51 protein-coding genes and 2 pseudogenes (2 of these 53 cut by a window edge) are annotated in these 56,687 nt (G+C 68.6%); 31 read left to right on the top strand and 22 right to left on the bottom strand.

Translation table 11 applies throughout. From position 1 onward, the window contains the following. Positions 1-442: the 5' portion of a DUF2938 domain-containing protein gene (locus J7024_RS03810; RefSeq protein ID WP_124826216.1), read on the bottom strand. Its footprint begins 56 nt before the window's first position; 442 of the gene's 498 nt are visible here — the first part of the coding sequence; its start codon is at positions 440-442; its stop codon lies off the left edge, out of view. Positions 443-580: 138 nt separating this feature from the next. On the opposite strand from J7024_RS03810, the gene J7024_RS03805 reads away from it, so the two are divergent. Further along, entirely contained in the window at positions 581-1,006 is a 426-nt protein-coding gene (locus J7024_RS03805; RefSeq protein ID WP_124826215.1) for a helix-turn-helix domain-containing protein, read from the top strand. A gap of 61 nt (positions 1,007-1,067) precedes the next feature. Here J7024_RS03805 and J7024_RS03800 read toward each other — a convergent pair whose 3' ends face one another. Together J7024_RS03800 and J7024_RS03795 are read right to left on the bottom strand one after the other, a co-directional pair. Further along, a complete protein-coding gene (locus tag J7024_RS03800; RefSeq protein ID WP_124826214.1) occupies positions 1,068-1,946 on the bottom strand; it encodes a helix-hairpin-helix domain-containing protein in 879 nt (292 codons plus the stop codon). A gap of 212 nt (positions 1,947-2,158) precedes the next feature. Then, positions 2,159-3,718, bottom strand: a complete 1,560-nt coding sequence (locus tag J7024_RS03795) for a sigma-70 family RNA polymerase sigma factor (RefSeq protein ID WP_124826213.1) — start codon at positions 3,716-3,718, stop codon at positions 2,159-2,161. Positions 3,719-4,028: 310 nt separating this feature from the next. On the opposite strand from J7024_RS03795, the gene J7024_RS03790 reads away from it, so the two are divergent. Beyond that, a complete protein-coding gene (locus J7024_RS03790) occupies positions 4,029-4,466 on the top strand; it encodes a hypothetical protein (RefSeq protein ID WP_234744801.1) in 438 nt (145 codons plus the stop codon). A gap of 33 nt (positions 4,467-4,499) precedes the next feature. Continuing rightward, positions 4,500-5,266, top strand: a pseudogene (locus J7024_RS03785) (SH3 domain-containing protein). Positions 5,267-5,373: 107 nt separating this feature from the next. Here J7024_RS03785 and ilvD read toward each other — a convergent pair. The 4 genes from ilvD to J7024_RS03765 form a co-directional block, all read right to left on the bottom strand. Beyond that, the gene (gene ilvD / locus J7024_RS03780; protein WP_124826210.1) at positions 5,374-7,233 is read right to left on the bottom strand and encodes a dihydroxy-acid dehydratase; all 1,860 of its coding nucleotides are present in this window, start codon (positions 7,231-7,233) and stop codon (positions 5,374-5,376) included. Positions 7,234-7,494: 261 nt separating this feature from the next. Next, positions 7,495-8,517 (bottom strand): Ldh family oxidoreductase, encoded by a 1,023-nt coding sequence (locus tag J7024_RS03775; RefSeq protein ID WP_124826209.1) that lies wholly within the window; start codon positions 8,515-8,517, stop codon positions 7,495-7,497. Further along, entirely contained in the window at positions 8,510-10,102 is a 1,593-nt protein-coding gene (locus tag J7024_RS03770; RefSeq protein WP_124826208.1) for an aldehyde dehydrogenase (NADP(+)), read from the bottom strand. Before J7024_RS03770 ends, J7024_RS03775 begins: the two co-directional genes overlap by 8 nt. Before the next feature lie 71 nt (positions 10,103-10,173). Continuing rightward, positions 10,174-11,799: an APC family permease gene (locus J7024_RS03765; RefSeq protein WP_124826207.1), complete on the bottom strand. Its 1,626-nt coding sequence runs from the start codon at positions 11,797-11,799 to the stop codon at positions 10,174-10,176. 627 nt (positions 11,800-12,426) lie between these two features. On the opposite strand from J7024_RS03765, the gene J7024_RS03760 reads away from it, so the two are divergent. The 4 genes from J7024_RS03760 to J7024_RS03745 all read left to right on the top strand — a co-directional run bounded on the left by J7024_RS03760 (position 12,427) and on the right by J7024_RS03745 (position 16,082). Further along, the gene (locus tag J7024_RS03760) at positions 12,427-13,359 is read left to right on the top strand and encodes a 4-hydroxyproline epimerase (protein WP_124826301.1); all 933 of its coding nucleotides are present in this window, start codon (positions 12,427-12,429) and stop codon (positions 13,357-13,359) included. Next, the gene (locus J7024_RS03755; RefSeq protein WP_124826206.1) at positions 13,356-14,483 is read left to right on the top strand and encodes an NAD(P)/FAD-dependent oxidoreductase; all 1,128 of its coding nucleotides are present in this window, start codon (positions 13,356-13,358) and stop codon (positions 14,481-14,483) included. The genes J7024_RS03760 and J7024_RS03755 overlap by 4 nt, the downstream gene beginning before the upstream one ends. A gap of 100 nt (positions 14,484-14,583) precedes the next feature. Beyond that, positions 14,584-14,817 carry a 2Fe-2S iron-sulfur cluster-binding protein gene (locus tag J7024_RS03750; RefSeq protein WP_096499103.1) on the top strand — a complete coding sequence of 78 codons (234 nt, stop codon included), beginning with the start codon at positions 14,584-14,586 and terminating at the stop codon, positions 14,815-14,817. Continuing rightward, positions 14,814-16,082: an NAD(P)/FAD-dependent oxidoreductase gene (locus tag J7024_RS03745; protein WP_124826205.1), complete on the top strand. Its 1,269-nt coding sequence runs from the start codon at positions 14,814-14,816 to the stop codon at positions 16,080-16,082. Before J7024_RS03750 ends, J7024_RS03745 begins: the two co-directional genes overlap by 4 nt. A 24-nt stretch (positions 16,083-16,106) precedes the next feature. Here the strand turns inward: J7024_RS03745 and J7024_RS03740 are convergent, their stop codons facing one another. After that, a complete protein-coding gene (locus J7024_RS03740) occupies positions 16,107-17,072 on the bottom strand; it encodes a LysR family transcriptional regulator (RefSeq protein ID WP_124826204.1) in 966 nt (321 codons plus the stop codon). Positions 17,073-17,236: 164 nt separating this feature from the next. On the opposite strand from J7024_RS03740, the gene gtdA reads away from it, so the two are divergent. From gtdA to J7024_RS03700, 8 genes are all read left to right on the top strand, one after another. Continuing rightward, positions 17,237-18,283 (top strand): gentisate 1,2-dioxygenase, encoded by a 1,047-nt coding sequence (gene gtdA, locus J7024_RS03735; protein WP_175750535.1) that lies wholly within the window; start codon positions 17,237-17,239, stop codon positions 18,281-18,283. 89 nt (positions 18,284-18,372) lie between these two features. Next, positions 18,373-19,071 carry a fumarylacetoacetate hydrolase family protein gene (locus J7024_RS03730; RefSeq protein ID WP_096499095.1) on the top strand — a complete coding sequence of 233 codons (699 nt, stop codon included), beginning with the start codon at positions 18,373-18,375 and terminating at the stop codon, positions 19,069-19,071. A 34-nt stretch (positions 19,072-19,105) separates the two neighbouring features. Then, the gene (gene maiA / locus J7024_RS03725) at positions 19,106-19,747 is read left to right on the top strand and encodes a maleylacetoacetate isomerase (protein WP_124826202.1); all 642 of its coding nucleotides are present in this window, start codon (positions 19,106-19,108) and stop codon (positions 19,745-19,747) included. 21 nt (positions 19,748-19,768) lie between these two features. Next, positions 19,769-20,977, top strand: a complete 1,209-nt coding sequence (locus J7024_RS03720; protein WP_124826201.1) for a 3-hydroxybenzoate 6-monooxygenase — start codon at positions 19,769-19,771, stop codon at positions 20,975-20,977. A 78-nt stretch (positions 20,978-21,055) separates the two neighbouring features. Continuing rightward, complete coding sequence (locus J7024_RS03715) at positions 21,056-22,075, top strand: MFS transporter (protein ID WP_234744799.1); 1,020 nt, start codon at positions 21,056-21,058, stop codon at positions 22,073-22,075. Between the two features lie 126 nt (positions 22,076-22,201). Beyond that, entirely contained in the window at positions 22,202-22,555 is a 354-nt protein-coding gene (locus tag J7024_RS03710) for an ArsR/SmtB family transcription factor (protein WP_175770010.1), read from the top strand. Continuing rightward, positions 22,545-22,979: a YeeE/YedE family protein gene (locus J7024_RS03705; protein ID WP_124826198.1), complete on the top strand. Its 435-nt coding sequence runs from the start codon at positions 22,545-22,547 to the stop codon at positions 22,977-22,979. Before J7024_RS03710 ends, J7024_RS03705 begins: the two co-directional genes overlap by 11 nt. A 1-nt stretch (position 22,980) precedes the next feature. Continuing rightward, on the top strand, positions 22,981-23,403 hold the full coding sequence (locus J7024_RS03700) for a DUF6691 family protein (protein ID WP_124826197.1): 423 nt from the start codon (positions 22,981-22,983) through the stop codon (positions 23,401-23,403). A gap of 197 nt (positions 23,404-23,600) precedes the next feature. Here the strand turns inward: J7024_RS03700 and J7024_RS03695 are convergent, their stop codons facing one another. Beyond that, entirely contained in the window at positions 23,601-23,951 is a 351-nt protein-coding gene (locus J7024_RS03695) for a hypothetical protein (protein WP_124826196.1), read from the bottom strand. A 203-nt stretch (positions 23,952-24,154) separates the two neighbouring features. Between J7024_RS03695 and J7024_RS03690 the strand changes: the two genes are divergently transcribed. Then, positions 24,155-25,639: an aminotransferase-like domain-containing protein gene (locus J7024_RS03690; protein WP_175750537.1), complete on the top strand. Its 1,485-nt coding sequence runs from the start codon at positions 24,155-24,157 to the stop codon at positions 25,637-25,639. A gap of 144 nt (positions 25,640-25,783) precedes the next feature. On the opposite strand, the gene J7024_RS03685 is transcribed toward J7024_RS03690, so the two are convergent. The 3 genes from J7024_RS03685 to J7024_RS03675 form a co-directional block, all read right to left on the bottom strand. Then, positions 25,784-26,059 carry a hypothetical protein gene (locus J7024_RS03685; protein ID WP_124826194.1) on the bottom strand — a complete coding sequence of 92 codons (276 nt, stop codon included), beginning with the start codon at positions 26,057-26,059 and terminating at the stop codon, positions 25,784-25,786. A 97-nt stretch (positions 26,060-26,156) separates the two neighbouring features. Continuing rightward, on the bottom strand, positions 26,157-27,470 hold the full coding sequence (locus J7024_RS03680) for a cytochrome-c peroxidase (protein WP_234744798.1): 1,314 nt from the start codon (positions 27,468-27,470) through the stop codon (positions 26,157-26,159). Between the two features lie 173 nt (positions 27,471-27,643). Next, entirely contained in the window at positions 27,644-29,107 is a 1,464-nt protein-coding gene (locus tag J7024_RS03675) for a metallophosphoesterase family protein (RefSeq protein WP_234744797.1), read from the bottom strand. Positions 29,108-29,266: 159 nt separating this feature from the next. Between J7024_RS03675 and J7024_RS03670 the strand changes: the two genes are divergently transcribed. Next, positions 29,267-30,115 carry a class I SAM-dependent methyltransferase gene (locus J7024_RS03670; RefSeq protein WP_234744796.1) on the top strand — a complete coding sequence of 283 codons (849 nt, stop codon included), beginning with the start codon at positions 29,267-29,269 and terminating at the stop codon, positions 30,113-30,115. Positions 30,116-30,164: 49 nt separating this feature from the next. Here the strand turns inward: J7024_RS03670 and J7024_RS03665 are convergent, their stop codons facing one another. The 3 genes and pseudogenes from J7024_RS03665 to J7024_RS37240 all read right to left on the bottom strand — a co-directional run. Further along, on the bottom strand, positions 30,165-30,476 hold the full coding sequence (locus tag J7024_RS03665) for a hypothetical protein (protein ID WP_124826190.1): 312 nt from the start codon (positions 30,474-30,476) through the stop codon (positions 30,165-30,167). After that, a complete protein-coding gene (locus J7024_RS03660; RefSeq protein ID WP_124826189.1) occupies positions 30,473-30,775 on the bottom strand; it encodes a hypothetical protein in 303 nt (100 codons plus the stop codon). The genes J7024_RS03665 and J7024_RS03660 overlap by 4 nt, the downstream gene beginning before the upstream one ends. A 296-nt stretch (positions 30,776-31,071) precedes the next feature. After that, positions 31,072-31,371, bottom strand: a pseudogene (locus tag J7024_RS37240) (porin); the annotation flags it as partial. A gap of 101 nt (positions 31,372-31,472) precedes the next feature. Between J7024_RS37240 and J7024_RS03655 the strand changes: the two are divergent. The 8 genes from J7024_RS03655 (at position 31,473) to J7024_RS03620 (ending at position 40,812) form a co-directional block, all read left to right on the top strand. Further along, on the top strand, positions 31,473-32,417 hold the full coding sequence (locus J7024_RS03655; protein ID WP_124826188.1) for a MurR/RpiR family transcriptional regulator: 945 nt from the start codon (positions 31,473-31,475) through the stop codon (positions 32,415-32,417). Next, positions 32,414-33,403, top strand: a complete 990-nt coding sequence (locus J7024_RS03650) for an isoaspartyl peptidase/L-asparaginase family protein (protein WP_175760367.1) — start codon at positions 32,414-32,416, stop codon at positions 33,401-33,403. Before J7024_RS03655 ends, J7024_RS03650 begins: the two co-directional genes overlap by 4 nt. A gap of 27 nt (positions 33,404-33,430) precedes the next feature. Then, complete coding sequence (locus J7024_RS03645; RefSeq protein ID WP_124826186.1) at positions 33,431-35,329, top strand: dipeptide ABC transporter ATP-binding protein; 1,899 nt, start codon at positions 33,431-33,433, stop codon at positions 35,327-35,329. Positions 35,330-35,451: 122 nt separating this feature from the next. After that, positions 35,452-37,014, top strand: a complete 1,563-nt coding sequence (gsiB, locus tag J7024_RS03640) for a glutathione ABC transporter substrate-binding protein GsiB (RefSeq protein ID WP_124826185.1) — start codon at positions 35,452-35,454, stop codon at positions 37,012-37,014. Positions 37,015-37,084: 70 nt separating this feature from the next. Further along, positions 37,085-38,005, top strand: a complete 921-nt coding sequence (gene gsiC / locus J7024_RS03635; protein WP_124826184.1) for a glutathione ABC transporter permease GsiC — start codon at positions 37,085-37,087, stop codon at positions 38,003-38,005. A gap of 7 nt (positions 38,006-38,012) precedes the next feature. Continuing rightward, on the top strand, positions 38,013-38,906 hold the full coding sequence (gene gsiD / locus J7024_RS03630; protein ID WP_124826183.1) for a glutathione ABC transporter permease GsiD: 894 nt from the start codon (positions 38,013-38,015) through the stop codon (positions 38,904-38,906). Further along, the gene (locus J7024_RS03625) at positions 38,906-39,988 is read left to right on the top strand and encodes a DmpA family aminopeptidase (RefSeq protein ID WP_124826182.1); all 1,083 of its coding nucleotides are present in this window, start codon (positions 38,906-38,908) and stop codon (positions 39,986-39,988) included. Before gsiD ends, J7024_RS03625 begins: the two co-directional genes overlap by 1 nt. After that, positions 39,985-40,812 carry a M55 family metallopeptidase gene (locus J7024_RS03620; RefSeq protein WP_124826181.1) on the top strand — a complete coding sequence of 276 codons (828 nt, stop codon included), beginning with the start codon at positions 39,985-39,987 and terminating at the stop codon, positions 40,810-40,812. The genes J7024_RS03625 and J7024_RS03620 overlap by 4 nt, the downstream gene beginning before the upstream one ends. A 35-nt stretch (positions 40,813-40,847) precedes the next feature. Here the strand turns inward: J7024_RS03620 and J7024_RS03615 are convergent, their stop codons facing one another. After that, on the bottom strand, positions 40,848-41,636 hold the full coding sequence (locus tag J7024_RS03615; RefSeq protein WP_124826180.1) for an alpha/beta fold hydrolase: 789 nt from the start codon (positions 41,634-41,636) through the stop codon (positions 40,848-40,850). Between the two features lie 143 nt (positions 41,637-41,779). Here J7024_RS03615 and J7024_RS03610 point away from each other — a divergent pair, with 143 nt between their 5' ends. After that, positions 41,780-42,559: an AraC family transcriptional regulator gene (locus tag J7024_RS03610; RefSeq protein ID WP_124826179.1), complete on the top strand. Its 780-nt coding sequence runs from the start codon at positions 41,780-41,782 to the stop codon at positions 42,557-42,559. Between the two features lie 454 nt (positions 42,560-43,013). On the opposite strand, the gene pcaG is transcribed toward J7024_RS03610, so the two are convergent. From pcaG to J7024_RS03595, 3 genes are all read right to left on the bottom strand, one after another. Further along, positions 43,014-43,607, bottom strand: a complete 594-nt coding sequence (pcaG, locus tag J7024_RS03605; protein ID WP_124826178.1) for a protocatechuate 3,4-dioxygenase subunit alpha — start codon at positions 43,605-43,607, stop codon at positions 43,014-43,016. Positions 43,608-43,610: 3 nt separating this feature from the next. After that, a complete protein-coding gene (gene pcaH / locus J7024_RS03600) occupies positions 43,611-44,318 on the bottom strand; it encodes a protocatechuate 3,4-dioxygenase subunit beta (RefSeq protein WP_124826177.1) in 708 nt (235 codons plus the stop codon). A gap of 284 nt (positions 44,319-44,602) precedes the next feature. After that, positions 44,603-45,163, bottom strand: coding sequence for a YiiX/YebB-like N1pC/P60 family cysteine hydrolase (locus tag J7024_RS03595; RefSeq protein ID WP_124826176.1), 561 nt, complete (start codon positions 45,161-45,163; stop codon positions 44,603-44,605). 120 nt (positions 45,164-45,283) lie between these two features. Here J7024_RS03595 and J7024_RS03590 point away from each other — a divergent pair, with 120 nt between their 5' ends. The 4 genes from J7024_RS03590 to J7024_RS03575 all read left to right on the top strand — a co-directional run bounded on the left by J7024_RS03590 (position 45,284) and on the right by J7024_RS03575 (position 47,957). Beyond that, positions 45,284-46,021: a helix-turn-helix domain-containing protein gene (locus tag J7024_RS03590; protein ID WP_124826175.1), complete on the top strand. Its 738-nt coding sequence runs from the start codon at positions 45,284-45,286 to the stop codon at positions 46,019-46,021. A gap of 77 nt (positions 46,022-46,098) precedes the next feature. Beyond that, the gene (gene pcaQ, locus J7024_RS03585) at positions 46,099-47,085 is read left to right on the top strand and encodes a pca operon transcription factor PcaQ (protein WP_124826174.1); all 987 of its coding nucleotides are present in this window, start codon (positions 46,099-46,101) and stop codon (positions 47,083-47,085) included. Positions 47,086-47,232: 147 nt separating this feature from the next. Further along, a complete protein-coding gene (locus J7024_RS03580) occupies positions 47,233-47,592 on the top strand; it encodes a type II toxin-antitoxin system RelE/ParE family toxin (RefSeq protein ID WP_124826173.1) in 360 nt (119 codons plus the stop codon). Between the two features lie 68 nt (positions 47,593-47,660). Beyond that, positions 47,661-47,957: an XRE family transcriptional regulator gene (locus J7024_RS03575; protein WP_124826172.1), complete on the top strand. Its 297-nt coding sequence runs from the start codon at positions 47,661-47,663 to the stop codon at positions 47,955-47,957. Between the two features lie 120 nt (positions 47,958-48,077). On the opposite strand, the gene J7024_RS03570 is transcribed toward J7024_RS03575, so the two are convergent. From J7024_RS03570 to J7024_RS03560, 3 genes are all read right to left on the bottom strand, one after another. Further along, positions 48,078-49,352 (bottom strand): APC family permease, encoded by a 1,275-nt coding sequence (locus tag J7024_RS03570; RefSeq protein WP_124826171.1) that lies wholly within the window; start codon positions 49,350-49,352, stop codon positions 48,078-48,080. A gap of 131 nt (positions 49,353-49,483) precedes the next feature. Then, positions 49,484-54,010 (bottom strand): DEAD/DEAH box helicase, encoded by a 4,527-nt coding sequence (locus J7024_RS03565; protein WP_124826170.1) that lies wholly within the window; start codon positions 54,008-54,010, stop codon positions 49,484-49,486. Between the two features lie 271 nt (positions 54,011-54,281). Next, positions 54,282-54,806, bottom strand: a complete 525-nt coding sequence (locus J7024_RS03560; RefSeq protein WP_124826169.1) for a metal-dependent hydrolase — start codon at positions 54,804-54,806, stop codon at positions 54,282-54,284. A 397-nt stretch (positions 54,807-55,203) separates the two neighbouring features. On the opposite strand from J7024_RS03560, the gene ggt reads away from it, so the two are divergent. Beyond that, on the top strand, positions 55,204-56,687 hold the 5' portion of the coding sequence (ggt, locus tag J7024_RS03555; RefSeq protein ID WP_124826168.1) for a gamma-glutamyltransferase. The gene runs 238 nt beyond the window's last position; 1,484 of the gene's 1,722 nt are visible here — the first part of the coding sequence; the start codon lies at positions 55,204-55,206; its stop codon lies beyond the right edge, outside the window.

Genomic DNA, 56,687 nt, shown 5'->3' with positions numbered 1-56,687 from the left:
CCAGATGCGCGACGATGCTGCGCCGGCGCACGATGGCCGGCTGCGGCGTGCGCGATGCGGCGACGCCCAAGCCGAATGCCGGCTGCATCACGAAGAACGGTGCCGCGACGCTGGCAAGGCCCGCGACGAGCGCCGGCACGGGCGTCGGCGCGCCGACCCATTCCGTGCCGGCGATCGCGACGGGCAGCACGGCGAACGCGGCACCGATCGCGTAATGCGCGATCCAGCCGAACGCCCGTTCGCCCGGCACGGGCGGCGCGGTGACGATCGACGCGTGCCGGAACCGGCCGCGCATCATGTGGCCTAGCCAGCGGCCGACCAGCGCGTAGTCGAGCGACGGAATTCCGAACATCCTGCGCCGGAACAGAGCCCACAAATCCATCAAGAGCGTGGCGCCTGCGCCGATCAGCAGGATGCGCGGCAGGAGGCCGGACGAGGTCATCGAGCGCCTCCGCAGGGAATGGCGGCGGCTGCGTGGCGCAACGGGCGACGGGACGGTTTCGGCGGTGTCATGGCGGTGGGCTTGTGTTGAAGGATGCGAGCGACTATCTTGCAACTTCAAGTTCACTTGAGGTCAAGCATGAGTCGTCTGGACATCGCCGAAGTCGCGCGCCGCTCGGGATTGCCCGCGTCGACGCTGCGTTACTACGAGGAAAAGGGCTTGATCGTGCCGATGGGTCGTCACGGGCTGCGGCGCCAATACGACGAGTCGGTGCTGGAACGCCTCGCGCTGATCGCGCTCGGCCGGGAGGCCGGTTTTTCGCTGGACGACATCCTTGCGATGTTCGGCGCGGACGGCCGGCCTGCGATCGATCGCGCGAAGCTCGACGACAAGGCCGACGAGCTCGATCGCACGATCCGCCGTCTCGGTGCGGTGCGCGATGCGTTGCGACATGCGGCCGTTTGCCCGGCGCCGAGCCATCTCGAGTGCCCGTCGTTTCGCAAGCTGCTGCGTATCGCCGCGCATCGTCATCCGGCGCGTCGTACAAAGGCGGAGGGTACGTAGGCGGCCTGGCCAGGCATCATTGCGCAACGGCCTGCCGCACCTCGCTAGTGCGCCGCTCGCCTCATCCCGCGTAATACACGCGGCATTCCATTTCGCGTCCGCGCACGATGCGCTTGCCGACGAGCGTGCCGAGCGTTTCGGTGACGATCGTCCGCTGATGCTCGCATTGCAACGCGTCGTAGAAGTAGAGCGCGACCCAGTCCGCCGTGCGAACGGCGTCCTGCGGGCGCGCGGGATACGGGCACAGCGCGGTGAAATGCCAGCCGCCTTTCGTCATGTGCATCACCGGCGGCGACACGCTGACGTCCGCGTTCACGCGCCGGGGCACGAGCGTCGGCAGGATGCCGGCGGCGGCCTTGTTGCGATACAGGCGATCGATGTAAAGCAACAGTTCGACGGGCGGTTCGGTGCCGGGGTCGGCGTTGCGCGCATGGCCTTGCCAGCGCCGCCGCCGGGTCAGCACGTCGTCGAGCGTGGCGCGGATGCCGGCCGCGCGGCGCGGGCCGACGCCGGCGATCGTTTCGAGCTGGCCGCTGCGGGCCGCGCGTTCGAGATCCTCGAGCGTATCGATGTGCAACTGGTCGTGAATCCGCAGCGCGAGCGCGTGGCCGATGCCCGGCACGGCTTCGAAGGCGGACGCGCGTTCCGCTTCGCCGCGCAGCCGGTCGAGCAGGCGCCAGCGTCCGGTCACCAGCAGTTCGGCGATCGCCTGCGCGACGCCCGTGCCGGTCTCCGGCAGCGCGCCGAGCGCATTGACACCGCCCGCGTCGAAGCGTGTGCGCAGGCTGTCGTCGAGCGACTCGATCGTGTCGGCCGACGCGCGATATGCGGCAACCCGATAGGGGTTGGCGCCCTGGTCGGCAAGCAACTGCGCGGCTTCGCGCAGGCATGCCGCGATCTGCCGGTTTTCCTCGTTCGTCTCGCTGACGCTCGTCTGCATGGAGAGGGGCCCGGGAAAGCGCAAGCGGAATGGGCGCGGCGCATCACGCGCCGGTCTATCTTGCATGTCAGCATATTGTCGCGGCAAGCGACGAACAAAACTTGATGCGCGTCAATGGCAAACGTTGCACCGGCGTGAACCGGGCCGCGCGCGGCGCTGTCGGCGTTCGTGCCGGGATGCAGCACCAACGCGCGGCCGCGCGCCGCGGCCGGTTACGCGTCGAGGAACGCGTGCGCGCCTTCGGCCTCGGCGGCCGTGCGCAGCGTCGCGAGTGCGCGCTTCTCGATCTGCCGCACGCGTTCGCGCGACATCCCCGCGTCCTGCGCAATCGCGTCGTAGGTGTCGGGCTCGGCGCCGCCGAGACCGAACCGCCGGCGCAGCACGTCGGCCTCGGCCGGCGTGACGGAGCGCAGCAGCGACGTCACGCATTCGCGCATGCGCGTGTTCGCCAGCCGCTCGAACGGGCTCGCCGAAGTCTGGTCCTCGACCAGGTCGACGAGGCCGGTGTCCGTGTCGGGCATCGGCGTGTCGAGCGACAGCGGCTCCGCGGGCAGCGCGAGCACGGCGCGCAGCTTGTCCTCGGCCATCCCGGTTTCGGCGGCGAGGTCGGCCGGCGTCGCGCGACGGCCCGTGCGCTGGCGGAAGCGCAATGCGTGCCGCTGCACGCGCTGGTACTGGTCGCCGACGTGCACGGGCACTCGGATCGTGCGCGAGCGGTCGGCGACCGCGCGGGCGACCGCCTGCCGGATCCACCAGGTCGCATAGGTCGAAAACTTGAAGCCGCGCCGGTATTCGAACTTCTCGATCGCACGCATCAGGCCCAGGCAGCCGTCCTGCACGAGGTCCGGCAGTTCGACGCCGCGGTTCATGTACTTGCGCGCGATCGACAGCACGAGCCGCAGATTCGCTTCCAGCATCGCGCGGGTGCCGTCGCGCACTTTCTGCTGACCGTCGCTCAGCGCGGCGCCGAGTGCCCGCCGCGCGACTGCGTCGAAGCAGGCGGCGTCGCTGCCGGCGGGCGTGTCCGGAGCATCGGACGGCATGGACGCGAGCGTACGCACGACGCGGCTCGCGTCGTCGACGGCCGGTGCAACCCATGCGAGCGTATCGAGCAACGCGGTGAGCCGGTTGCGCGCGTCGCGGTATTCGGTCGAGCGGCAGCCTTGCGCGTGCAGTGCGCCGCGCACGGCCGCGACCGCGTCGAGCAGCGTGTCGTAGCGCGCGGGGGCTGGCGTGTCGGCGTCGCCGTCCTTGACTTCATCGCCCTCGTCGCCGGCCGCGCCGGTTGCAGCCGTTGCGCCGTGGCGCGCGAGCAGCACGTCGACCGCCGCAGGACAACCGGCGAGCGCATGCAGGATCTGGTGGCGGCCCGTTTCGATTTCGCGCGCCAGTACGATTTCGTCTTCGCGCTTGAGCAGCGGCACGGCATGGATGCGCCGCATGTAGAGCGCGAGCGGATCGGTCGAGGCGCTCGCGCCGCGGGCGAGATCGCCGAGCAGCGCGCGGCCCTCGTCGAGCGCGTCGCGATCGACGTCGGCCTGCGCTGTGCCCGCGAACGGCACCGGCGCGGCCGGCTCGTCGAGCACGGCAATGCCGATGTCCGCCAGCGCAGCGCGCACGACGTCCAGCGCGTCGGGGCTGTCGCTTTCGGGCGGCAGCGCGTCGACGATGTCGGCGTGCGTTAGATAACCCTGCTCGCCGGCAAGGGCCAGCAACTGGATGATCGGATCGAGGGGCGTGTCCGCCCGGAGTGTGGGGCGTGGCGTGGTCATGTCGATGGCGGCGCGAGCCGCGTTCCTGTCTGGGCGGGCCGAAGTCCGCGGGTTTTTCGGGCTGCCGGTGTCCGCGGACGCCCGTCCGCGCCGGCCAGCCTGGCTAGGTTCAAGTTGAGGGCATTTGCGCGAACTTCAACTCGGGCGCGGCAGACGCGCGAGCACGCCGCATGCTCGCGGCAGCCGGGAACCGCCGTTCGGTGCGGGAAACAAAAAGTAACCGATCATACCCCGCGGAAATATGCAGGAGACGTAAGCTAGAGGCAGGCGCGCGCCACGCGACGCCGCAAGGATTCCTGCGGAGCATTGTATGAACGCTATCACCGCCGCGAGGCCGATCGCCATGGCGCTGGCCATGCTGACGCTGAGCGGCTGCTATTACACGGGGCCGTATGGTTATGGACCGTATTACGCGCCCGTGCCTGCCACGGTAACGCAGCGCGAGTTGCCGGTTGGACCGGCGAGCCCGGCGCCGCCTGTCTCGTCGGCGTCTGCCGTGCCGACGGTGCCTGCCGCGCCGCCGCCGGCGGACGACTACGCGCAAGCCCCGGCTTATGTCACGCCGGCCTACGTGCCGTACCCGGCCTACTATCCCGCGTATTACCCGGGCTGGTACGGCCCGCCCGTCACGATAGGCCTCGGCTTCTGGGGGCACTGGGGCGGCGGATACCGGGGCGGATACTGGCGCCGTCCGTGGGGAGGCGGCCACTGGGGTGGCGGACATTGGGGCGGTGGCCATCGACACTGACCGGCGCGCGGCGGAACCGCGCGGGAGAGCATCATGAGCAATACCCTCATTCGAAGTCTGTGCGCCGTTCTCTTCGGCATCGCGGCCATACCGGGCATCGCCGACGCACAAAGCAGCGCCTACACGAACTCGGCGGCCGAACTGTATGCCGGGCCAGCGCCCGATTACCCGGTCGTCGCGCAGATCCCGCCGGGCACCGCGCTGGACGTGTTCGGCTGCCTGAGCGACTACACGTGGTGCGACGTCGCGCTGCCGGGCGTGCGCGGCTGGATCGACGCGGAGCAGCTCGACTATCCGTACCAGGGCAACTACGTGCCGCTGCTCCAGTACGGCGCGATCATCGGCGTGCCGATCACCGGGTTCGCGATCGGCGCGTACTGGGATCGCTACTACCGGAACCGGCCGTGGTTCCATGACCGCGACCGCTGGGAGCATCGCCCCGAGCCGCGGGTCGGCCCGGGGGGAATTGCCGCCGGCACCGGGGCACCCGCAGCCGGGCCCGATCCCTGCACGCACCGGGCGGTGCGCCGCCCGTACAGCATGATGCACGGCCGTCGGCCACGCGCGGCGGCTGGAACGGCGCGAACCGCACACCGCACCGATGCCGGGTGCCGGCGTATGCGCGTGCGCCAGCCCGCCGCCGACTGCGCCGAGTGTCGGGCCGCGGATGATGAGGGTGCCGCAGGGCATCCAGGGCGGCGGCAGGTATGCACGCCCGCAAGGCGGCGAACGGCGGCGGAAACCACGGTGGCGGTGGAGGCGGCGGTGGTGGCGGGGGCAGCGACGAATTCCGTCATTGACTGGCCGCCGCCGGCGCCGCGGCCCCGCCTGGCCGGACGAAAAGCCGCTCCGGGGGGCGGCTTCCTGATCAGGCAGGCGGGCCGTTCGCACGACCCGCCGTCTTGCATCAGTCGTCGAGCAGCGACAGGTCGCGCACGGCGCCCTTGTCGGCCGACATGACGAGCTTCGCATAGGCCTTCAGCGCCGCGGACACCTTGCGCGGGCGCGGTTGCGCCGGCTTCCAGCCCTTCGCGTTCTGCTCTTCGCGGCGGCGCGCGAGTTCCTCGTCCGACACCAGCACGTCGATCGTGCGATTCGGAATGTCGATGCGGATCTTGTCGCCGTCGCGCACGAGGCCGATCGCGCCGCCCGCTGCGGCTTCCGGCGAGCAGTGGCCGATCGACAGGCCCGACGTGCCGCCCGAGAAGCGGCCGTCCGTCAGCAGCGCGCACGCCTTGCCGAGGCCCTTCGACTTGATGTAGCTCGTCGGGTACAGCATTTCCTGCATGCCGGGGCCGCCCTTGGGGCCTTCGTAGCGCACGATCACGATGTCGCCGGCCTTGACCTTGTCGTTCAGGATGTTCTCGACGGCCTCGTCCTGCGACTCGGTCACGTGGGCCGAGCCCTCGAACACGTGGATGCTTTCGTCGACGCCGGCCGTCTTCACCACGCAGCCGTCGAGCGCGATGTTGCCGGTCAGCACGGCGAGGCCGCCTTCCTTCGAGAACGCATGCTCGTACGAGCGGATGCAGCCTTCGGCGCGATCGAGATCGAGGCTCGGCCAGCGCGTGTTCTGGCTGAACGCGACCTGCGTCGGAATCCCGGCCGGGCCGGCGAGATAGAACGTGCGGACCGCTTCGTCCTGCGTGCGGACGATGTCCCACTGGTCGAGCGCATCCTTCAGCGTCGGTGCGTGCACGGTCGGCACGTCGGTGTGCAGCTTGCCGGCGCGCTCGAGCTCGCCGAGGATCGCCATGATGCCGCCGGCGCGGTGCACGTCTTCGATGTGGTACTTGTTCGTGTTCGGCGCGACCTTGCACAGCTGCGGCACGATGCGCGACAGGCGATCGATGTCCTTCATCGTGAAGTCGATGCCGGCTTCCCGCGCGATCGCCAGCAGGTGCAGGATCGTGTTGGTCGAACCGCCCATCGCGATGTCGAGCGTCATCGCGTTTTCGAACGCCTTGAAGCCGACCGAGCGCGGCAGCACGCGCATGTCGTCCTGCTCGTAGTGCTGGCGCGTGAGTTCGACGATGCGGCGGCCGGCGCGCTTGAACAACTGCTCGCGATCGGCATGCGTCGCGACGACCGTGCCGTTGCCCGGCAGCGACAGGCCGAGCGCTTCGGTCAGGCAGTTCATCGAGTTCGCGGTGAACATGCCCGAGCACGAACCGCAGGTCGGGCAGGCCGAACGTTCGACTTCGGCGACGTCCGCATCCGAATACGACTGGTCGGCGGCGATCACCATCGCGTCGACGAGGTCGAGCTTCTTCAGTTCGACGGTCTTGGTCACCGGGTTCGCGAGGCGCGTCTTGCCGGCTTCCATCGGGCCGCCCGACACGAAGATCACCGGGATGTTCAGGCGCATCGCGGCCATCAGCATCCCCGGGGTGATCTTGTCGCAGTTCGAGATGCAGACCATCGCGTCCGCGCAGTGCGCGTTCACCATGTATTCGACCGAGTCGGCGATGATGTCGCGGCTCGGCAGCGAATAAAGCATGCCGTCATGGCCCATCGCGATGCCGTCGTCGACGGCGATCGTGTTGAATTCCTTCGCGACGCCGCCCGCGGCTTCGATTTCGCGCGCGACGAGCTGGCCGAGATCCTTCAGGTGCACGTGCCCCGGCACGAACTGCGTGAACGAGTTGACGACCGCGATGATCGGCTTCGAGAAATCGTCGTCTTTCATGCCGGTGGCGCGCCACAGCGAGCGCGCACCTGCCATGTTGCGGCCGGCGGTGGAGGTTTTGGAACGGTATGTGGGCATTGTGATGGCTGAAGAAATATCGCGGAAAAGGGTGGAGGCACGGGAATGAAGGCCTCTCGCGCGCCCGTGCGAACAACCTCTTGAGCTGCGCCCAGGGCAAACCCGGCGATTATCCCACAGCCGATGGGGCAGTGGCGCCCACGCGGCGGGCAATGCGCCAGGTACGCTGCGCGCAGGCGGGGCGCAGGCGGCGCCAGACGGAGCGGGGGCGGGGGGCGCACCGCCGTTCCGCTGGCGATGGAGGCCGCCGCCGCTCGCGCGTCAGTCGAGCAGCGTCAGGATTTCGTCGTACAGCGCCTGCGGAATCCGCACGCCGTTCGCGACGCTGCGCGCGCGGGCGTCGAAGCGCCGTTGCGACGGCAGACGCGCGCCTTGCCCGGTGATCGCCCCGAACATCCGCTCGCCGCGCGCGAGGCCCGCGTCGAGATCGTCGCCGAGGAACACCTTCGGGTCGAATGCGATCACGAGTTCGCCGTGGCACGGCGTCGCGCCGACGCCTTCGTCGAAGTCCATCGATTCCCGGCTCGTCATGTCGCCGATCAGCGCGCCGCCGAGCAGCTCGACCATTGCCGCGAGCGCCGAACCCTTGTGACCGCCGAACGTGCGCATCGCACCCTGCAGCGCGGCCTTCGGATCGGTGGTCGGCTGGCCGTCGGCGTCGATCGCCCAGTGCGGCGGGATCGCCTTGCCTTGCTTCGCATGCAGCTCGATGTCGCCGCGCGCGATTGCGCTCGTCGCGAAGTCGAACACGAACGGCACGCCGTCCGGGCGCGGCCATGCGAACGCGATCGGGTTCGTGCCGAACACCGGCTCGCGGCCGCCTTCCGGCGCGACCCAGCTATGGCTCGGGTTCATCGCGATGCCGACCAGTCCTGCGGCGGCGATCGCTTCGACTTCGGGCCACAGCGCCGAGAAGTGGTAGCAATTGTTGATCGCCATCGCGGCGATCCCGTGCTGCTTCGCCATCTCGACGAGCACCGGCAGGCCGGTTTCGAAGCTCAGCAGCGAGAAGCCGCGATGCGCGTCGACCGCGACGATCGACGACGACAGCCGGCGCAGCGTCGGCACCGCCTGCGGATCGACCTTGCCCTTCCTCAGCGAGCGCACGCACACGAGCAGCCGGTACACGCCGTGCGAGTGGCACTCGTCGCGCTGGCCCTGCGTGATCACGTTCGCGATCGCCTGCGCATGCGCATCGGACATCCCGTTGTGCGTCAGCACCCGCAGCGCGAGTGCGTGCACTTCATCGAGCGACAGGACGACTTCGGCGAGCGGCTCAGACATTGCGTGCTTCCCGCGGTGCGGGCACGCCGTCGATGCGTTGCGGCACGTTCAGCGGATTGCCGTCGCGGATCGCATCGGGCAGCAGGGCGTCCGGCACGTCCTGGTACGACACCGGACGCAGGAAACGCTCGATCGCGCGTGCGCCGACCGAGGTCGTGCGCGTGTCGGACGTGGCCGGGAACGGGCCGCCGTGCACCATCGCGTGACCGACCTCGACACCCGTGCCGAAGCCGTTGACGAGAATGCGGCCGGCCTTGCGCTCCAGCGTCGGGCGCAGCGTCGCGAACAGCGCGGCATCGCCGTCGGCGAGATGTGCGGCGATCGTCAACTGGCCTTCGAGCGACTTCAGCACGCGATGCAGCGTGTCCGCATCCGGGCAGCGCACGATCAGCGATGCGGGGCCGAACACTTCTTCACGCAGTTCGGGGTGGGCAATGAAGGCATCCGCAGACGTTGCGAACAGCGCCGCGCGCGCCTGATAGCGGCCGCCTTCGACGCCTTCGGCCAGCGACTCCACGGCTGCGTGATTGCGCAGCGCGGCAACGCCTTGCGCATAGCTCGCGTGGATGTGCGGCGTGAGCATCGTCTGCGCGGCGCTCGCCTGCACGGCGGTGGCCGCCGCGGCTTCGAATGCGCGCAGTGCGGGGCCGTCGATCGCGAGCACGAGGCCCGGGTTCGTGCAGAACTGGCCGGCGCCGAGTGCGAGCGACGCGACGAATTGCGGCGCGATCGCGTCGTGGCGCGCGTCGAGCGCGGCCGGGAACAGCAGTACCGGGTTGATCGAGCTCATTTCCGCGTAGACCGGAATCGGCTCGTGGCGCGCGGCCGCGATGTTCATCAGCGCGACGCCGCCACGGCGCGAGCCGGTGAAGCCGACGGCCTTGATGCGCGGATCGGCGACGAGCGCCTGGCCGATTTCGCGCGACGCGTCGAACAGCAGCGAGAACACGCCCGCCGGCAGGCCGCATTCGCGCACTGCTTGCTGGATCGCGCGGCCGACGAGTTCGGACGTGCCCGGATGCGCGGAGTGCGCCTTGACGATCACCGGGCAGCCGGCCGCGAGTGCCGATGCGGTGTCGCCGCCGGCGACCGAGAATGCGAGCGGGAAGTTCGATGCGCCGAACACGGCGACCGGCCCGATCGCGACGTTGCGCAGGCGCAGGTCGACGCGCGGCAGCGGCTTGCGGTCCGGGCGGGCCGGGTCGATGCGCGCATCGACGTAACCGCCGTCGCGCACGAGCGATGCGAACAGCGCGAGCTGGCCGACCGTGCGGCCGCGTTCGCCTTCGACGCGTGCGCGCGGCAGGCCCGTTTCCGTGACGCAGCGCTCGATCAGGCCGTCGCCGAGCGCCATGATGTTGCGGCCGATCGCGTCGAGAAACGCCGCGCGTTGCTCGGGGCTCGTTTCGCGGTACGTGTCGAATGCGTCGTCGGCGAGCGCGCAGGCCGTCTCCAGGTCCTGCAGGCTCGCGCCGCCGAACGCGGGTTCGAGCGTTTCGCCGGTGGCGGCGGCAATCGCGTGGAGGGTGCCGTTCTGTCCGGCGATGGCCGACTGGCCGATCAGGAGCTGACCTGTGAGTTGCATGGTTTTCCTCGGAAAATGCGGGGCCGGGCGTGATGCGCCCGGCCGGAGTGAGAAGGGAAAAAAGGGCGGCGTCAGCCTTCGTCGTCTTCGAGCTGGAGCTTGTCGGACCGGATGCCGGTGTTGGCGCCCCAGTAGTAGATGACGAGCGCGACGGCCGCAACGACGACCGTGTCGTACGGATGCGCGAGCTGGCCGGTGCCGCCGAAGCCGCCGAAGTACGACAGCACGATCATTGCCGCGTAGAACGCGATCAGCCATGCCGACGAGCGCACCTGCTCGGCGAGGCTCAGGTGCGCGGTCGGCACCCAGCGGCGGCACGCGAGATAGATCACGAACATCACGATCTGCAGGCCGAGCAGCCAGGACACCGTGCCCCAGCCCGACCAGTAGACGATCAGCGCGGCAATCACGAACGATGCGGGACCGGTGATGCCGAACGCGACCGCGCGGAACGGCCGCGGCAGGTCGGGGGCGGTGCGGCGCAACGCGGCGACCGACACGGGCGCGACCGCATAGCTCAGCACGAGCGCGGCCGACACGATGTTGATCAGCGCTTCCCACGACGGGAACGGCATCGTCCAGAAGATCGCGAGACCGAACGTGAGCCAGAGGCCAGCGCGCGGGATGCCCGACGCTTCGTCGACGCGCGTGAACACCTTGAAGAACGTGCCCGTCTTCGCCCAGCCGTAGACGACGCGCGGCGTCGCGTTCATGTAGATGTTGCCGCAGCCGCTCGGCGAGATCATCGCGTCGGCGACGACCATCACCGCGAGCCAGCCCACGCCGAGCGCGAGCGCGATGTCGCGATACGGCAGCGAGAATGCCTTGCTCACGTCGTGCCAGCCGGCGGCGAGCATGTCGGTGGGAATGCTGCCGATGAACGCGAGCTGCAGCAGCACGTAGATCAGCGTCGACAGCAGGATCGACAGGATCAGCGCGATCGGGATCGTGCGCTGCGGATTGCGCACTTCACTCGCGACCGACACGATCGGCGTGAGGCCGAGGTACGCGAAGATGATGCCGCCGGCCGACACGGCCATCTCGATGCCCGGCATGCCGAACGGCGCGAAGCCGTGCACGGTCAGGTTGGCTGGCTTGAAGAACGTGAACAGCACCGCGATCACCGACAGCGGCACGATGAACTTGAAGACGCTGATGACGTTGTTCGCCTTCGCGAACGTCTTCACGCTCGAATAGTTCAGGTAAAAGAAGAAGCAGAGCAGCCCGGCCTGCAGGAGCCAGCCGAGCGTGGTCGGATCGCTCGAGCCGGCCTTGGTCAGGCTCGGAAACCACGCGGCCGCGTACTGGCGCGCGGCGACCACTTCGATCGCGATCAGACTCGAGAACGCGATCAGCGTGATGAAGCCCATCAGGTAGCCGAGCAGCGGTCCGTGCGAGAACACCGGGTAGCGGACCACGCCGCCCGCGCGCGGCAGCGCGGCGCCGAGCTCGCAGTAGACGATGCCGAGCAGCAGCACCGAGAAGCCGCCGAGCAGCCACGAGAAGATGCCGGCCGGGCCGGCGATCGTCGACACGTGACTCGCGGCGAACAGCCAGCCCGAACCGAAAATCGCGCCGAGACCGATGAACGTCAGGTCGGTCAGCGACAACTGCTTCTTGAACTTGCCGTGACCCGCGTCGGCGGACGCTGGACCGGAAATCGGGACGGACGAGGATGTGTTGCCTTGGCCTGGCATGGGTTTGTCTCCTGGGTAATGTCGGGGCAGGTGCGTCGGGGCAGGTGCGGTTGCGCCGCGCTCTCACGGAGCAGCGGCGCACACCTGCCGGCCGGCGTGCGACCGGTGCGTGCGACCGGGGCGGGCCGCAGGGCCGTTCATGCGCCGCCGGAGGCGGTGACGCAGCGAGCGGGCCCGAACGGGCCATGCCGGACCGGAAGTGGCGACGCGACGGGGGAAGCCGCTGCGCCGCCAGGGGGGAAATCGATCGGCGCGGTCAGCGGTTCGCCCGGTTCTTTTCGGCGCGGTGCGCGGCGTCGCAAGCGATGGAAGAGCCCGGTGCGACCCCTTTGCTGATGACGGGGAAAACTCCGGCCCGCTGGATGGCGTTTCGACTCACTGCAATCTCCTGCTTCGTATCGATCGACGACAGGCGCGTCGACGTGCAACCAGTATCGCCGTGCAAACACCCATCACGCTTGAGTCGTATCGCGGAGCAAAATGACGAAATCGGCATAGTGCGCGGAAGGGCCGCGAAAGGCGCTCCTCACTATGCCGATTTCGTCGCCGTCCTCATCGAAAAGCCACAAGCGGACGGAAGCGCGACGGAGGAAGCTATGCTCCTTTCCCCACTTCGGACGGCTCATGATGAAGCGCATCCAGATCATCGATTCGCACACGGGCGGCGAACCCACGCGGCTCGTCGTGTCCGGTTTCCCCTCGCTCGGCAACGGCACGATGGCCGAGCGCCGCGACGTGCTCGCCAGCGAACACGATCGCTATCGCACCGCGTGCATTCTCGAGCCGCGCGGCAGCGACGTGCTGGTCGGCGCGCTGCTGTGCGAGCCGGTGTCGCCGGAAGCGGCGGCCGGCGTGATCTTCTTCAACAACAGCGGTTATCTCGGGATGTGCGGGCACGGCACGATCGGCGTCGTGCGCACGCTGCATCACATGGGCCGCATCGAGCCGGGCGTCCACCGGATCGAAACGCCGGTCGGCACCGTCGAGGCGACGCTGCACGACGACCTGTCGGTCAGCGTGCGCAACGTGCTCGCGTATCGCCATGCGAAGGGCGTCGCCGTCGACGTGCCGGGTTACGGCCCGGTGAAGGGCGACATCGCGTGGGGCGGCAACTGGTTCTTCCTGATCGGCGATCACGGCCAGCGCGTGGCGGGCGACAACGTCGCCGCGCTGACCGCCTATTCGTCGGCGGTGCGCGCAGGCCTCGAACAGGGCGGCATCACCGGCGCGAACGGCGGCGAGATCGACCATATCGAACTGTTCGCCGACGATCCCGAACACGACAGCCGCAGCTTCGTGCTGTGCCCGGGCCATGCATACGACCGTTCGCCGTGCGGCACCGGCACGAGCGCGAAGCTCGCGTGCCTCGCGGCCGACGGCAAGCTCGAACCGGGCGTCGTGTGGCGGCAGGCGAGCGTGATCGGCAGCGTGTTCCAGGCGAGCTATACGCAGGCCGACGGCGGCATCGTGCCGACGATCCGCGGCAGCGCGCACCTGAGCGCGGAAGCCACGCTGCTGATCGAGGAAGACGATCCGTTCGGCTGGGGCATCGTGTCGTGAGCGAGACCAGGACCGACGTCGTCGTGATCGGCGCCGGCATCGTCGGCGCGGCATGCGCGCATGAACTCGCGCAGCGCGGGTTGCGCGTGCTCGTCGTCGACGACGCGAGCGGCGGCGCCACCGGCGCCGGCATGGGCCACCTCGTCGCGATGGACGACAACGCGGCCGAGCTCGCGCTGAGCCATTACTCGATCGAGCTGTGGCGCGCGCTTGCCGCCGAGATGCCGGACGGCTGCGCGTACCGCAACTGCGGCACGCTCTGGCTCGCAGCCGATTCCCACGAGATGGACCTCGCGCGCGCCAAGCAGGCGACGCTCGCCGCGCACGGCGTGGCGGGCGATCTGATCGACGCGGCGACGCTCGCAGGACTGGAGCCGATGTTGCGTCCGGGCCTCGGCGGCGCGCTGAAGATTCCCGGCGACGCGATTCTGTACGCACCGGTTGCCGCGAGCTGGCTGCTGCAGCGCGCACCGAACATCACGTTGCGGCGCGATCGCGCGGTGGCGGTCGACGGCCCGGGCGTGATGCTCGCGAGCGGCGATACGCTGCGCGCGGAACGCGTCGTCGTCGCGAACGGCGTCGCGGCGCGCACGCTGTTGCCCGAACTGCCGCTGCGCCCGAAGAAGGGCCACTTGCTGATCACCGACCGTTATCCGGGCCAGGTGTCGCACCAGCTCGTGGAGCTCGGCTATGCGGCGAGTGCCCATGCGAGCGACGGCACGTCGGTGGCGTTCAACGTGCAGCCGCGGCCGACCGGCCAGTTGCTGATCGGTTCGTCGCGCCAGTTCGACACCGAGGACGCGCGCATCGAGCCGCCCGTGCTCGCGCGCATGCTGCGCCGCGCGGTCGGCTACCTGCCGGATCTGGCCGACCTGAACGGCATTCGCTCGTGGACGGGCTTCCGCTCCGCGAGCCCCGACGGCCTGCCGTTGCTCGGCGAGCACCCGGCGCGCCCGGGCGTGTGGCTCGCGGTCGGGCACGAAGGGCTTGGCGTCACGACCGCGCCGGGCAGCGCGCGGCTCGTCGCCGCATTGATGGCCGGCGAGCGTCCGCCCATCGACATCGAACCATATTTGCCGGGACGTTTCCTGACGACGTCCCCCGTAGCCGGAGCGCTGACATGAAACGACCCCCACGCTCACTTCGTTCGCTTCGGGGAACGCAGTCCCCCCATCCCTCGAAGGCCGATTCCCGTACGTGCAGGGCGGCCCTGCGGAGGTTGACATGATCATTCATCTGGACGGCCGCGCGCTGACGGTGGCCGACGGCGCGACTGTCGCGGCCGCCATCGCGGCGAGCGGCGACGACACGACGCGCGTGTCGTGCACGGGTGCGGCGCGTGCACCGTTTTGCGGGATGGGCATCTGCCAGGAGTGCAGGATGACGATCGACGGCCGCCGCCGTCTGGCTTGCCAGACGCTGTGCCGCGACGGGATGCGGGTGGAGCGCACGCGATGAAACAGGAACGACTGAGCGTCGACGTCGCGATCGTCGGCGCGGGCCCGGCCGGGCTGTCGGCCGCACGGGCCGCCGCGGGTAGCGGCGCAACGATCGCGATCATCGACGACAACCCGCGCGCGGGCGGGCAGATCTGGCGCCAGGCGGCTGCCGCCGCGCCGGTGCCGGCCGCCGCGGAACGCCTTGCCGTGCTGCGGCAGCCGAACGTGACCCATCTCGCGGCCACGCGCATCGTCGCCGAAACGCAGCCGGGCACGCTGCTGCTCGAGGACGACGAGCGCGGGCTTCTGCTCGAATTCCGCACGCTGATTCTTTGCTGCGGCGCGCGCGAGCTGCTGCTGCCGTTCCCGGGATGGACGTTGCCGGGCGTCACCGGCGCGGGCGGTCTGCAGGCGCTGATCAAGTACGGTCTCGACGTGCGCGGACAGCGCACGGTGATCGCCGGCAGCGGTCCGCTGCTGCTCGCGAGCGCGGCGACGGCCCGTCAGGCCGGCGCGCAGGTGTCGCACGTGCTCGAACAGGCGGAGTGGGGCGACGTGGCCGGTTTCGGCGCGGGGCTGTGGCGCTGGCCGTCGAAGGTCGCGCAAGCCGCGAAGCTCGTCACGGCGGCCTACCGGCCCAATGCGCACGTCGTCGAGGCGTTCGGCGACAAGCGGCTCGAGCGCGTGCGGATCCGGCAGGGCGAGCGCGAATTCGAGATCGACTGCGACCGACTCGCGTGCGGCTTCGGTCTCGTGCCGAACACCGTGCTGCCGAGCCATCTCGGTTGCCGGATCGAAAACGGCGCGGTGGCGGTCGACGCGCATCAGCGCACGAGCCGAGACGGGTATTTCGCGGCAGGCGAGTGCACGGGCGTCGGCGGCAGCGAACTGGCGATGGTCGAAGGCGAAATCGCCGGCTATGCGGCCACCGGGCAGACGGCGCCGCTGGCCGCGCTGGTCGCGCAGCGCGCGCACTGGCAGTCGTTCGCCGACGCGGTGCGCGAGCGCTTCGCGATCCGCGAGCCGATCCGCCGGCTCGCGCGGCCCGATACGCTGCTGTGCCGTTGCGAGGACGTGCGTTTCGACGCGGTTGCGCCGGCGCCCGGCTGGACGGCCGCGAAGCTGCAGACGCGCTGCGGGATGGGCGCATGCCAGGGCCGCGTATGCGGCGCGGCTGCGCAGGCGCTGTTCGGCTGGACGCCGCCGGTGCCGCGCACGCCGCTCGTGCCCGCGCGGGTCGGCACGCTGATGCTGGACGACACGGCATCCTGCGACGGCGCGTGACGCGCGACGGCGAAGCGGCCCCGCTCAGGCGGGCCGCTTCGCCGCTTGGTCCTCCGTCACCTTCTCCCAGCCGCCCACCTGCGGCGCCGCACAGGCGCGCAGGCATTCGATCGCGGTCGCGACGGCCGCGCGGTTCGCGCTGTCCGGATGCCAGTACATCGATACCGCGCCCTGGCCCTCGAGCTGCATCGGCAGGATGCGGATCGCGTTCAATTGTTCGAAGCGTCGTGCGGCACGATGCGACGCGACGCCGAGCAGATCGGTGTTGTTCAGCAGCGTGAGGTTCAGGATCGACGAATTCGACTCGACGCAGTGCGGCGGCTGCACGCGGCCGGCGGCCGTCAGCGCAACCTGCAGCGCGTTGTGCACCGGCGTGCCGGGCGGCCAGACGATCCACGAATAGGCGAGCACCGCGTCCCAGTCGATAGACCCTGCGCCGACGAGCGGGTGATCGGGCCGCGCGACGAACACCACCGGATCGACATACAACGCCTCGGCGTGCAGGTGCGGATCGACGGACGCGGACCCTGAGCGGCCCAGGACGATGTCGAGTTCGCCGCGCGCGAGTTGCGGCATCAGCTGGTTCATGGTGCTCTCGGCGAGCCGCACCTGCGCGCGCGGCATTCGCTTCAGCAACTGCGACACCGCGAGCGGCACCGTATCGGCGGCCGCGACGCCCGACGTGCCGATCGTCACGAGGCCGCTGCCGCCTTCGCGCAGCGCGGCCATGTCGTCGCGCGCGACGTCGAGTTGCGCCTCCACGCGGCGCGCGTGCTCGATCAGCGCATCGCCGTAAGGCGTCGGCCGCAAGCCGCGCGCGTGCCGCTCGAACAGCGGCAGCCCGACATCCTCCTCCAGCTCCTTCAGCCATTTCGACAGCGCAGGCTGCGTGGTCGCGAGCGCGGCCGCCGACTGACTCAGGTTGCCCGTACTGGCGAGGCTCAGCAGTACCTGCAGGTGGCGCAGTCGCAGCCGGTAGGTCCAGTCCATCGCGTGCTCCGTATCGGAAGGTATATCCAAAATTACATGAATTAGATGATTTAATCATTTTACTGGATATGTCTGCGTCGAATATAAATTCGTCAACGGATCGCCGCACGCGGTCCTCGACCCGACACCGAGCCGACCGCGATCGGCAGCCTCAAGGAGACATCATGACCAGCCGACACCTCGACACCACACGCGCCGACTACTACGCGCGGATCGCCGGGCAGCGCCTCGCGCCGCTGTGGGAGTCGCTGCACAACCTGGTGCCGAAGACGCCGCAGCCGGCCGCGCAAGCCGCGATCTGGAAGTACGCGCAGGTGCGCGACCTGGTGATGCAGGCCGGCAACGTGATCAGCGCGGAAGAAGCCGTGCGCCGCGTGCTGGTGCTGGAGAATCCGGGGCTGCCCGGCAAGTCGAGCATGACGCCGAGCCTGTACGCGGGCCTGCAGCTGATCCTGCCGGGCGAGATCGCGCCGAGCCACCGGCATACGCAGTCGGCGTTGCGCTTCATCGTCGAAGGCAAGGGCGCCTGGACTGCGGTGAACGGCGAGCGTACGACGATGCATCCGGGCGACTTCATCATCACGCCGTCGTGGGCCTGGCACGACCACGGCAATCCGTCCGTGGAAGACGGCGGCGAGCCGGTCGTCTGGCTCGACGGTCTCGACATCCCGCTGGTCGGCAGCCTCGACGCGGGTTTCGCGGAGAACTATCCGCAAGCCGAGCAGCCCGTCAGTCGCGCGGAAGGCGACAGCTTCGCGCGCTTCGGTCACAACATGGTGCCGGTGCGGCATCGCGCGAGCGATCCGACGTCGCCGGTATTCAGCTATCCGTATGCGCGCACCCGCGAGGCGCTCGACGCGCTGTACCGCAACGGGGAACTCGACGCGTGGGACGGCGTGAAGCTGCGCTACGTAAACCCCGCGACGGGCGGCTGGCCGATGCCGACGATCGCAACCTTCATGCAGTTCCTGCCGGCCGGCTTCGACGGCCGTACGTATCGCGGCACCGACGCGACGATCTACTGCGTCGTGGAAGGCAGCGGCATCGCGCACATCGGCGGCGACGCGTTCGCGTTCGAGCCGCACGACATCTTCGTCGCGCCGTCGTGGGCGCCGGTAAGGCTGTCGGCGTCGTCCGACAGCGTGCTGTTCAGCTATTCCGACCGACCCGTGCTGTCCGCGCTGAACCTGCTGCGCGAAGCGCGCGACTGACGCCGCGCCTTTCCCGCTTTTCCCGATTCGTCGGGTGCGCCGCCCGGGCGGCGCGCATTCCTTCATTCATGCCTACGCTGGAGCCGTTCATGACTTACGTTTTCCCGCCCGAAGCGCCGGTGGCGCTTCCCGTCGCCGGTAGCGACGCCCGTTTCGCCGTCCGCCGCGTGTACTGCGTCGGCCGCAACTACGCCGCCCATGCACGCGAAATGGGCTTCGATCCCGATCGCGAACCGCCGTTCTTCTTCTGCAAGCCGGCCGATTCGATCGTGCCGGTCGCGTACGGCGAAACGCTCGAGCTCGCGTATCCGTCGCAGACGCAGAACTATCACTACGAAGCCGAGCTCGTCGCGGTGATCGGCAAGGGCGGTTCGGACATTCCGCTCGAGCAGGCACTCGAGCACGTGTGGGGCTACGCGGTCGGTCTCGACATGACGCGCCGCGACCTGCAGATGAAGATGCGCGAGATGGGGCGGCCGTGGGAAATCGGCAAGGCGTTCGACCGCTCCGCGCCGATCGGGCCCGTGCATCCGGCGAGCGAAGCCGGCCATTTCGAGCAGGCCGGCCTGTGGCTGACCGTCAACGGTACGACGAAGCAGAAGAGCGACGTGTCGCACCTGATCTGGTCGGTCGCGGAAACGGTCGCCGACCTGTCGAAGTTCTTCCGCCTCGAACCGGGCGACGTGATCTTCACCGGCACGCCCGAAGGCGTCGGCGCGGTGGTCAAGGGCGACGAGATGAAGGTCGGCGTCGAGCGTCTCGGCGAGCTGACCGTGCGCGTGGTCTGACGCGCGCTCGTCGATTTCCTCGAAAGGTTCCATCGTGCAACTGCATAGTTTTTTCAACAGTTCGACATCCTATCGGGTGCGTATCGCACTCGCGCTGAAAGGACTGTCGTACGACACGCTGCCCGTGAACATTCGCACGGGCGAGCATCGCGATGCCGGCTACGTCGCGCGCGTGAATCCCTCGGCGTCGGTGCCCACGCTGGTCGACGGCGATTTCAGTCTCGGCCAGTCGCTCGCGATCATCGATTACCTCGACCAGCTTCATCCGTTGCCGCGGCTCATCCCGCTCGAACCGCAGCGCCGCGCGCGCGTGCTGGAACTCGCGGCGCTGATCGCGTGCGACATCCATCCGGTCAACAACCTGCGCGTGCTGCGCTACCTCGATACCGAACTGAACGTCACGCCGCAGCAGAAGAGTGCGTGGTATCGGCACTGGGTCGCCGAAGGGATGGCCGGCGTCGAGCGGCTGCTCGCGCGCGCGGATACCGGCCCGTGGTGTTTCGGCGCTGCGCCGACGCTCGCCGACGTGTGCCTCGTGCCGCAGATCGCGAACGCGCTGCGGATGGACTGCGACCTGAGCGCGTATCCGCGCAGCCTCGCGATATATGAACACGCGCGGCATGAGCCGGCGTTCGACGCGGCGCAGCCGCAGCGGCAGCCGGACTACGTCGCGTAACACACGAAGAAGGAGACAGACATGGGCGAGACAAACAACTCGAGCCGACGCGTGCTCGTGATCGGCGGCGGCATCGGCGGCCTCGCGACGGCGCTGGCGCTCGCGCGCCAGGGCATTCGCGTGAATTTGCTCGAGCAGGCCGAGCAAATCGGCGAGATCGGCGCGGGCATCCAGCTCGCCGCGAATGCGTTCAACGCGCTGGACGCGCTGGGTGTCGGCGAGGCCGCGCGCGGTCGGGCGGTGTTTACCGACTGGCTGCAACTGATGGATGCCGTCGATGCGCGGGAAGTCGCGCGCATCGACACGGGCGCCGCGTATCGCGACCGCTTCGGCAACCCGTATGCAGTGATCCATCGCGCGGACATTCACCTGTCGATCTACGAAGCGGTCAAGGATCATCCGCTGATCGAGTTCCGGACCAGCACGCAGGTGTGCGCGTTCGAGCAGGATGCCAATGGCGTGACCGTGACCGATCAGCGCGGCGAGCGCTATCGCGCCGATGCGGTGATCGGCTGCGATGGCGTGAAATCCGCGATCCGTCATGCGCTGATCGGCGATGCGCATCGCGTGACGGGGCACGTCGTGTACCGCGCGGTCGTCGACGTCGACAACATGCCGAAGGATCTGCAGATCAACGCGCCGGTCGTGTGGGCCGGCCCGCATTGCCATCTCGTCCACTACCCGCTGCGCGGCGGACGGCAATACAACCTCGTCGTCACGTTCCACAGCCGCGAGCAGGAAACCTGGGGCGTACGCGAGGGCAGCAAGGACGAGGTGCTGTCGTATTTCGACGGCATTCATCCGCTGCCGAAGCAGATGCTCGACCGGCCGACGTCGTGGAAGCGCTGGGCGACCGCCGACCGCGATCCGGTCGAACGCTGGAGCGCGGGGCGTGCGACGGTACTCGGCGATGCCGCGCATCCGATGACGCAATACATCGCGCAGGGTGCGTGTCAGGCGCTCGAGGATGCGGTGACGCTCGGCGCGGCGGTCGCGCAGACCGACGGCGATTTCGAAGCCGCGTTCGCGCTGTACGAGCGTGCACGGATTCCGCGCACCGCGCGCGTGCTGTATTCGGCGCGCGAGATGGGGCGGATCTATCACGCGAAGGGCGTCGAGCGGCAGGTGCGTAACGCGCTGTGGGTCGGACGCACGCAGGCGCAGTTCTACGACTCGCTCGACTGGCTGCATGGCTGGCGTGCGGAGGATTGCCTGAAGTCCGTCGACTGACGCGCACTTCAGCCCGAATCCGGCGGCGCGCATTCCAACGACATCGCGCGCGACCGCCTTCATGGAGGAGACACCATCATGGCCGATACGCTGTCCATCGACGTCAGCGAGTGGATCGACCGGCATCGCGTTGCGCCGTTTCAGGCCGCGATCGTCGCGCTGTGCTTTCTGATCGTCGCGATCGACGGTTTCGACACGGCATCGATCGGGTTCATCGCCCCCGTCATTCGAGCGGAATGGGGGCTGTCGCCCGCGCAGCTCGCACCGGTATTCGGCGCGGGCCTTGCCGGGCTGATGGCCGGCGCGCTCGCGTTCGGGCCGTTCGGCGACCGGTTCGGCCGCAAGCGCCTGCTGCTCGCCTGCGTCGCGTGCTTCGGCATCGCGAGTGCGGCGTCGGCAAGCGCGGGACAGTATTCGGATGTCAGCGTGATCGCGTTCGGCATCGCGCCGAGCGGCAAGCCGGCCGGCTCGCCGTTCGGCCGGCTGTTCGGTGCCGACCTGCTGCGCGGTACGCTGCTGCTGTGGCTCACGTTCTTCATGAGCCTGCTCGTCATCTACCTGCTGTCGAGCTGGCTGCCGACGCTGTTGCGCACGACCGGCGCGACGCTGCAGATGGCCGCCCGCGTGACCGCGATGTTCCAGGTCGGCGGCACGCTCGGCGCGATCGTGCTCGGCTGGCTGATGGATCGCTTCGATCCGCACCGCGTGCTGGCATGCAGCTATGCGGGCGCCGGTGTGTTCGTCGCGGCGATCGGCGTGCTGGCCGCATCGCCGTCGGGGGCCGCGCTGGCCGTGTTCGCGGCTGGCTTTTGCGTGTCGGGCTCGCAGGTCGGCGCGAACGCGCTGTCGGCCGCGTTCTATCCGACCGAATGCCGCACCACGGGCGTGAGCTGGGCAAACGGAATCGGCCGCAGCGGCTCCGTCGTCGGCTCGATGGCGGGCGGCGCGATGCTCGCGATGGGGCTGCCGTTGCCGACCGCGTTTGCCTGTGTTGCCGTGCCTTGCGTGATCGCCGGGGGCGCGGTGTTCGTGCTCGGCGTGCAGAGGGCCGGGGCCGGGCGGACGGCGGCCGATGCGATTGCCGGCGAGCAGGCGTAGCGACGGGTGGGGTGGCGTTGTGCCGCGGGTGCGTTGAGGCGGCACTCGTGGCATAGGCGGCAACGCGGAGTAACAATACATGAATTGATATAATATTGATTCATTAATCGTTGATCTTCGTCCTCCATGAACATCGATCCTTCGGCCGGGCTGCTGCCCGCGCCCGAACAGATGCGCGCGGCAGCAGAATCGGCATGCGCGCTGCTCAAGGCGCTGTCGAATCCCGACCGGCTGCTGCTGCTCTGCGAACTGTCGCAGGGCGAGCGCTGCGTGAGCGATCTCGAGATGCGGCTGGATATCCGTCAGCCGACGCTGTCGCAGCAACTCGGCGTGTTGCGGGACAACGCGCTGGTCCGCACGCGCCGTGACGGCAAGAACATTCACTATTCGCTCGACAGCGCGGCCGCGATCGCGGTGATGGGCGTGCTGTACGAGCAGTTCTGCGGCCCGGCCGCGAAGGGGGCGCGCGATGCAGCTTGATGCGCTTCATTTCACGCCGTGGCTGTCGCTTGCCGGCGGCGTGCTGATCGGGCTCGCGGCTGCGTGGCTCGTCGCGTTCAACGGGCGCATTGCCGGGATCAGCGGCATCGTCGGCGGGCTGTTGACGGCAGGTGCCGCGGAGCGCGGCTGGCGTGCCGCGTTCGTTGCCGGCTTGATTGCCGCGCCGCTGGCGATGCGCATCGCCGGTGCGGGCGTGACGCTGCAGATCGATGCCGGTTGGGGCGAACTGCTGGCGGCCGGCCTGCTGGTAGGAATCGGCACGCGATACGCGGGCGGGTGTACGAGTGGCCACGGAGTCTGCGGGCTGTCGCGCGGTGCGTCCCGGTCGATCGTCGCGACGGCGGTTTTCATGGTCGCGGGCTTCGCGACCGTATTCGTGCGGCGGCACGTGCTCGGGGGCTGACATGCAGGCAGGATTCGCGTTTCTGGCGGGGCTGCTGTTCGGCGCCGGCCTCATCGTGTCAGGGATGGCCAATCCGCAGAAGGTGCTCGGCTTTCTCGACCTGGCCGGCCGCTGGGATCCGTCGCTCGCGTTCGTGATGGCCGGTGCGGTCGGCGTCGCCGTGTTCGCGTTCGCGTGGGCGAAACGTCGGACGCGCTCGTGGCTGGGCCTGCCGATGCAGTGGCCGGCCGCGCGGACGATTACCGTGCGGCTCGTTGCCGGCAGCGCCGTGTTCGGCATCGGCTGGGGGCTTGCGGGGTTCTGCCCGGGGCCCGCGATCGTGTCGATCGGGCTCGGGTCGGTGAAGGGCATCGCGTTTGTTGCTGCGATGCTGGTCGGGATGGCGCTGTTCGAATGGATCGAGCGTCGGCGGAAGGCGGGTTGAGCGGGTGGTGGGTAGCGCACCGCGTGCTGCAATGGGCGGTGGTGGTCGAGTCGGTCGAACGCGCGCAGGCGTTGGACCGCATCGCGGTCGTCGTCAGGCGAGGGCGATGCGATCGTTGCCTGGCGACAGCGGCGACAGCGGCGACAGCGGCGATTCCGGCGATTCCGGCGATTCCGGCTCCGGCGCGCGCCGCCGCGTCAGGACGGTTCGCGCGCATGCCGCTCGCCCGATACCTGCCCGACCAACCGGCGTAAAACCACGCGCCACCCGGCCAACCCGCCGCGCCCGCGCGCGGGTTCCACGACGGTCGCGCTGGCCGGCCCGGCGCCGCTGGACGTCAACGCCACGTGAGCGCCCATCTCGATCGTCAGGCATTCACCTTCTTCGAGCACGCGGCGAACGTATTGCGGTGCATCGGGCAGCCAGTCGAGCCCGCCGTGACGCAACGTGACCGCGAGCGCGCCGTCCAGCACGATGATCTGGCTATCCTTGTCGAACCACGCAAAGTGGCTTTGTCCGGCGTCGAGCCGGATGTCCTGCGTCCGCATGGCGAGTCCTTTTCCCGGTTGCGCACCCTCGCGACGGCGAGGCGACAGCGTGTCGTCAGGTTAGGGAAACGCGCGCGAGCGGGACAGATTCAGGGGACGGGAATCTGTTGCGGTGCAGCCGGCGATTTTGCATCGCTGTATCGGTGGGTTTACCCCGAATCTGTATCTGGCGAGCGTCCGCGCGCGCGGGCACGATGGCCCGCATGACGCCCATCACCGACCTGTCACGCACGCCTTTGCCGCTGTCCGGCGAGCCGCTTTACGAACGGCTCGCCGAGCATTACCGCCGCATCATCGCGGCTGGCACGCTGTCGCCCGGCGACCGGATGCCGTCGGTGCGCGCGTTCATGGCGCAACACGGCGTGAGTTTGTCGACCGCGATCCAGGCGTTCCGGCGGCTCGAGGATGCGGGCTGGTGCGAAGCCAGGCCGCGCTCGGGCTATTTCGTGCGGCGGCGTGCGGCGGCCGTGCTCGACACGCTGCCGGAAAGCGACGGGCCGCCGCAGAGCGTCGAGCCGCCGTTCGCGGGCCTGCACGAACGCGTGTCGCGCGTGATCGATCGCGCGAACGCGGCGCCCGATGCGCTGAACCTCGGCGGCGCATCCGCGCAGGCGACGCTGTATCCGGCCGAGCGCCTGCAGACGCTCGCGATCCGGCTGCTGCGGCGCAAGCCGACGTTGCTGACCGACGCGGGGCCCGTCGGCGGTTCGCCCGAATTCCGGCAGACGATGGCCAAACGCGCGGTGTCGTACGGCGTGACGGTATCGCCGGACGATGTGATGTCGACGAGCGGCGGGGTCGATGCCGTGAATCTCGCGCTGCGTGCGGTGGCGCGCCCCGGCGACACGATCGCGATCGAATCGCCGGCCTTTTTCGGCCTGATCCAGTTGCTCGAAAGCCTCGGCCTGCGCGCGCTCGAGATTCCGGCTAGCCCGACGACCGGGTTGTCGATCGAGGCGCTCGATGTGGCGCTGAGCGCGTATCCGGATATCCGGGCCGTCGTCGTCGTGCCGAACCTGCAAAACCCGCTCGGCAGCGTGATGCCGGACGACCGCAAGGCCGCGCTGGTCGCTCTGTGCGCGCGCCGCGGCGTGGCCGTGATCGAGGACGAGCCGTATCGCGAGCTCGTCGAAGCGCCGCATGCGGTGAAACCCGTGAAGGCATGGGACCGCGACGGCACCGTGATCTACTGCCCGTCGTTCAACAAGGTGCTGGCGCCCGGGATGCGGCTCGGCTGGATGAGCGCAGGGCGTTGGCACGCGCGTGTGAAGATGCTCAAGTTCGCGCACAGCCGGCACAACGCCGCGCTGCTGCAGGCTGTCGCCGCAGAGTTCGTCGGCTCGGGCGCGTTCGATCGCCACCTGCACCGGTTTCGCGAGCAGCTTCGCGTGCAGCGCGACGTGACGATCGACGCGATCGCCCGCCATTTTCCGGCCGGCACACGGATGAACCGGCCGCCGGGCGGCATGCTGCTGTGGATCGCGCTGCCGGACGGCGTACATTCCGAAGCGCTGTTCGACGCTGCGCTGGCGCGTGGAGTAAGAATTGCGCCGGGCTCGATCTTTTCGAATTCCGATCGCTTTGACGCGTATATCCGGCTTGCCTGCACACGCGTGTTCGACACCGCGCATGAAGCGGCACTCGAAACGCTCGGCCAGTTGATACGCGAGGCAGCAGCGGCCGCGTAACCGGGCTGATCGGCAACCGGGCTGGCGACGGCGCGCCCGAGCGCTGCCGACGCAGCGGATGCGCGAGCCGGCCGATCCGGCACGCCGTCTCTACGGCAACCTCTTGCCGCGCGATGCCGCACCGGCGATACGATTTCGGCGATTTCATCGCCCGACCGAATGCGTGGCGAGGTGCTGGCGGATCAACGACAGGTAATGATCGCCGACCGAGAAGTCGCGTGCGGCACGCGGCCGCTCCGCCTGACGCAGCGTGGCTGGCGCGCTCATGCCCAGATACCGGCACACCGCCGACGGAAACGGCTTGCGCGTATGCCCGAGCTGGCGGGCCGCGCGTTCGATGCGGGCGTCGCCGACCTGTGCACGCAGCCACGCCAGCACTTGGCGATCGGTGTCGTTGACGATACGGACCAGATGTTCCATCGCGCACCCCACTGTTCATAAATACAGTACTGTAAATATAACCAGTAAGCGGGGCGACCGCAAGCGGGTGCGCTTGCACCTGGCCGTTCGGCCAGGGTCAGCGCGCCGGCACGGCGGTTCGGGCGGCGGGAACGGCGGGGGCTGCGGGTGCTGCAAGCTTGGCGTAGCGCGCGTCGGTGAGCGTGCCGAGGAACGCGACGATGTCGTCGATTTCCGCGTCGGTCAGCGCGGGTGGCGTGCCGGGCCGGCGCTTCATCGGCGTCGAATTGACGTTGATGTTGCCGCGATAGGCGGCCGGCACGTCGTCGAAGGTTTGGGTGCCGTGATACCAGTAGCCCGGGTCGGTCGAGCGCGTGTTGTAGAACGCGACCGCGTCGCGCAGCGTCGTGAACACGCCGTTGTGCATGAACGTCTGCTTGACCGCGACGTTGCGCAGCCCTGGCGTGCGCAGGTAGCCGCACCATTGCGTCGGTTCCGGCCAGCGCAGCCGTGTGGCGGTATCGCACAGCCCGTTGTCGAAGTGGCGCGGATCGCGGTTCGCAGGCAGCGCGCGGTTACGCGGCACCGCGATCGCGTCGTAGCCGAAATCGGTGAACAGCGATCGCTCCGGCCGGCTCGACGTCTCCGACAGCGTATGGCAGGTCATGCAATTGCCCTTGTCCGGATTCCGGAACAGCGCCAGGCCGCGCATCTCGGCCGGCGCGAGCGGCGTGCGCGTGCGCAGGAATGCGTCGAAGCGCGACGTGAACGGCGCCATCTCGTCGCTCTGCAGATAGGCTTCGACGGCCGAGCCTAACGCGCGCACCAGTTGCTCGGGATCGCGCCGCACCGACGCACCGAAGCGCGTGGCGAGATCGGGCGCGAGTTCGGTGGCGTCGACCTTGCGCAGTAGCGCGGCCGGCGACCGGTTGTTCATCTCGTTCGGATCGAACAGCGGTCCGCGGATCTGCTCGGCGAGCGTGTCCGCGCGGCCGTCGCCGAACAGGCCGCCAAATGGTGACGGCGCCGGTGCGTCGTCGTCCTGGTAGAAGTGGCGGCGCGGCACGTAGCGCACGTAGAGCAGCGACGGCGCGTTGCGCTGGCTGAAGCGGCCGTGACGGCTGCCTTCCGGCACACCGGGCCCTGCCAGCGATGCCGCCGACAGCGTCGGCGCGAACGCACGGCCCGGATCGTGGCAGCCCGCGCACGACATGCCGCGCGGCTCGGACAGCCGCGGATCGAAGAAAATCCGGCGGCCAAGCGCCACGAGCGTCGGATCGGGCGCGAAGTGCGCGGCCGCCGCGTCGACCTTGCCTGTCACCTGCGGCGTGCCGTTGCCGATCGTGGCGACGATGCGCGACGGCGGCGCGCCGGGCAGCAGCGTCGTTTCGGAAGGCGCGGCGTGAGCCGCGAGGGCGATGCCGGCGAGCATGGTCGCGGCGAGTACGCATGCCGTCCGGCCGGCACGGGCTGGAACGGACGTCGAATGCAATACCGGAAGCGCCGCAAAAGCCGCCACCGAAACCCGCCACATCCGCGATCCGGCCAATTTCCGACGACGACTGCCCGAATCCGCCAAACCGTGATTCACTCGAACCTCATCACTCACGGCGCGATGAACCCCGTCTTGTCGCAGGCGAGCGTCGTGCCTGACTGGTTGCACGATGCGAGCAGCTTGCCGGCCGCCGAATACGCATGGAACACCCAGCCCGTCGCCGGTGCCGCGCGCCGTTCCATGATCAGGAAACCGAAGCTGTTGTTGTGAGAAAGCCGTTCGATCACGGCGCCCGGCGCGGGCGTCAGGTCGGCCGGGAACGGGTCGGGCAGCGCGACGTCGAGGTTGTCGCCGCCGTTGCCGGACACGATCGTCGCCGGATGCCCGGACGAGAAGTTGATTGCCTGGAAGTCGTGTACGTGCCCGTGGAGCGCGACGTGGATGCCGGGCGGGTAGTACGCCTGCGCGTTCAGGCTCGACATCACCGACTGCAGTGCGAGATTGCCCGGCGCGGGCGTGCTGCCGGCGATCGGCGCGAACGCGAGGATCGGGTGATGGTTCGTGAAGATCGTCGTCGTCATGCCGGCCTTCGACGCGAGCGACGCCACCGTCTGGAACTGCTTCTGGTAGAGGCGGAATTGCGCGTCGGTCGTCTTCAGCGGATTGCGGCCGACTTTCGCGGTATCGAACACGATCACCTGCGTGCCGCCGCCGAGCGACACCGCATACGGTTCCGAATAGTTCGCGTCGTCGTCACGGGCCGGATCGTCGCACGAACGGGCCGTCGAATACGGGCGAGGATCGAGGAAGCGATACCAGCCCTGGCCCGCCCGCGCACATTCCTCGTGGTTGCCGCGCACGACCACCCAGGGTGCCTTCGCGAACAGCGGCGCGGCCGGGCGAAACAGGTCGGCCTGCCACGTATCCCAGCCGTAGCCCCACGGGCTGTCCTTGCAGCCCGCGATGTCGGGCGGGCACGCGTTTTCGCGGTAGTGATAGTCGCCGACGTGCAGCACCAGATCCGGCGACAGCTTCGCGACGCTCGCCGCGATCGTGTCGAACGGCCAGACCGTCGCGTCGTTGCACGCCTGCCATGCGTTGTCGGCCTTCTTCATCCGGCAGCCGGTGTCGGCGATGATCGCGATGCGCTGCGGCTGGGCCTTCGGCAGCGGCAGCGCACGACCGGCGACGCTCGCCGTCTGCGCGTCGGCCGGCAACGTCGCTTCGCAGACCGATACCGGGAAGCTCGACGGTTTGGAGTCGGCCGGGTCGCTCGCGGTCGGTCGCTGCGCGACGGTTGCGGTGCCGGCGCGCAGCGTCATGCGCGACAGCTTGCCGTCGACGGACAGTTGCGGACACAGCGGATCGCTCGCGGAAGCCGGACTGTAGTTCGTGATCACGCGCGCGATCGCCTGGTTCGCATCGCCGATCTCGACCCACGCGGCCTCGACGTTGACCGCGGCACTGGCCGGATCGGCGGGCGTATCGATGTGATTCGAACACGCGGACAGCGCCGCAAGGGCGGCAAGCGGAGCGCAGCGCACGAACAGCGCGCGAGAGAGGGGTCGTCGCATGGGGGCACCGTGGGAAAACCGTCAACGGTACGCAACATGAATGTAAGAAATATGAAAGTGGAGCGCGACGGGCGTGTCGTGGCCGTGCTTGACCTCAAGCCGGCTTGAAGCCGCATAGTCAGGCTCACGATCAACGACGTACACGAAGGGGAATCGACGATGGAATCGCACCAGCCCAACGAAGCGCAGTCCGCGCTATGGAACGGCCCGTCGGGGCTTGCATGGGTCGACGCACGGACGTCGCTCGACCGGATGTTCGAGCCGTTCGAGACGCTGCTCGCGGATGCCGCGGCGGCATTGTCCGCGCGCAGCGTGCTCGACGTCGGCTGCGGCACGGGGGCGGTGACGCGCGCGATCGCCCGGAGGCTCGGCGCACATGCGCGCTGTACGGGCATCGACATCTCGGCGCGGATGATCGCCGCTGCGCAGGATCGCGCGGAACGCGAGGGCATCCGCGCAGCCTTCATGTGTGCCGACGCGCAGACGCATGCATTTGCGCGCGATCGTTTCGACCTGATCGTGTCGCGTTTCGGCGTGATGTTCTTCGACGATCCGGTGCGCGCATTCGCGAACCTGCACCGTGCGACGCACGCGAACGCGCAACTGCGATTCATCGCATGGCGCAGCGCAGCGGAAAATCCGTTCATGACGACAGCCGAGCGTGTCGCGGCGCCCTTGCTGCCGAATCTGCCGGCGCGGCAGCCGGGCGGGCCTGGACAGTTCGCGTTCGGCGACCGGCAGCGGATCGCATCGGTGTTGTCGGACAGCGGCTGGACCGACGTCGAGATCGAACCGCTCGATATCGCGTGCGCCTTGCCCGAGCCGGCGCTGCACGACTACATCGCCCGACTGGGGCCGGTCGGGCTCGCACTGCAACAGGTGGATGACGCGACACGGCGGCGCGTGGTCGATACGGTGCGCGCCGCGTTCGAGCGCTACGTGCACGGCGCGGACGTGCGTTTCGATGCGGCGTGCTGGCTCGTCACGGCGCGTGCGCCGTCTGCGTGACGCAGGGGAAGGGGGCGGGCGATGAAGCGGCACGCGCAAAGGCGTGCCGTCAGCCACGCCTTGCACGCAGCATCAGCCACGCGCAGCCCGCCGCAACGAGTACTAGCCCGAGCAGCACCGCCTCGACGCCGAGCGCGAAGCCCGACGACATTTCGCCGCTGTTCGGCACTGGCGACAGGTTGACGGTCATCGCGATCGCGCCACCGGCCAAGAGCGCGATGCAGGCGATCCAGTAGAGCTTGCCGCGCGACGCGGCAGCGCGGATCCGCCAGAGCGCGAGGCCGGCGCCGCCGAGGTAAAGCACGGCGAGCATGACGAGCGCGACGAGGTCGCCGGCCCGATTGTGGAGGAACCCGCTCATTGCGCGGCTCCGTCGATCGTCGCGCATCGGGGCGACGGGGTGCGGGAGATGCGGTTGTTCATTCGGTCTTTGTCTCGTGGGCCGGTACGCGGTTCGCCCGCTGGGCGGTCGCCGAAGCCGTTCGCCGCAATCGGCGCCAGAAATACGGCGAAGATGGTGACGGCGAGCGCGCCGAGCAGGCCGAAGCGGGCGACGTCCGATTGCCGGCCGATGAAGAACGACGCGCCGATGACGGCGAGCGCCGGCAGGACGACCGGTGGTTCGAATGCGGTTCGGAACGGGAGGCGGGATTCCGGCATGACGGGCATCCAGGTGTGGGCGCAACGCGGCGCGACGCCGTCCGGCCACGCGTGTCGCGCGCCGGACCCTGATACGGCGTGCGTCGAACGTACCGCGATGTCAGGAATGCACGCGGGGGCGTGCAGGGATCAACCTGACGGATTGTAAGTGATCGGGAGCAAGTGCGAAAAGCGCGCGATCCGCGCGGTGCGCGAACGTCGTTGCAACGGAAGGAGGAAAAGACGGCGCCCCCGGACGATGCACGGAGAAGCATATCGTCAGGGGCGAATAGCGAGCAGCACGTTGCCGCCCGCGTTCAGAACGTCACGGCGATCCCGGCCATGCCGACGAACTGACCATGTGTGGTCGATGGCGTGAACTGCTGCGAATCGCCGACGATCGGCGCCGCATCGACGATCCGGCTTGCACCTTGTGCACCGAGCGTCTGCCAGCACGAATGCGTGCACGCCTGCAGTGCGTAGAGCGTCGTGCGTTTCGACAGGCTGTACGACTCCTTCAGCGAATACTACTCATGGCGTGCCGCATCCGGCACGCCGTTCGCTTTCGACGCGAGCGTGTACGAGAACGCGCCGGCCACCGAGAGCGCTGGCGGGAAGCCGACGCTTCAAGGGGCGTGACAACCCTGATGAAAATTTATTTTTTCCGGGCGGCAGATTGTGTAAATTGATTTTCATTCACCTTGCAACAACCATTCGCATGACGTCTCTCGTTCCGCACGATGCCAATCAGGATGAACCCGCGATCGCCGAGCGCATTGCGTCGGCGATGCCGTTGATGACGCCGATCCACCGTCGCATGGGCGAGTTCGTGCTCGCGAACCCGTTTCGCGCGGCGACGATGCGCATCGACGAGCTCGCGCAAGCCGTGAATGCCTCGATCGCGACCGCGAACCGCTTCGCGAAAGCGCTCGGCTTCGACGGCTATCCGGCAATGCGAGCGGCGCTCGTGCGCGGCTTCGAGGCGACGCTCGGCCCGGTCGAGCGGCTGCGTTCCGCGCAGGAGCAGGAGTCGGGCGTGCGTGGTGCCGTGTGGATCGACGCGGTATTCGACCAGGCCGTCGCGAACATCGGGAACACGCGCGCGCAGCTGGACGCGGGCGACGTCGAAGCGGCCGTCGAGTCGATCGTCGGCGCGCGGCGCGTGCTGATTCTCGGCGCCGGTTCGAGCGCGTTTCTCGCCGGGTTGATGGAGCATGGGCTATCGGTGTGCCACGACAACGTGCAGTCGCTTGCGCTGCTGGGCGGCCCTTCGCATGCGGCGCGGCGTCTGTATACGGCCGACTCGCGGGATCTCGTGATCGCGCTCGCATTTCCGCGCTACGTGACCGACACGATCGAGCTCGCGCGCCGGGCGGCCGCACGCGGCGCGCGGGTGCTCGGCATCACCGACGGGCCCGATTCGCCGCTTGCCCCGATCGCGTCGCTGAAGCTGTACGTGAAGGCCGAGCGGCGTTTTGCGGCGACGTCGGAGGCGGCCGTGCTGACGATGATCGAGGCGCTGATCGACGCCGTCGCGCTGCGCACGCACCGTTCCGCGAAGTCGGCTGCCGAGATGACCGAATTCCTGTTGCCCTGGCTGGTTCAGCCTCAAGCGGCGCAGCCGGCCGCCAACCCTTCTTCCTCCGGTCCGAAAAAATCATGACTTCACCCGCGATCGTCGCGATTCATGGCGGTGCAGGCACGATCCTGCGCGATGCAATGAATACCGACACCGAACGCCAGTACCGTGCCGAGCTGACCGCGATCCTGCAGGCCGCGCAGAAGGTGCTCGCCGACGGCGGCAGCGCGCTCGACGCCGTTACCGCCGCGGTGCGGATGCTCGAGGACTGTCCGCTGTTCAACGCCGGGCGCGGCGCCGTGTATACGGCCGAAGGCAAACACGAACTCGATGCGGCCGTGATGGACGGCGCGACGCTCGCGGCAGGCGCGATCTGCTGCGCGACGCGCGTGCGCAATCCGGTGCTCGCCGCGCGGCGCGTGATGGAAGCGAGCGAACACGTGCTGTTCGCCGGCGCGGGCGCCGACGCGTTCGCGGTCGCGCAGGGGCTCGAAATCGTCGAACCCGGCTACTTCGACACCGACGCGCGGCACGCGCAGTGGGTGAAGGCGCGCGCGGCGGCCGGCACGATGCTCGACCACGACGCCGCGAGCTTCACGTTCGGCGGGGCCGCACAACCCGCCGAGCCGCTCGATCCGGACCGCAAGCACGGCACGGTCGGCGCGGTCGCGTGCGACGTGCACGGCCATGTCGCGGCGGCGACGTCGACGGGCGGCATCACGAACAAACAGCCCGGGCGCGTCGGCGATTCACCGATCATCGGCGCGGGCTGCTACGCGGACGACGCGACGTGCGCGGTATCCGCGACGGGCACCGGCGAAATGTTCATCCGGCTCGCGACCGCGCATGACGTGGCCGCGCAGATCGCGTATCGCGGCGCGTCGCTCGCCGACGCCGCGCACGACGTCGTGATGAACAAGCTGCCGCGCCTGGCCGGGCGCGGCGGAATCATCGCGGTCGATGCGCACGGCAACGTCGCGATGCCGTTCAACACGGAAGGGATGTATCGCGGCTACGCGCGCGTCGGCGAGACGCCCGTGGTCGGCATCTACCGCGACGATGCGGCCTGATTGCGGATCGCACGAGGAGACCTTCGCATGACTTCGAGCCGAAACCCGTCCGGACTGGTGCTGCCCGAGCAGCGCGTCGTTGCCGTCGACGACCTGTCGGTGATGTTCCGCCGCGAAGGCGCGACGTTCGATGCGGTGCGTAACGTGTCGTTTCACGTCGATCGCGGCGAGACGCTCGCGATCGTCGGCGAATCGGGCTCGGGCAAGTCGGTCACGTCGCTCGCGCTGATGCGGCTCGTCGAGCATGGCGGCGGCGAGATCACGAGCGGGCGGATCGCGTTGCGCCGCCGCGGCGGCGCGCTCGTCGATCTCGCGCAGGCGAGCCCGGCGGCGATGCGCGGCATTCGCGGTGCGGACGTCGCGATGATCTTCCAGGAGCCGATGACGTCGCTGAACCCGGTGTTTACGGTTGGTGACCAGATCAGCGAGGCGATCGCGCTGCACCAATCGAAGGGCGCGAGCGGAGCGCGCGCGGAAGCATTGCGGCTGCTCGACCTCGTGCGTATTCCGGAGGCGCGCCGCGTGTTCGCGCGCTATCCGCACCAGTTGTCCGGCGGGATGCGCCAGCGCGTGATGATCGCGATGGCGCTGTCGTGCCGGCCCGCGCTGCTGATCGCCGACGAACCGACGACCGCGCTCGACGTGACGATCCAGGCGCAGATCCTGCAACTGATTCGCGGGCTGCAGGACGAAATGAACATGGGCGTGATCTTCATCACGCACGACATGGGCGTGGTCGCCGAAGTGGCCGACCGCGTGCTCGTGATGTATCGCGGCGAGAAGGTCGAGGAAGGCGAGTCCGACCGGATCTTCGCGGCGCCCGCGCATCGCTACACGCGCGCGCTGCTCGCGGCCGTGCCGCGGCTTGGCTCGATGCGGGGCACCGACGCGCCGGAGAAATTCCCGGTGCTGAAGGTGGACGGCACGAACGCGGTCGCGCCGGCGTCCGCGGCGAACGACGCCGCTGCGCCGCCGCACGTCGATCCGGCCTCGCCGCCGATCCTGCGCGTGCGCGATCTCGTCACGCGGTTTCCTGTGAAGAGCGGCGTGTTCGGCCGCGTGTCGCAGTACGTGCATGCGGTCGAGCGCGTGAGCTTCGATCTGCGCGCGGGCGAGACGCTCGCGCTCGTGGGCGAATCGGGCTGCGGCAAGTCGACGACCGGCCGCTCGCTGCTGCGCCTCGTCGAATCGCAGAGCGGCTCGATCGAGTTCGACGGCCGCGACATCAGCAAGCTGAAGGGCGCCGATCTGCAATCGCTGCGCCGGAACATCCAGTTCATCTTCCAGGATCCGTTCGCATCGCTGAATCCGCGCCTGACCGTCGGCTTCTCGATCATGGAGCCGCTGCTGGTGCACGGCGTCGCGAGCGGCTGCGAAGCGCAGGCGCGCGTCGACTGGCTGCTGGAGAAGGTCGGCCTGCCGCCGGAGGCCGCGCGTCGCTATCCGCACGAATTCTCGGGCGGCCAGCGCCAGCGGATCGCCATTGCCCGCGCGCTCGCGCTGAATCCGAAGGTCGTGATCGCCGACGAATCGGTGTCCGCGCTCGACGTGTCGGTGCAGGCGCAGATCGTCAACCTGATGCTCGAGCTGCAGCGCGAGCTCGGCGTCGCGTATCTGTTCATCTCGCACGACATGGCCGTGGTCGAGCGCGTCAGCCATCGCGTCGCGGTGATGTATCTCGGCCAGATCGTCGAGATCGGCCCGCGCCGCGCGGTGTTCGAAGCGCCGCAGCATCCGTACACGAAGAAGCTGATGAGCGCGGTGCCGGTGGCCGACCCTGCTCGCCGGCACGCACCGCGCCAGCTCGCGGCGGACGAGATTCCGAGCCCGATCCGCGCGGTTGGCGACGAGCCGTCCGTCGCGCCGCTCGTCGCGGTCGGCCCCGGTCACTACGTCGCGACGCATCGCGTCGGCGGTGCGTATTGAGTACGGCCGGACCCGTCGTTTCGCGCGACGCTTCCGCAAGGAGCGCGCGCCATGCAGTACGTAGTCGAAATCGAAACCGAAACGCCCGCGAGGCGTCACCGATCCAACAGGAGCCCAGCAACATGAACAAGCAGCATCCGTTCCCGATGTTTCGTCCGCGCGCATGCTTCGCCGCGCTCGCCGGCGCGATCGCGCTGACGGCCTCACTGCCGGCGTTCGCGCAGCAGACCGCGGTGATGGCAGTGGATTCGACGTTCACGACGATGGACCCGTACGACGCGAACGACACGGTGTCGCAGGCCGTCGTCAAGTCGTTCTACCAGGGGCTGTTCGGCTTCGACAAGGACATGAAGCTCGTCAACGTGCTGGCGACGAGCTACGAGGCGAGCCCCGATGCGAAGACCTACACGATCAAGTTGCGCCAGGGCGTGAAATTCCACGACGGCACCGACTTCAACGCGGCGGCCGTGAAGGCCAACTTCGACCGCGTGACCGATCCGGCGAATCACCTGAAGCGCTACAACATGTTCCGCGTGATCGAGAAGACGGAAGTCGTCGATCCGTACACGGTGAAGGTCACGCTGCGCGAGCCGTTCTCGGCGTTCATCAACACGCTTGCGCATCCGTCGGCCGTGATGATCTCGCCGGCCGCGCTGAAGAAGTGGGGGCGCGACATCGCGCTGCATCCGGTCGGCACCGGGCCGTTCGAGTTCGTCGAATGGAAGCAGACCGACGACCTGAAGGTGAAGAAGTTCGCCGGCTACTGGAAGAAGGGCTATCCGAAGATCGACGCGATCGACTGGAAGCCGGTGGTCGACAACAATACGCGCGCGGCGCTGATGAAGACGGGCGAAGCCGATTTTGCGTTCCGCATCCCGTTCGAGCAGGCGGCCGACCTGAAGGGCAATCCGACGGTCGACGTCATCGAGCGACCGTCGATCGTGCAGCGCTTCGTGTCGCTGAACACGCTGCAAAAGCCGTTCGACAACCCGAAGGTGCGCCAGGCGCTGAACTATGCGGTGAACAAGGAGGCGCTCGCGAAGGTGGCGTTCTCCGGTTTCGCGGCGCCGGCCACCGGCGTGGTGCCGCAGGGCGTCGACTATGCGACCAGGCTGGGGCCGTGGCCGTACGACCCGGCGAAGGCTCGCGCGCTGCTGAAGGAGGCCGGCTATCCGAACGGCTTCGAGACGACGCTGTGGTCCGCGTATAACAACTCGACGTCGCAGAAGGCGATCCAGTTCGTGCAGCAGCAGCTCGCGCAGGTCGGCGTGAAGGTGCAGGTGCAGGCGCTGGAGGCCGGCGAGCGCGTCGCGAAGGTCGAGAGCGCGCCGGATCCGGCGAAGGCGCCGGTGCGGATGTACTACATCGGCTGGTCGTCGTCGACGGGTGAAGCGAACTGGGCGATCACGCCGCTGCTCGCCGGCGCATCGGCGCCGCCGAAGCTCGTCAATACCGCGTACTACAAGAACGACACGGTGGACGGCGATCTCGCGAAGGCGCTCGAGACTGTCGACCGCGCGAAGAAGACCGAGCTTTACGCGGACGCGCAGAAGCAGATCTGGACCGACGCGCCGTGGATCTTCCTCGTGCAGGAGAAGATCGTCTATGCGCGCAGCAAGCGCTTGCAGGGCGCGTACGTGATGCCGGACGGCTCGTTCAACTTCGACGAAATCTCGCTGAAATGACGGCGATTCGCCCGCCACGCGGTGCCGGCGGCGCACGCTGCCGGCACGCTGATTCGATCGGTGCTGCTCCATGCTGAATTTTCTCGTCAAACGCCTGTTCGGCCTGCTGCCCACGCTCGCGATCGTCGCGGTGCTGGTGTTCCTTTTCGTGCACCTGCTGCCCGGCGATCCGGCGCGGCTCGCGGCCGGCCCCGAAGCCGACGACGCGACGGTCGCGCTCGTGCGCGCCGATCTCGGGCTCGACCGGCCGCTGCCCGCGCAGTTCGCGAACTTCTTCGTGAAGATCGCGCACGGCGATTTCGGGATGTCGACGCGCAGCAAGCGGCCGGTGTCGACCGAGATCGGCGAGCGCTTCATGCCGACGCTGCTGCTCACGCTCGTCAGCATGGTGTGGGCGACGCTGTTCGGGATGGCGATCGGGATCGCGTCGGCGGTATGGCGCAACCGCTGGCCCGACCGCATCGGGATGACGATTGCGGTGTCGGGCATCTCGTTTCCCGCGTTCGCGCTCGGCATGCTGCTGATGGAAATCTTCTCGGTGAAGCTCGGCTGGCTGCCGGTCGTGCCGGACGGCACGTGGAAGAGCTACGTGCTGCCGTCCCTGACGCTCGGCGCGGCGGTCGCGGCCGTGATGGCGCGCTTCACGCGCGCGTCGTTCGTCGAGGTGCTCAACGAGGACTTCGTGCGCACCGCGCGCGCGAAGGGCGTGCACGAGCCGATGGTCGTGCTCAAGCACTGCCTGCGCAACGCGATGATCCCGGTCGTCACGATGATGGGGCTGCAGTTCGGCTTTCTGCTCGGCGGCTCGATCGTCGTCGAGGTCGTGTTCAACTGGCCGGGACTCGGGCGCCTGCTGGTCGACTCGGTGACGATGCGCGACTACCCGGTGATCCAGGCGATCGTGCTGCTGTTCTCGCTCGAGTTCATCCTGATCAACCTGACCGTCGACGTGCTGTACGCGGTCATCAACCCGACCATCCGGTTCAAGTGAGGCTCGCATGAACGCGACTGTCCAGCCCGCGGCGCCGGCCGCATCGGCCGCGATCCGCACGCCGTGGCGCGAATTCTGGCGCAAGTTCCGCAAGCAGAGCGTCGCGCTGGTCGCGGCCGGCTTCGTGCTCGCGCTCGTCGTCCTGGCGTTCGTCGGCCCGCACATCGTGCCGTTCGATCCGGAAAACTACTTCGACTACGACGCGCTGAACGCGGGGCCGTCGGCCGTGCACTGGTTCGGCGTCGACTCGCTCGGCCGCGACATCTTCAGCCGGATCATCGCCGGCACGCGCATCTCGCTCGCGGCCGGTTTCTTTTCGGTCGCGCTCGGCGCGATCATCGGCACGTTCTTCGGGCTGCTCGCCGGTTACTACGAAGGCTGGTGGGACCGCATCACGATGCGCGTGGCCGACGTGCTGTTCGCATTCCCGGGGATCCTGCTCGCGATCGGCGTGGTCGCGATCCTCGGCAACGGCATGGTCAACGTGATCTGCGCGGTCGCGATCTTCAGCATCCCGGCGTTCGCGCGGCTCGTGCGCGGCAACACGCTGATGCTCAAGCACATGACCTATGTAGAGGCCGCGCGCAGCATCGGCGCGTCCGACTGGACGATCATCATGCGGCACATCCTGCCAGGCACGGTGTCGTCGGTCGTCGTCTACTTCACGATGCGGATCGGCACGTCGATCATCACGGCCGCGAGCCTGTCGTTCCTCGGGCTCGGCGCGCAGCCGCCGATGCCGGAGTGGGGCGCGATGCTCAACGAGGCGCGCGCGGACATGGTGACCGCGCCGCACATCGCGATCTTCCCGAGCCTCGCAATCTTCCTGACCGTGCTCGCATTCAACCTGCTCGGCGACGGGTTGCGCGACGCGCTCGATCCGAAACTGGAGCGGCGCTGATGGGGGCGGTTTCGATGTGGACACGGACGTTGCCGGCCGGGCCGCGCGGCACGATCGCCGACGTGCCGGGCGTGACCGTCGGCCATGCCACGCTCGATGCGGGCGGCGTGCAGACAGGCGTCACCGTCGTGAAGCCGCATCCGGGCGACCTGTACCGCAGCAAGGTGCCGGCCGGCGCGGCCGTGATCAACGGCTTCGGCAAGAGCGTCGGGCTCGTGCAGGTCGACGAGCTCGGCACGCTCGACACGCCGATCGCGTTGACCAACACGTTCGGCGTCGGCACGATCGCGCAAGCACAGATCCGCGCGGCCATCGCCGCGAATCCGCAGATCGGCCGCGACTGGTCGACGGTCAATCCGCTCGTGTTCGAGTGCAACGACGGGTATCTGAACGACATCCAGGCGTTCGCGGTGACGGCCGCGCATTACGACGATGCGTGCCGCACGGCCGCGCGCGACTTCGCACGCGGCGCGGTGGGCGCCGGGCGCGGGATGTCGTGTTTCGACCTGAAGGGCGGGATCGGTTCGGCATCGCGCGTGGCCGTCGCGGCGGGCCGGCCGTATACGGTCGGCGCGCTCGTGCTCGCGAATTTCGGCCGGCTGCCGATGCTCACGCTCGGCGGCGTGCCGGTCGGGCGCATCGTCGCGCAACGATGGTCCGAGGCGGCCGCGCATGCGGCGCCGCCCGAGCAAGGCTCGATCATCCTGCTGCTCGCGACCGATGCGCCGCTCGATGCGCGGCAGTTGTCGCGGCTCGCACGCCGCGCGGGCGCGGGGCTGGCCCGTACCGGTTCGGTCTACGGGCACGGCAGCGGCGACATCGCGCTCGCATTCTCGACCGCGTACACCGTCGCACACGATGCATCGACCGTCGCGCTGCCCGCCCTCGTGGCCGACGCGGCGCTCGATCCGCTATTCATGGCCGCGGGCGAAAGCGTCGAGCACGCGATTGCCGACGCGCTGCTGCAGGCCGTGACCGTTGCCGGGCGCGACGCTCACGTGCGGCAATCGCTGCGCGACGCGGTGCCCGATCTCGACCGCCTGTTCAACGAAAGCAACGAAGGACGTTCGACCCAGTCATGAGGATCCTGATCTCGACCGACATCGAAGGCGTCGCCGGCGTGTTCGCCGCCGAGCAGACGCGTGCCGGCAATCCTGAATACGAACGCGCACGCCGCTGGATGACCGCCGAGGCGAACGCGGCGATCGAGGGCGCGTTCGCGGGCGGCGCGCAGGCCGTGTGGGTCAACGACTCGCACGGCGGCTTTCGCAACCTGCTGCCCGACGGGCTCGATGCCCGTGTGCGCGTCGTGCTCGGCAAGCCGCGTCCGCTCGGGATGATGGCTGGCCTCGAACAGCAGCCGGACCTCGTATTCATGATCGGCTTTCACGCGAAATCGCAGACGCGCGGCGTGCTCGCGCATACGATCAACAGTTTCGCGTTCACGCAGGTGTGGCTGAACGGCGTCGAGCTCGGCGAAGCCGGGTTGTACGGCGCGCTGGCCCGCGAATACGGCGCGCACGTCGCGCTGGCGTCGGGCGACGACGTATTCGCCGAGGAAACGCAGCCGCTGTTTCCGGACGCGCGTTTCGAGACCGTCAAGACGGCCGGCGGCGCATCGAGCGGCGACACGCTCACGCCGGCCGCGTCCTGCGCGCGCATCGCGGCCGCCGCGCACGAAACAGTCGCGCACGCGCTGTCGGCCGGCTGGCGCGCCGGCGCGCATCGGCCCGCGCCGGCCGCATGCACGCTGCGCGTGCAGACGGCCGCGCTCGCCGATCTGTTCTGCGTGTTGCCGTCGATCGAACGGACCGATGCGGTAACGTTGCGTTTCGACGGGCCTTCGGTCGAACATGTGGTGCGCACGCTGAACAGTCTGTCGGCGATGTCGTTCATGCTGCGCTGATGCGTGCCGACCGGATGCCGCGCGTGCGCGGTGCATCACATACGGCTCGCAGTCTCGACGGGGTTCGCTGCCGTGGCGAGCAGGAACGATTCCATCGCGGCGACCAGCGCGAGCGGCGTCTCGTTCATCGGATAGTGGCCGGCATTGCGGAGCACGTCGACGGTGGCGAGCGGATAGCGCTGTAGATAAGTGCGCGCCATCAGCGCCGCGTCGAACGCCGGATCGTGTTCGCCGATCAGCACCTTCACCGGATGGCGGCCCGCGATCTCGTCGCTGAAATCCGTGTCGGCCCATGCGCGGAAGTACGCGGCGAACGCGTGTGCCGACGAACACGATGCCGAATACGCGGCTTTCCACTCGACCCACGCGGCCGGCAGCCGGCCGCCGGTGCTGCGGTCGATGATGCTCCGGCGATCGGCGAGATGGTCGGCGGCGCGTTCGAATAGCGCGCGCCGCGCGGCGTCGAACGGCAGGCCGCCGCATGGCACCGGCGCGACCGGCACCAGCGCGCGCACTCGCTCGGGCGCGATGGCGGCGACTTTCTCGATCGCCATGCCGCCCATCGAGTGGCCGACGAGGCTGAACGTGGGCCAGCCGAGCGTGTTCGCGAGTGCGAGGGTGTCGGCGGCGATTTCGTCGATGGTGTAGCTGCCGTGCGCGTCGCGCATGCGGCCGTAGCCGCGGTAGTCCATGAATACATAGGTGAAGTGCTCGCGTGACAGCCACGCTTCGAGGGGCTCGAATGCGCGTGCGTCGCCGAACCAGCCGTGCAGCACGAGAACAGGGTGGGGGCCGTCTCCCACGCGATGAAACGTATTGGGCATTTCCGCTCCGATGAAGTCGCTATCCGGCCGATTCGGCCGTCGGGTCTTGCGGCCTATCCGGTCGCGCAAGCGTGGAGCGGATCGTAGATCGATCGAAGGTGACCCGCCTTCGATATCGGGTCATTCATGATGGAATTCGGGCCTTGAGAAATACGCTGCTGGATCCCTACGAACATATTCCCCGTAGCGTGGTGGTGACCGCCAACGACTACGCGGCAGGCACGACGTTTCCCGAGCACGCGCACGTGCGCGGACAGTTCGCGTTTGCGTCGCGCGGCACGATCAGCGTGTCGACGCCGCACGGCCGCTGGCTGGTGCCGCCGCAGCGCGCGTGCTGGGTGCCGGCCGGCGTGCGGCACGAGATGACGATGACGGGGCCGGTCACGATGCTGAACACGTTCGTGTCGGGCGATGCCGCGCAGGCGGTGGGGCTGCCGGAACAGTGCGGCGTGTACGGCGTGTCGCCGCTGCTGCGGCAACTGATCGACGATGCGATCGACCTGCCGGCGATGTACGACGTCGACGGCAGGGCCGGCAAGCTGATGGCGCTGCTGGTCGCGGAAATCGCGACGATGCCGCGCCTGTCGCTGCATGCGCCGCTGCCGGCCGACACGCGTCTCGCGAAGGTCTGCCGCCATCTGTTCGCGTCGCCGTCGATCGCGGCCGATCTCGACAAGGTGGCGGCAGATGCGGGCGTAAGCCGGCGCACCTTCACGCGGCTGTTTCGTGCGCAGACCGGCGTGAGTTTCGCCGCGTGGCGTCAACAGGTGTGCATGCTCGCCGCGATTGCCCGCCTGAGCGACGGGCAGCCGGTGACGCGCGTCGCATTCGATCTCGGCTATGCGAGCGCGAGCGCGTTTACGTCCGCGTTTCGGCGCATCCTGGGCGATACGCCGAGCCGGTATCTGGAGATTCGCCGGTAGTCGGAGCGGCGGCGTCGGTGCGGGTTTTCCGCGCACGAAAAAAACGCGCCTGCCGGATCCGGTCAGACGCGCTTAAAGGCACTCGGTCAGAAAAAATGCGCGATCAGCCAGCCGGCGTGTCGCGCATTGCTCGGGGAATTGTTGCCTGTTTCGATTTAATTCCATTGATACGTTGCAGATAGCCAAGCATACGCCGCGTAACGCACAAACGATATTGTGTGCGCCGCACAATTGATGTGCTGTCGCAGCATGCGTTTGAATCGGCTGTTCCGGATCGGGGTCGGAAGGCATCGGCGAAAGGCTTCGGCGGTCGCGGACGGGTGTGTCGCGATGCAGCATCGAATGATGGTGCCGTACAACGAAAAACCGCCGCGTGATGCGATGCCAGTCGGTATCGCGCCACGCGGCGGTTCGATGCAAGGCCGGCTTGCGCCGGCCTGTGCCGGTTCGTGCGTTACACGTCGAAGAACACCGTTTCCTCGGGGCCCTGCATGCGGATGTCGAAGCGGTACACGACAGGGCGGCCCGGCTGCGCATCGCGCTTGGCGACGAGCGTCGCGCGGCGCTCGGCCGGCACCTCGTTCAGCACCGGATCGGCCGCGTTCGCCGCGGCTTCGTCGTCGAAATACACGCGGGTGAACGCGTGCGTCAGGATCCCGCGCATCATCACGGTCACGTTGATGTGCGGCGCTTCGTCCGCGGCGATGCGGCCCGGCTTCACCGTCTCGACGACGAAGCGTTGCTGCGGATCGGTGCCCGTGCCGACTCGCGCGAAGCCCGAGAAGCCGGACTTCGCGATGTCGTCGCGCGATGCCGGGTAGCGGCCCGCGCTGTCCACCTGCGTGAATTCGAGTACGGCGTCGCCGACGATGTTGCCGTCGCCGTCGAACACCTGGCCGATCAGCAGCACGTGCTCGCCTTCGGCGTGCGATGCGGCGATCGTCGGCGTGAACAGGCTCTTCAGGTCGTAATCGTATTGCTGCGGGCACAGGCCGTATGCGAAGTACGGGCCGACTGTCTGCGAAGGGGTTTGCTTCAGCGTCGTCATGGTTCAGCGCTCCATCGGGGTGGCGTCACGGCCGCGCAGCACGATGTCGAATTCGTAGCCGAGCGCATAGCCTTCTTCGGTGATGTCCATCGAGAAGCGCGAGATCAGGCGATCGCGCGCGGCCTCGGGCGTGCCCTGGAAGATCGGGTCGTACGCGAGCAGCGGGTCGCCGGGGAAGTACATCTGCGTGACGAGGCGCGAGCCGAAGTAGTCGCCGAACAGCGAGAAGTGGATGTGATTCGGGCGCCACGCGTTCGGATGGTTACCCCACGGATACGCGCCGGGCTTGATCGTCAGGAAGCGGTAGCGGCCTTCGTCGTCGGTCAGGCAGCGGCCTGCGCCGAGGAAGTTCGGGTCGAGCGGGGCGTCGTGCTGGTCGACCTTGTGCACGTAGCGGCCGGCTGCGTTGGCCTGCCACACCTCGACGAGCGTGTTGCGTACCGGCTTGCCGCCTTCGTCGAGCACGCGGCCCGTGACGACGATGCGCTCGCCGAGCGGCTCGCCGTTCTTCACGGCGTTCTTCGTCAGGTCGTGGTCGAGCGCGCCGAGATCTTCCGCACCGTAGACGGGTGCGTACTGGTCGCGCAGCTTTTCCTTCAGCGGGATCATCGGGCGCGTCGGGCCGCGCTTCACCGACGAACGGTACTCGGGGTGGACATACGCGGGATGCGACGGCCAGTCGCGCGGGGTGAGGATCGTGGGGGAATCCATCGGGCGTCTCCTGATAGGTATTTCGCGAAGTGGATGGCAGAACTTTAGCCAATCCGGAAAGTTATGCAAAATGACCTTTTTTCGCGAATCGCATAACCTTTCGTTATGTTTGGCGGCGCCAATGAAAATCCGCCGGACAGGAAGTCTGTCCGGCGGAAAAGCGATCGGGCTTCGCGTCGTCGGTGACGACCCCGTGCACGGCCCTCCAGCCAGCCCGTCACTGTTTTTTTGATATGTCGTTGTTGTTGTTATCCGGTCTCCCCGAGCGTGCCCGCGTTGCGCCGTTACCGGCAGCCGGGGTCGAACACGATCCCGTCGAATTCGAGTGCCAGCGTGCCGCTGCGCAGCAGCGTGGCTGGCGTCGCGGCCTGTTCGGCGCCGAGCACGTCGGCTACGTAGTTCGCGCAGAACCGGCGTTGCGACAGCAGGGTGAAGCGGTTGCGAAGCAGTGCGTCGATTCGCTGTTCGGCCGTCGTGTGCACGTCGCGCTGTGCTTCGACGGTCGGTGCCGCGATCCGGCGTGCCAGTGCGATGCGTGCGCCGTCGGCGCGGGCGACGAAGCGCGACAGCAGCGTGAGCTTCGTCCGAGCAAACGCGGGCTCGGCGATCAGCGGCTCGTCGCCCGACGTATCGACGACGATCCCGAACCGGTTGGCCCATGCGCCTGCGCTGCCTGTCGCATCCCGGGACGAGCCAGCCACGCGGATGAACACGAGATCGCCGACGTGTGCGCCGGCGGCCAGCGTGCGTACCGTGGCGAGCGGCAGCATGCGATCGGTGTCGCGGGCATCGCGCGAGGCGGTGTGATGCGGGTCGAAGTCGGCGGTTTCGGTTCGGGTGCTCATTGCGGCTCCGTCGGTGAGTGACAGGACGGAGCGGATTATGCAGACAAGTACCGAAAAATGCTTTTATGGATACGTGAGTAGCCTAATATCCAACCTTGAGCATCATTTTTCGATACTGATATGACCGAAACTGCCCAACTCATCGAAACGCTGAAGCGCCAGTTGAAGGCGCAGGGCATGACCTATCGCGACGTTGCGCGTGCGCTGAACGTGTCCGAGACGAGCGTGAAGCGGTTGTTCGCGAGCGGCCGCTTCACGCTGGAGCGCGTCGCGGAGATCGCGCAACTGCTCGGCTATACGCTCGCCGAGCTCGTGCAGGAGGCGTCCGCGTCCGCGCCGCGGCTGCGGGTGCTGACCGAGCAGCAGGAGGCGCTGCTCGTGTCGGACGAGAAGCTGCTGCTCGTCGCCGTCTGCGCGATCAATTACTGGACGGTACAGGACATCGTGTCGGTCTATTGCGTGACGCAGGCCGAATGCGTGAAATACCTGCTGATGCTCGACCGGATGAATGTGATCGCGCTGCTGCCGGGCGACCGGATTCGCGTGCGCGTCGCGCGCGATTTCGACTGGCTGCCGGGCGGCCCGATTCGCCGGTACTTCCATGCGCACGTGCTCGACGATTTCCTCGGCAGCCGCTTCGACGGCCCGGGCGAGACGATGACGTTCTCGCAGGGGATGCTGACCGAAGCGGCTGCCGCGGAACTGGAGCAGGAACTGCGGCGGTTGAGCAGCAAGGCGGCGGCGCTGCACGCGGAGTCGTCATCCGCGCCGCTCGGACAAAAGCACGGGACGGCCTTGCTGATCGCGAAGCGGGTCTGGGAGCCGACCGGCTTCCGCGCGTTGCGGCGTCCTGCGTGACGTATCGCCGAATGCTTGGGACTATCCGGAAAGTTATGCAAAATGGCATTTCATCGACATCCACATAACCGCGCGTTATGAATAACCGTATCGCCGACGGCCGCGTCAAATTCCGGCATCTGCAGTGCTTTCTCGCGGTCGCGCAACTGGGCGGCGTGCAGAAGGCGGCCGAGAGCCTGTCGATCACGCAGCCGGCCGTGTCGAAGACGATCGCCGAACTCGAGTCGATCCTCGGCGTGAAGCTGTTCGAGCGCGGGCGGCACGGCGCGCAGCCGACCCGCGAAGCGCAACTGTTCATGCCGCATGCGAACGCGTGCGTGCTGGCGCTGCGGCAGGGCGTCGGGTTGCTGTCGCGCGAGGGCGGGGCCGCCGCGGCGACGCTGGAAATCGGCATGCTGCCGACGGTTGCCGCGTCGCTTGCGCCCGCATTGATGAAGGCGCTGACCGCACGCTGGCCGCGCGTCGTCGTGCGGATCGCGACGGCCGCGAATGCCGAGTTGCTGGAGCGCCTGAAGGCGGGCGCGCTCGAATGCGCGATCGGGCGTTTGTCGGAACCCGAGCGGATGATCGGGCTCGCGTTCGAGCAGCTGTACAACGAGCCGCTCGTCGCGGTTGTGCGCGCCGGACATCCGCTGCTGGCCAGCGCCGCGCCGGCCGCCGAACTCGCGCGCTATCCGGTCGTGCTGCCGCCGTTCGGTACGTTGATCCGGCAGTCGGCGGAACAACTGCTGGGCGCATGCGGCGCGCCGCCGCTGGATTCGTTCATCGAGGTGCTGTCGGTGTCGGTCGCACGGGCGCTCGCGCTCGAGAACGATGCGGTCTGGTTCGTGCCGCTCTATGCGGCGGAATACGACCTGACGGCCGGTGCGCTCGCGCGTCTGGCGTTGCCGGCCGCGGGTACCGACGAACCGGTCGGTCTCGTGCTGCGCACCGATGCGCAGCCGTCGCCGGTCGCACGGACGCTGATCGACGCCGTGCGTGAAATCGCGCAGGCGCGGTTCGGCGATGCGCGCACCCCACACACGGCGCGCGGTGCGCGCAAGCCGGCTCGCCGCGCGCGGTGATACGCGGTGACGCCTGGCGCTAGGCCGACCCGCCACGCGTCGGCCTGCAGCATTCCCCTCATTGCCTTTCACTGGCCATTCGGTCAGTAGCGAGCTGCGTCGTGCTTGGCATATCGTATCTTGTTTGGTACGCTTTCTGGCAAGACGATGACGAGACAGCAGATTCAGGTCACGCTCGGCGTGCGCTTCTTTCGCACGGCGAGCGGCAACGAGCCGGTGCGTGAATGGCTCAAGCGGCTCGGGCACATCGAGCGAAGGTTGATCGGCGAAGAGATCAAGACCGTTCAACTGGGCTGGCCGCTCGGCATGCCGCTGGTGCGGAAGATGTCGAAGGATCTGTGTGAGATCCGCGTGATGTTGCCGCGACGAAGCGCGCGCGTGCTGTTCACGGTCGTCGGCGACACGATGGTCCTGCTGCACGCGTTCTTCAAGCAGTCGCAGGCGACACCATGCGACGATCTCGACGTGACCGTCGCACGGCTGAAAGCGCTGACGCGCGCCATCTGAATTCACGGCTTGTGCCGGCGCGTACCGTCGCCAGCGCCGGCCGGCAACGCGATGCATTGGAGTACCTTATGACGACCACGAACAATCCGCATATCGGCAGCGATTTCGATACCTTCCTCGACGAGGACGGCCATCTCGAAGCCGCCACCGCCACCGCGATCAAGCGCGTGATCGCATGGCAGATCGCGCAGGAAATGAAGGCGCAGCACATCACGAAAACGGCGATGGCCGCGCGGATGAAAACCAGCCGCGCCGCGCTTAACCGGCTGCTCGACGAAACCGATACGAGTCTGACGCTCGCGACGCTCGCGAGCGCGGCCACCGCACTCGGCAAGCGGCTCAGCTTCGAGCTGGTGCCGGCGTGACGCACGTCACGCGCACGACGAACCGCTGCGCAGCCGGCGGGCGATGAACGCGCGAGCGCTAGAGCGGCGCGTCGCAGCGATCGCACGCACGATCGCCGGCGCACCGGTGCACCAGCGCCGTCAATTGCGCCGGCCGGCCATCCGCAGATAAAGCAGCGCACCGCCAGCGAGCAGCAGCGGGCACAGCAAATACCACCCCGTCGTCAGGAACAGCCCGGCCACGGCGACCAGCGAAACCCACGCGCAGCGATATGCAATGCTGCCGCGCGGCAACAACTTCAGCGCGGCGGCCGCACCGAGCCCGTACACCATTACGAAGCAACCGGACGTGACCAGCACGAGCGGTTTCGGCCCGACGTCCGAGATCGTCGTCGCGGCCAGTGCGACGGCCGCGAGCAGCGCGATCACGCCGAGGCTGCGACGCGGCACGCCGCCGATCTGGCTGCCTTGCGCGAGCCACCCGGGCAGCGCGCCGTCGCGGCCGAGCGCCGCACCGAGCTTGGCCGCGCCCGCGAAATACGCATTCATCGTGCCGAGCGTGAGCAGCAGCGCGGCCGCGGCCGCCAGCACCTGCGCGTGACCGCCGATGCCGCGCGCGATCAGTTCCGCGAGCGGCGCACCCGATGCGCCGGCCGATGGCCCGAGCACCGCGACACTCGCGGCGGCGACCGACAGATACAGCAGGCCGACGACCACGACCGCGATGCCGGCCGAGCGCGGCATGTCGTGCGCGGGCCGGCGAAACTCCGCGGCGAGGTGCGTGATCGCTTCCCAGCCCGCGAAGCTCCACACGAGCAACGCGGCGGCCTGGCCGACCGCGAGCCAGCCGTGCGGCGCGAACGGATGCAGGTTCGCCGCACGCGCATGTGGCGCGGACGCCAGCACGGCGGCGAGCAGCAGCGTGACGAGCAGCGCCGACAACACGAGCTGCATGCGGCCCGATACGGTGACGCCGAACGCATTGGCGGCCGAAACCGTTGCGATCAGCGCGGCGGCCGTGACGATGACCGTCGTATGGCCGCCTCCCGTGACGGCCGCGACGTAGGCGCCGCCGAACATCGCGGCGGCCGGCGCGCCGGCCGGCACCGCGAAATAGAAGCACCAGCCGACGATCGCCGCGGCCTTCGGTCCGAATGCGCGTCGTGCATAGGTCGATACGCCGCCGGCGTCGGGGTAGCGCGCGCCGAGTGCGGCGAAGGTAGCCGCGAGCGGCCCCGACAGCACGACGAGCGCGGCCCACGCGAGCAGCGAAGCCGGGCCCGCCACTTCGGCGGCGAGCGCGGGCAGTGCAATGACGCCGGTGCCGAGCACCGCGCCGATATACAACGCAGCGCCCTGGAAAATGGTGAGCGAGCCCGCGTGATGAGCGGCGGGCGAATCGGCATGCGAAGGCATGAAGGGACGTCTCCGGAAGGCGTGTGTCGGGCATGGATGCCCGTACGTCGAATCGTTCGATGCTATCCGAACGCGCACGACGCTGCAGCCCGGCGTTCAGTAGTCCACGACGTGTCGCCTGTCAGCCGTTGTCAGTAGCGGCGCGCGAGCCGCAGGCGCGCATCCTCGCGCGCGGCGGGCGTCAGGTCGGGCGCGTAGTGGAACGCGCCCGACACGAGCGATGCGACGGGCACGCCGTCGCGGAACAACACGCGATTGCCCGCGAGCGCCGGCACCTTGTCGCCGGGCAGCAGCGTGCCGGCGAGGTTCAGCGGATCGGTGCCGGTGACGCACACGCACTGGCCGTCACCTGGTTGCCGGCGCAGTTCGCGCAGGATCGGGATCGCTTCGGGCAGCGCGAACTGCTCGCCCGCGAGCCCGGCAACGAAGCGGCCGCCGCGAATCTCGCCGCGCGCTTCGAGACGCTGCAGCACGCGCACGAGATCGCGCCAGCTCGGCAGCCAGTCGGCTTCGCGTTCGAGCAGCCGCCAGAACACGACACCATAGCGGCGCAGCAGCGTCCAAACGATGTGTTCGAGCGCATCGGGGTCGGTCGCGGCCGTGTCGCGTTTCGGCGCGGGCGCCCCGTCCGGTGGCGCGACGCGTTGCACGAGCGCCCACCGGCCCGCGTCGTCCATGCCGCCGATCAGTGCGCCGCCGCGTCGCGTGCGCGGCGCATGGGTCGCGCTGCGCTTGACGGCCGGTCTCAGCAGCGCACGCAGCCCCGCGAAGCTGTCCGCGTTCACGAGGCCGGCCGACACGAGTTCGCCGAGCGCCTGTTCGAGTTCGACGGGCAGCATGTGCAACTCGTCGAGCAGCGCATCGAAGAACATCGCACCGTGCGCGGCGAGCGCATCGCGCACCTGTGTCGCGCGTGCGGACAGCGCCGGTTGCGCAGCGGGGTCGCGCAGTGCCTGCCATGCGCCGAGGTGGCGGCGCGGCAGCAGCACGACCGGCGTCGTCTTCACGGGCGTGCCGGCTGCGCGGGCCGGCGCACCGATGCGGGTCCATACGAGCTTGCCGGAGCGGCACAGCTCGTCGAGGCCGCCGGCCGTGTAGTCGGTCAGCCGTGCGGGCAGCAGCGCGTCTTCCCATGCGCCGGCCGCGGCTTCATAGCCTTCGAGCTGTTCGACGACGGCGGCGAGTGCGTCGCGGCCCGAGCCGCGCGTGTCGGGCGTCATATGCTGCCAGTGCAACAGGAAGCGCATGAAATCGGCGCGCTCGACCGGTTCGATCTCGCGACGCAGCCGCTTCACCGTATAGCGATGAATGCGCGCGAGCAGGTGGCGTTCGCACCATTCGTCGACTGTTGCGCCCGGCGTGAAGCGGCCGCGCATCACGTAGCCTTCGCGTTCGAGCGCCGCGAGCGCGGTTGCGATCGCGGAGGGCGGCAGGCCGAGCGGCTGCGCGATCGCATCGAGCGTGAGCGGCCCGAAGCCGGTCAGCCGCGCGCGGATCACGTCGACGAGCGCGGCATCGGCTTCCCACGGCTGTGCACAGGCGGCCGGTACTTTCAGCACGGGCGCCGGGCGCGCGTCGGGATGCAGCGCGCGCAGGCAGACCAGCCGTTCGACCGGCACCCACAGCGCCGCGCCATCCGGCGTGACGAGTTTCGTTGCGCGGCGGCGTCCGGCCAGTTCCGCGAGGCGCTCGGGCCAGCCTGCGTGCGCATGCGCTTCGCGATCGGCGACGCAGGCGAGCGTGAGCAGCGCGTCGTGCATCTCGTCGGCGTCGCGCACGAGCGGCCACGCTTCGTCGCGCACCGCGTCGATCGCGTCGGCGTCGAGCGCGCCGAGATCGTCGGCCGATTCCGGGTCGCTCCAGCGGCGTGACTGCACGGCCTGCGTGCGGCGCTCTTCGAGCGGCGCGTCGTCGAGGAACGCATACGGCTTCGCGTTCAGGATTTCCGCGGCGAGCGGCGACGGCGCGGGCAGGTCGCGCGCGACCAGCTCGATCGCGCCGCTTTCGATCCGGCGCAGCAGCGCGAGCCAGCCGTCGGTATCCATCGCGTCGTGCAGGCAATCGTCGAGCGTCTGGTCGACGAGCGGGTGGTGCGGTATCTCGCGCTCGCCGACGACGTTCTCGAGGCACGCGACCTGATCCGGGAACACGGTCGCGAGCAGATCCTCGCTCTTCATTCGCTGCAGTTGCGGCGCGGTGCGCCGGCCGCCGGTGAAGCGCGGCAGCGCGAGCGCGGTCGTCGCGTTCCAGCGCCAGCGCACGCCGAACAGCGGCGCGTCGAGCAGCGCCTGGATCAGCACATGCTCGGCGCTGGCCGAGCGCAGGTAGCGCCACACTTCGTCGAGCGAGAAGCTGTGCGCGAGCGACAGCGACAGAATGATCGCGTCGTCGGTCGCGGCCGCCTGCAGCTCGAAGTTGAAACTGCGGCAGAAGCGCTTGCGCAGCGCGAGCCCCCACGCGCGGTTGATGCGGCTGCCGAACGGCGAATGGATCACCAGTTGCATGCCGCCCGATTCGTCGAAGAAGCGCTCCATCACGAGCGTGTCCTGCGTCGGCAGCGCGCCGAGCGCCGCGCGCGTGCGCGCCAGGTAATCGGCGATCTGGCGTGCCGCGTCCGGCGACAAGTGCAGATCGTCGGCGAGCCAGCGCAGTGCCGGCGCGAGACGGCTTTCGGCGGTGCCGGTTACGGCGGCGTGGACGTCGGCATCGCGTTGCGAGGCGGCGGTGCTCGTGCCGGCATCCGCGCGTTTTTTTTCGTTGCGGCGGGTTCCGGGTTTTCCGGGTGCATGGCCGTTGCCATTTTCGTCGCCGCCCGCTTGCTTGCGCACATCGGCATGCGCCAGCCGGTCGCCTTCGGCGAACAGCCCGTCGAGCCGTGCGCGTAACCGGCCGACGGCCGCCGACAGCTCGTCGCTGCGCCCGGGCGCCTCACCGAGCCAGAACGGGATGCTCGGCGACTGGCCCTGCGCGTCCTCGACACGCACGCGGCCCGTCTCGACGCGAATGATCCGGTACGACTGGTTGCCGAGCTGGAACACGTCGCCCGCCAGGCTCTCGATCGCGAAATCCTCGTTGACGGTGCCAACCTGGATGCCCTGCGGTTCGAGCAGCACCGCGTAGTCGGCCATGTCGGGGATCGTGCCGCCGGACGTCGTCGCGGTCATCATCGCGTTGCGGCGCCCGCGCACCGTGCCGCCGACCACGTCGCGATGCAGATACGCGCCGCGCACGCCGCGGCGGCTCGTGAAGCCTTCGGCGAGCATCTTCATCACGTCGTCGAAGCGTTCGCGCGGCAGATGCGCGTACGGCGCCGCGCGCGTGAAGCTCGCGTACAGCGCGTCTTCCTGCCATTGCGCGCACGCGACTTCGGCGACGATCTGCTGCGCGAGCACGTCGAGCGGCGCCTCGGGAATCCGCAACGCATCGAGTTCGCCCCGTTGCACGCAGTCGAGCAGGGCCGCGCATTCGACGAGCTCGTCGCGCGACAGCGGGAACAGGCGCCCCTTCGGCACGCCGCCGACGTGGTGGCCGGAGCGGCCGACGCGCTGCAGGAACGGCGCGATGCCGCGCGGCGAACCGACCTGGCAGACGAGATCGACGTCGCCGATGTCGATGCCGAGTTCGAGCGACGCGGTCGCGACGAGCAGCTTCAGCTCGCCGCGCTTCAACCGCTGTTCCGCTTCGAAGCGGTGTTCTTTCGCGAGACTGCCGTGGTGCGCGGCGATTGCGTCCTTGCCGAGGCGGTCGGCCAGATGACGTGCCATGCGCTCCGCCGTGCGCCGCGTGTTCACGAACACGAGCGTCGTGCGATGCGCGGCCGCAAGCGAGGCGATCCGGTCGTACACCTGTTCCCACACGTCGGTTGCCATCACCGGTTCGAGCGGCACGTTCGGCAGTTCGAGCGCGAGGTCGCGTTCGCGCGTGTGACCGGTGTCGACGATCGTACAGTCGCGCGGCGAGTCGACCGGGCCGCCGACGAGGAAGCGCGCGACCGCGTCGATCGGTTTTTGCGTTGCCGACAGCCCGATGCGTGGCACCGTGCTGCCCGTGAGCGCGTCGAGGCGTTCGAGCGACAGCGCGAGATGGCTGCCGCGCTTGGACGATGCGAGTGCGTGGATTTCGTCGACGATGACCGAGCGCACGCCGGACAGCATTTGCCGCCCCGACGTCGACGACAGCAGCACGTACAGCGACTCGGGCGTCGTCACGAGAATGTGCGGCGCGCGCTTGCGCAGCGCCGCACGTTCGGCTTGAGTGGTGTCGCCGGTGCGCACGGCGGTGCGGATCGCCGGCACCGGCAGGCCGAGTTGCGCGAGCGATTCGGCGATGCCGGCAAGCGGCGCGTCGAGGTTCACGTGGATGTCGTTCGACAGCGCCTTCAGCGGCGACACGTACACGACGAGCGTCGCGTCGGGCAGCGCGCCGTCGTGCGCGAGCGCATCGCGCACGAGATCGTCGATCGCGCACAGGAAGGCGGTGAGCGTCTTGCCGGAGCCGGTCGGCGCGGCGACGAGCGTCGAGCGGCCGGCCTTGATGTGTGGCCACGCGAGCGCCTGCGCACCGGTCGGTGCGGCGAACGTGCGGCGGAACCACGCGGCGACGGCCGGGTGGAACACGTCGAGCGCACTGGCGGCGGGGCGGGTGGCGGTGACGTCCATCGGAGCGTTGAAATGGGGGTGCGAGCGCGCGGGCGGCCGCGCGTGAATCGTCAGTGTGCCAGACGACGCGTGTGCGTGCCGGGCCTCGCGAGCGGCGTGAGCGCGCGCGTCGTCGACACGGAGGAAGATGAGGCGCGGCGCCCGCGTTTCAACAGGTGTACGCAGGCGCGGCGCCCGCGAATCGCGGGTGGCCGGTTCAGACGGAGGGGGAGGATGCAGCGCCGGCGACGCGCATCGCGGAGCGAGCGGTTCGCTGTGCGACGCCGCACGACTACACGCGATGAAGCCAGCCGAGCCAGGATTCGAGCAGCGGTGCGCGCTTGCACAGCGATTGCGCGAGCCACAGGGTACCGCCCCATGCGGCAGCCACCACGATCAGGTCGCAATGGCCGCTGTTCCACAGGTTGAGCGAATGACGCCGCCAGATCCACGGTACGCCGAGCGGATTCGGCCAGTCGGCGAGCAGGTGCATCACGCCGCCGCATGCGAAGCCGAACAGCGGTGCGGCCCACAGCGGATACGGATGATGGGTGAGCCCGTGCCATCCGAGCGCGAGCAGCGCGATCCAGCCGATGCCCCAGTGCGTGGCGGTGCGGTGCGTGATCCACAAGCGTCGCTTGCGCGACCACCATGCGAGTTCGAGCCAGTCGGGCGCGGTGCCGCCCGCGACGCCTGCCGCGAATGCGGCGAGCATGCCGGTGTGCCAGAGGCCCGTTGCGCCCGTTTGTGCGACGAGGACGGCGGCGGCGACGCCGGCTGCGATGCCGGTCGCATGATGTGCATTGTGTGAGGCCATACGAAGCGAGACGAGAAAACGTGAAGCGGCGCGTGAACGCAACAAATGATGCGGCGCGAAATCGGGGCGCTATCTTCTCAGATACGCGTGTGCCGCGGGTGCGAGATCGCAGGTTTTTTTACGTGCGGTTCGCGCCCGGCGTGCACGACGCAACTTTCGGTTTTTTGTGCATTGCGCGACCGCGCCTGACGCATGAAATTTCGACCGATGCGTGTGGCGGTTTTTACCGTCGGCATGTGGGGCCGCACACAATTTGCGGGCTTTCGTCGCGCACCGCGTGTTCGACCCTTTTTGTCCCCCTATACTACGAAACCGCACGTGGCCGTCGGCGCGCCAGCGGCCATAAGCGGATCAGGTGCCTTTCCTGCCTGAAGGAGATCCATATGGGGGACATGCAATGACTACGCTGAATCGCTTCAAAACATCCGCCGTCGTGCTCGCGACGGTGGCCGGCGTCGGCTTCCTGCCGAACGCGCCCGTCTATGCGAAGGGCCCGCAGCCTGCGGTCCTGACGAGCTCGGCGGTCGCGGTGGCCGACAAGTACAGCGCGGATGCCGCGGAGCGGATCTTCAAGGAAGGCGGCAACGCGATCGACGCGGCCGTCGCAATCGCGTTCACGCTCGCCGTCACGTATCCGGAAGCCGGCAACATCGGCGGCGGCGGCTTCATGACGATCTACAAGGACGGCAAGCCGTACTTCGTCGACTACCGCGAACGCGCACCGCTCGCCGCGACGAAGGACATGTACCTCGACAAGGACGGCAACGTCATCAAGGGCATGAGCCTGTACGGTCCGCGCGCGGTCGGCGTGCCCGGCACGGTCGCGGGCATGTGGGAAGCGCAGAAGCGCTTCGGCAAGCTGAAGTGGAAGCAGGTGCTCGCGCCGGCGATCCACTATGCGCGCGACGGCTTCGTCGTCGACGAGCAACTGGCGCAGCGCGGCGTCGACGCGTCGAAGGAGTTCGGCGGCAAGACCAATTTCGACAAGTATTTTTCCGGCCTGAAGGCCGGCGTGAACTTCAAGCAGCCCGATCTCGCCGACGTGCTCACGCGGATCTCCAACGACGGTGCCGAAGGTTTCTACAAGGGCAAGACGGCCGAGCTGATCGCCGCGTCGATGAAGACGGGCGACGGCAACGGGCTGATCACGACCGAGGATCTCGCGCAGTATCGCGCGGTGTGGCGTGAGCCGGTGCAGGCGAAATGGAACGGCTACGACGTGATCACCGCGCCGCCTCCGAGCTCCGGCGGCATCGGCCTCGTGCAGTTGCTGAAGATGAAGGCCGACCTGAAGAAGGACTTCGAGGGCGTGCCGCTCAACTCGCCGCAATACATCCACCTGGTCGCCGAAATCGAGAAGCGCGTGTTCGCCGACCGTGCGCAATACCTGGGCGACCCCGACTTCTACAAGGTGCCGATCGCGCAGCTGACCGACGATGCGTACATCGCGAAGCGCGCGGCCGAGGTCAACCCGAAGGAGCCGTCAGACACCAAGAGCGTGCAGCCGGGCCTCGGCACGACGATGCCGGAGAAGGCCGAAACGACGCACTTCTCGGTCGTCGACAAGTGGGGCAACGCGGTGTCGAACACGTACACGATCAACGGCTATTTCGGCTCGGGCGTGATCGCCGACGGCACGGGCATCGTGCTGAACGACGAGATGGACGACTTCTCCGCGAAGCCGGGCGTCGCGAACATGTTCGGCGTGGTCGGCAGCGATGCGAACGCGATCGAACCGAAGAAGCGGCCGCTGTCGTCGATGTCGCCGACGATCATGACGAAGAACGGCAAGGTGTCGCTCGTGATCGGCACGCCGGGCGGCTCGCGGATCTTCACGTCGATCTTCCAGGTGATCAACAACATCTACGACTTCAAGATGCC

The sequence above is a fragment of the Burkholderia sp. WTPI3 genome, from assembly GCF_021483755.1.
Classification (GTDB): Bacteria; Pseudomonadota; Gammaproteobacteria; order Burkholderiales; family Burkholderiaceae; genus Burkholderia.
Note: the sequence above shows the minus strand (reverse complement) of the source record. Positions and strands in the feature narration are given on the sequence as shown.

Coding starts and splice junctions, on each gene's coding strand:
- J7024_RS03805 (WP_124826215.1), top strand. CDS start 581: ATGAGTCGTCTGGACATCGCCGAAGTCGCGCGCCGCTCGGGATTGCCC.
- J7024_RS03800 (WP_124826214.1), bottom strand. CDS start 1,946: ATGCAGACGAGCGTCAGCGAGACGAACGAGGAAAACCGGCAGATCGCG.
- J7024_RS03795 (WP_124826213.1), bottom strand. CDS start 3,718: ATGACCACGCCACGCCCCACACTCCGGGCGGACACGCCCCTCGATCCG.
- J7024_RS03790 (WP_234744801.1), top strand. CDS start 4,029: ATGAACGCTATCACCGCCGCGAGGCCGATCGCCATGGCGCTGGCCATG.
- ilvD (WP_124826210.1), bottom strand. CDS start 7,233: ATGCCCACATACCGTTCCAAAACCTCCACCGCCGGCCGCAACATGGCA.
- J7024_RS03775 (WP_124826209.1), bottom strand. CDS start 8,517: ATGTCTGAGCCGCTCGCCGAAGTCGTCCTGTCGCTCGATGAAGTGCAC.
- J7024_RS03770 (WP_124826208.1), bottom strand. CDS start 10,102: ATGCAACTCACAGGTCAGCTCCTGATCGGCCAGTCGGCCATCGCCGGA.
- J7024_RS03765 (WP_124826207.1), bottom strand. CDS start 11,799: ATGCCAGGCCAAGGCAACACATCCTCGTCCGTCCCGATTTCCGGTCCA.
- J7024_RS03760 (WP_124826301.1), top strand. CDS start 12,427: ATGAAGCGCATCCAGATCATCGATTCGCACACGGGCGGCGAACCCACG.
- J7024_RS03750 (WP_096499103.1), top strand. CDS start 14,584: ATGATCATTCATCTGGACGGCCGCGCGCTGACGGTGGCCGACGGCGCG.
- J7024_RS03745 (WP_124826205.1), top strand. CDS start 14,814: ATGAAACAGGAACGACTGAGCGTCGACGTCGCGATCGTCGGCGCGGGC.
- J7024_RS03740 (WP_124826204.1), bottom strand. CDS start 17,072: ATGGACTGGACCTACCGGCTGCGACTGCGCCACCTGCAGGTACTGCTG.
- gtdA (WP_175750535.1), top strand. CDS start 17,237: ATGACCAGCCGACACCTCGACACCACACGCGCCGACTACTACGCGCGG.
- J7024_RS03730 (WP_096499095.1), top strand. CDS start 18,373: ATGACTTACGTTTTCCCGCCCGAAGCGCCGGTGGCGCTTCCCGTCGCC.
- J7024_RS03720 (WP_124826201.1), top strand. CDS start 19,769: ATGGGCGAGACAAACAACTCGAGCCGACGCGTGCTCGTGATCGGCGGC.
- J7024_RS03715 (WP_234744799.1), top strand. CDS start 21,056: ATGGCCGATACGCTGTCCATCGACGTCAGCGAGTGGATCGACCGGCAT.
- J7024_RS03710 (WP_175770010.1), top strand. CDS start 22,202: ATGAACATCGATCCTTCGGCCGGGCTGCTGCCCGCGCCCGAACAGATG.
- J7024_RS03705 (WP_124826198.1), top strand. CDS start 22,545: ATGCAGCTTGATGCGCTTCATTTCACGCCGTGGCTGTCGCTTGCCGGC.
- J7024_RS03700 (WP_124826197.1), top strand. CDS start 22,981: ATGCAGGCAGGATTCGCGTTTCTGGCGGGGCTGCTGTTCGGCGCCGGC.
- J7024_RS03695 (WP_124826196.1), bottom strand. CDS start 23,951: ATGCGGACGCAGGACATCCGGCTCGACGCCGGACAAAGCCACTTTGCG.
- J7024_RS03690 (WP_175750537.1), top strand. CDS start 24,155: ATGACGCCCATCACCGACCTGTCACGCACGCCTTTGCCGCTGTCCGGC.
- J7024_RS03685 (WP_124826194.1), bottom strand. CDS start 26,059: ATGGAACATCTGGTCCGTATCGTCAACGACACCGATCGCCAAGTGCTG.
- J7024_RS03680 (WP_234744798.1), bottom strand. CDS start 27,470: ATGCTCGCCGGCATCGCCCTCGCGGCTCACGCCGCGCCTTCCGAAACG.
- J7024_RS03675 (WP_234744797.1), bottom strand. CDS start 29,107: ATGCGACGACCCCTCTCTCGCGCGCTGTTCGTGCGCTGCGCTCCGCTT.
- J7024_RS03670 (WP_234744796.1), top strand. CDS start 29,267: ATGGAATCGCACCAGCCCAACGAAGCGCAGTCCGCGCTATGGAACGGC.
- J7024_RS03665 (WP_124826190.1), bottom strand. CDS start 30,476: ATGAGCGGGTTCCTCCACAATCGGGCCGGCGACCTCGTCGCGCTCGTC.
- J7024_RS03660 (WP_124826189.1), bottom strand. CDS start 30,775: ATGCCGGAATCCCGCCTCCCGTTCCGAACCGCATTCGAACCACCGGTC.
- J7024_RS03655 (WP_124826188.1), top strand. CDS start 31,473: ATGACGTCTCTCGTTCCGCACGATGCCAATCAGGATGAACCCGCGATC.
- J7024_RS03650 (WP_175760367.1), top strand. CDS start 32,414: ATGACTTCACCCGCGATCGTCGCGATTCATGGCGGTGCAGGCACGATC.
- J7024_RS03645 (WP_124826186.1), top strand. CDS start 33,431: ATGACTTCGAGCCGAAACCCGTCCGGACTGGTGCTGCCCGAGCAGCGC.
- gsiB (WP_124826185.1), top strand. CDS start 35,452: ATGAACAAGCAGCATCCGTTCCCGATGTTTCGTCCGCGCGCATGCTTC.
- gsiC (WP_124826184.1), top strand. CDS start 37,085: ATGCTGAATTTTCTCGTCAAACGCCTGTTCGGCCTGCTGCCCACGCTC.
- gsiD (WP_124826183.1), top strand. CDS start 38,013: ATGAACGCGACTGTCCAGCCCGCGGCGCCGGCCGCATCGGCCGCGATC.
- J7024_RS03625 (WP_124826182.1), top strand. CDS start 38,906: ATGGGGGCGGTTTCGATGTGGACACGGACGTTGCCGGCCGGGCCGCGC.
- J7024_RS03620 (WP_124826181.1), top strand. CDS start 39,985: ATGAGGATCCTGATCTCGACCGACATCGAAGGCGTCGCCGGCGTGTTC.
- J7024_RS03615 (WP_124826180.1), bottom strand. CDS start 41,636: ATGCCCAATACGTTTCATCGCGTGGGAGACGGCCCCCACCCTGTTCTC.
- pcaG (WP_124826178.1), bottom strand. CDS start 43,607: ATGACGACGCTGAAGCAAACCCCTTCGCAGACAGTCGGCCCGTACTTC.
- pcaH (WP_124826177.1), bottom strand. CDS start 44,318: ATGGATTCCCCCACGATCCTCACCCCGCGCGACTGGCCGTCGCATCCC.
- J7024_RS03595 (WP_124826176.1), bottom strand. CDS start 45,163: ATGAGCACCCGAACCGAAACCGCCGACTTCGACCCGCATCACACCGCC.
- J7024_RS03590 (WP_124826175.1), top strand. CDS start 45,284: ATGACCGAAACTGCCCAACTCATCGAAACGCTGAAGCGCCAGTTGAAG.
- pcaQ (WP_124826174.1), top strand. CDS start 46,099: ATGAATAACCGTATCGCCGACGGCCGCGTCAAATTCCGGCATCTGCAG.
- J7024_RS03580 (WP_124826173.1), top strand. CDS start 47,233: ATGACGAGACAGCAGATTCAGGTCACGCTCGGCGTGCGCTTCTTTCGC.
- J7024_RS03575 (WP_124826172.1), top strand. CDS start 47,661: ATGACGACCACGAACAATCCGCATATCGGCAGCGATTTCGATACCTTC.
- J7024_RS03570 (WP_124826171.1), bottom strand. CDS start 49,352: ATGCCTTCGCATGCCGATTCGCCCGCCGCTCATCACGCGGGCTCGCTC.
- J7024_RS03565 (WP_124826170.1), bottom strand. CDS start 54,010: ATGGACGTCACCGCCACCCGCCCCGCCGCCAGTGCGCTCGACGTGTTC.
- J7024_RS03560 (WP_124826169.1), bottom strand. CDS start 54,806: ATGGCCTCACACAATGCACATCATGCGACCGGCATCGCAGCCGGCGTC.